Here is a 57,671-nt window from a genome sequence, read left to right as displayed (position 1 = left end):
GTTCGCGCCTTCCAGCGCCAGCTCCCGATCGCCGGTCACCGTGGCCTGGAAGCCGGGCTCCGCTGCTCCGCCGGGTGCGGGTGCCACGGTCGCCGCCGGCGCGGTGCCGTCGGATGATCCGGCAGCGGCGCCATCGGCCGGTGCCGCACCGCAGGCGACGAGCAGGCTGCAGAATCCCGCCACGGCCAGCGCGCGTCCGAAGCGGCGGCTCGCATCCGTACGCGTCCGATGCATGTGTTTCATTCCGGTCTCCATCAGGGGCTGTCCGCAGGCGTCACGCTGATCGTCTCGCGGGCAAGTACCGTTCCTTTCTGCTTCTGCACATAGCGCACTTCATACGTCCCCGCAGTCGCCGGCATCCGCAGTTGCAAGGGGCTTCCATCGCGGGTGTAGGTGTAGCTCTCGTATGAGTTGCCAGCTGCAGCCGGCTTGGCCACGGAAATGTAGTCCCCGGAATAGTCGGGACCCGTCCAGGCCACCGTGACCCTCGAACCGGCCGTGGCGGTCGCGGGGACCTCCTGGAGGCTCGCCGTGACGGGGGTGATGGTGATCGTCTCGCGCGCCATCACCTTGCGCTTCTGCTTCTGGATATAACGCACCTCATACGTCCCGGCCACGGCCGGCATCAGCAGCTGCAGCGGACTTCCCTCGCGGGTGTAGGTATAGCTTTCGTAGGCCTCGCCGCCCACGTCGGGCTTGGCCACAGAGATGAAGTCGCCGGAATAGTCGGGGCCGGTCCAGGCCATCGTCAACGTGGACCCGGCCGCTGCGGTCGCGGGGATCTCCACGCTCGCGTCGACCGCGGTGATGGTGATCGCCTCCCGCGCCAGCACCTTCCGTCCCTGGGCCTGGATATAGCGCACCTCATAGGTCCCGGCATCCGCCGGCATCAGCAGCCCCAGCGGGTTTCCATCGCGGGTATAGGTGTAGTTCTCGTAGGACTCGCCGCGCACCTCGGGCTTGGCCACCGAAATGAAATCGCCTGAATAGTCCGGGCCGGTCCACGCCATCGTCAGCGTGGAGCCCGCTTCCGCAGTCGCGGGGATCTCCACGCTCGCCGTGGTATCGGTGACGGTAATCGTTTCACGCACCAGCACCTTGCGCCCGCTGTCCAGGATGTAGCGCACCTCATACGTGCCCGGGTCCTTCGGCAACAGCAGCTGCAGGGGGTTTCCCTTCTTCGTGTAGGTGTAGTTCTCGTATGCATGACCGGCTGCGTCGGGCCTGGCCACCGAGATGAAGTCGCCAGGCTGGTCCGGGCCGGTCCAGGCCACGCGCACCGTGGCCCCGGCCGCCCCGGTCGCTGGCGCGTCGATGCTGGCGTCCAGCTTGACGATGATCGGCAGTTCCAGGCTGGAGCCGGTGATCTGGCCTTCCGCGCTCGCACCGTCGGATGCGCGCTGCACGCTGACGTCATGCACGCCGCGGGGCAGCTTCACCTTGATGGCGCCGGCATCGGCTTCCTCGTGGAGGATCTCGCCGGTCGCACCATGGCGGACGGTCCACGCCAGGCCCTGCCGGATGGTCGGTCCCTTCTCCTGGTCGGTCGCCGACAGGCTGATTTCCACGGTTGCGACGGGCTTCGGTTCGGCTGCCGGCACCGGCTTTGCCGCGGCCGCGGCCTGCACGGCACTGATCTGATCAAGCGCCGCGCGCAGCTCGTCGGCATCGTCGGCGACGAAGAAGCGGCCGCCGGTGGCTTCGGCAATGCAGCTCAGCTCACCTTTCGCGCCGGCCTCTTCCGCGCCCAGGCCGAAACCAACGGTGTGCACGGTCAGGCCGATGCCCATCTTCTTGAGGTTGGCCGCGGCCTGGCAGGGGTCCTTGTGGCAGGTCTCCTGGCCGTCGGAAACCAGGATCACCGTGGCTTGGTTCTCGGTGGACTTCAGGACGTCTGCCGCATGTTCGACGGCCGCGGTCATCGGGGTCATGCCGACCGGATTGACGCCCGCAATGGCCTTGCCGATCGCATCACGGTCGGTGCCCACGGGAACCAGCGTCTGGATGTCGCTGCAGTCGCCCTTCCGGTTATGTCCGTAGGCCACCAGCCCCAGGCGCCGCTCGGGTGGCAGGTCGTCCAACAGCCCCTGCACGACTTCGCGGGCGATGGTGATCTTGGGCACGCCATCGATCTGTCCCCACATCGAACCGGAGGCATCGAACACCAGGACGGTGTCGTTTGCCACGGCTTGCCGGGTCTGGGCACCGGCCACCGGAGTGGCGAGGCCGACGACGAGTGCGAGCGTCAGGTGTCGAAGCATGATGGTTTCCCTGTCTTTTCGTTTGATGGACGACACCGCCATGGACGGCACATGCCTGCGCGTGACCCGGCAGGCATGACGGCGCATCCAGCAGTACACGATCCCGGGCACGGAAAGCGGACATCCGGCGGACATCGCAACAGCGGCATCCGGCGGGCTTGCGCTCAAGCGCGGCGAGGCGCGGCGAGGCGCGCCGGAGGCGACGCCCGGGTCGTGTTCGACAACACCGCGCACGGACACGCGGCCGCGAACGCCGCGGCATTCCAGGACGTGCTGCGGTTCTAGAACCCGTAGCGCAGGAAGCCGCCGTCCACCGCGATGCACTCGCCGGTGACGTATGACGACGCCGGCAGGCACAGGAAGGCCACCGCGGCGGCCACTTCTTCGGGTTCACCGATGCGACCCATCGGCGTGCGCATCAGCACGTCGTCCAGGTAGTCGGGATCGGCAAGGCTGGGCGAGGTGCGGCGGGTGCGGATGTACCAGGGCGCCACGCAGTTCACGCGCACGCCGTCCTCGGCCCATTCGCAGGCCAGGTTGCGGGTCATCTGGTGCATCGCGGCCTTGCTCATTCCGTAGGGCGCGCCGGTGCGCACGTGGGTCACGCCGGACACGCTGCCGACGTTGACGATGCAGCTGGCCGCATGCTGCGCCAGCAGCGGGTGCGCGTAGCGCGACAGCTCGAAGGCGCTGAACAGGTTGACCTCGAAGATCTCGCGCCACTCGTCCTCGGTGTAGTCGATCGCGGCCTTGCCCAGGTTGCCGCCGGCGTTGTTGACCAGGATGTTGAGGCCTTCGCCCTGGTCCTCGACCCAGTCCAGCAGCTCGCGGCGCTGCTCGTCGTCGGCGACGTCGGAGATCAGCGCGCGCACGTCGCCGTCCGGGTGCAGCTCGAGCAGCTCCTCGCGCGCCGATTCCAGCGCGTCGCCGTCGCGCGCGGCGATCAGCACGCGCGCGCCGAAGCCCAGCAGTTCGGAGGCGATCGCCCGGCCGATGCCGGCGCTGCCGCCGGTGACCAGGGCCAGCTGTCCATCCAGGCGCCAGCGCGACCGGGCCATGTCGCTCACGGCATGCAGAAGCAGTGGGCCACGGCCTTCACCGGCTGGCCGCCGCGCGCCATGACCTGTTCGATGAAGCGCAGCTCGGCGACGAGTTCGGGCGCCACCCTGGCCAGCAGGCCCTGCGCCAGGCCGCTGCGGACCAGCACGCCGGCACCGACGCGGGTCTCGGCCATGCCGGCGACGAAGTTCTCGAATGGCGTCATCGGCTTCTCGATGTAGTTCACGCCCCAGCCGTCCTCGCCCAGCTCCGCGCGGGACGCGGCATTGGCCAGCGCATCGCGCAGGCCACCGAATTCGTCGACCAGCCCGCGCTCCTTGGCCTGCGCGCCGCTCCACACCCGGCCGCGTGCCACGGCGTCGATCTGTTCCACGCTGCGCTCGCGCGCGGTCGCCACCTTGCCGATGAAGTCGCGGTAGCCCTTGTCGATCACGCTCTGGATCACCGTGCCTACTTCGGGCTGCAGCGGACGCGTCGGATCGAAGGCGCCGGCGAAGCGCGTGGTGCCGACGCCGTCGGTGCGCACGCCGATCTTCTCGAGCGTGCGCGGGATGGTCGGGAACATGCCGAAGATGCCGATCGAGCCGGTGATGGTGGACGGATCGGCGTAGATCGCGTCGGCGTCCATGCTGATCCAGTAGCCGCCGGACGCGGCCATGTCACCCATCGATACCACGACGGGCTTTCCGGCCTGCTTCAGCGCCACCACTTCGCGGCGGATCTGCTCGGAGGCGAAGACCTCGCCGCCCGGCGAGTCCACGCGCAGCACCACGGCCTTGACCTTGTCGTCGTCACGCGCGGCGCGCAGCAGGGCCGAGGTGGACTCGCCGCCGACGCTGCCCGGGTTCTGCTTGCCGCCCATGATCGCGCCTTCGGCGACCACCACTGCGACCTGCGGCCGGGCGTCGGCCACGGCCATCGGGCTGGTGACGTGCTTGAGGTAGGCGTCGTAGGCGATCTCGCGCACGCCGCTGTCGTTGTCATCGTCGGACTCGCCGCGCTCGGCCAGCAGCTGCTGCACTTCCTCGAGCGTCTTGAGGCCGTCGACCAGCTTCTGGTCCACCGCCAGCTTCGCCAGATCGCCACCGGCGGCCTGCACGCCCTGCGGCAGGTTGTCCACGCCGGCCGCGAGGGCCGCGGGGTCGATCCCGCGCGCGGTCGCGATGTCGCCGATGAAGCGCTGCCAGATGTCGTTCATCCAGTACAGGTCGGCTTCCTTGGCCTCGGGCGAGGCCTGGTCGAGCACGTAGGGCTCGGCCGCGGACTTGAACTCGCCGACCTTGAACAGGTGGATGTCGACGCCGAGCTTTTCCTGCAGGCCTTCGCGGTAGTACTGGCGATAGCGGCCCAGTCCCTCGAGCACCAGGCCGCCGTAGGGATCCATGTAGACCTCGTCGGCCTGCGCCGCCAGCAGGTACTGCGCCTGGCCGAAGTAGTCGCCGTAGGCGACGACCTCCTTGCCGGCCTCGCGCAGCGTGCCGATCGCATCGGCGAGCTCGCGCATCGACGCATAGCCGGAGAACGCCATGCGGTCGGTGCGCAGCAGCACGCGCTCGATGCGCGTGTCGCCGGCGGCCTTCTCGATCACCTGCAGCAGATCGCGCAGGCGCACCTCCGGCGTGTCCTGTCCGGTCATCTTGCCGACCGCACGGCCGACCGGATCGACGCTGAACTGTTCGACCAGGGCACCCTCGGGCGCGATCACGAGCGTGGTGCGGTCAAGCAGCGGCTTGGCGCGCCCGGTGCTGAATATCGCCACCAGAACGAGCAGCACCAGCAGCAGGAACAGCAGGTTGAACACCAGGCGACGAGTGAAATTGAGCGCATCCCAGGCACCCACGATCACGCGGACGATGGGGCCGCGTCGACGCGGCGCGGTGGAGGGCAGTGCTGACATGGCGGACAACCGAGGAGGCAATGCCTCCAGTATCGCCGCTGGCGCCGGGCGGCGTCACCCGCCATCGGTCACTGTGCTTCGGGGTCCGCCGCCAGGCGGGGCTGGTCAGCCGGCGTGCCGCCGGGGCAGCAGGCCACTGCTGTGCATGAAGCGCCAGGCCATCAGTACCGCGGCGACCGACAGTCCGGCGATCAGGCCGATCCACATCCCGCGCGGGCCCATGCCCAGCCCGAGCCCGAGCCCGGCGCCGACCACCATGCCCACGCCCCAGTAGGCGAACGCCGCCAACAGCATCGGCACGCGCGTGTCCTTCAGTCCGCGCAGCGCGCCGGCCGACAGCACCTGGACGCCATCGGGAAACTGGAACGCCGCCGCGAACAGCAGCAGCGAGGCGGCCAGCCCCGCCACCGCTTCATCGGCGGTGTAGACCGCGGCGATCGCGTCGTGGCCCAGCACCAGCACCAGCGCCGACAGCGCCTGGGTGCCCAGGACCAGGGCCAGGCCCGCGAGCATCGTCCGGCGCACGCCCTCGCGACCTCCGCCGCTGCCCAGGACGTGGCCGACGCGCACCGTGGTGGCCTCGGCCACGCCAAAGGGGATCATGAAACACAGGCTGGCGACGTTCATCGCGATCTGGTGCGCGGCGGCCTCGAACTGGCCCAGCCGGCCGATCAGCAGCGCGGTGACGATGAACAGCCCGCCTTCCATCGCCACCGTCACTCCGATCGGAAGGCCGGTGCGCAGCAGTTCAGTGATCGGCTCCCGTCGTGGCGGGTCGAAGGATGCGAACAGCCCCAGTGCGGCGAAGCGCTTCGCACGCGCGAGGTAGGCGGCGAACGCGATCGCCTGCGCCCACATCATCACCGACGACGCCAGGCCAAGGCCCGCGGCGCCCATCTCCGGCAGCCCGAAGGCGCCGAAGGCGAACACATAGCCCAGCGGCACAAGCAACAGCAGCCCGCCGAAGCCGAGCAGCATGGTCGGCAGCGTCCAGTGCAGGCCGTCGCTCAAATAGCGCATCGCGTAGTACAGGGTCAGCGCCGGCACCCCCCAGCGGATGCCGTGCAGGAAGTCGCGGGCACCCGCACGGATGTCTTCGGCGATGCCCATCGGCGCCAGCAGCAGCGGCGCGAGGCTGAGGAACGCGAACAGCAGCACGCCAAGCGCGAGCGCCAGCCACAGCGACTGCCGGAACAGCGCTGCGATGGCGTCGCGGCGACCGGAGCCGTCGAGCTGCGAAACCGCCGGCGGCAATGCCATCAACGTGCCCATCGGCACCATCATCGGCAGCCAGAACACGGCCGTGCCCACGGACACCGCGGCCAAGGTGGCGGTGCCGTGGCGACCGGCGATCACGCTGTCGACAAAACCGATCAGCCCGGTCGAAAGATGCCCGGCCACCAGCGGCAGGGCGAGCACGGCGGTCGCGCGCAGGTCGCTGGCGAAGCCCGGGACGGGGGCGTCGCGCAGCCTGCCCGGTGCGGGGTTCATTGGACCGGTGCCACCTTGCGCCGCAGCCAGCGTCCGCGCTGGGCCGGCGGCGTTGCAAGCAGCTCGATGCGCAGCTCGGCGCGGGCCTGCGGCGGGGTGCGCACGGCAAGCACGACGAGATCGGCGCGCGCCTGCGGGTCAAGGCCGCGCAGGGCCTCGAGCAGCGCGGTGCGTGCATCCAGCGGCACCTGGGCAAGCAGCGGATGCAACTGGGGGTAGTCGGCACCGAGGTCCGGGCCGAGCAGCCAACCACGGCGGACGCTGGCGTCGAGCGCGTCGAAGCGGGCGCGCAGCGCGGCCTGCTCGTCCGGTTCTCGCAGTGCGTGGCGCGCCGCGACCCCACGCAGTGACTCGCGCTCCGCTGCGGAGAGATCGCGCCAGGCCAGCCAGCGTTCGCGGCGCTCGCCGCGCTCTTCGTGCGGCAGTGCGTCCCAAAGCTCGCGACGCTGGGCAAGCTGCGCAAGCGCCGCGGGGTCGAGCGCGCCCAGGCGCTCTTCCACCGGTCGCCCGGATCGTTCCGCGGAACCCTGGCTCGCCGCCGCGGTGCCGTAGGGCTCGGAGTCCGCATCGGCTTCGCCCTCGGCCAGCATCCAGGCATGGAAGGCCGGATCGGCAGCGGCCGGGCCGGCTTCGGCATCGGCATCGGCATCGAGCAGCAGGGCCAGGTCCGGGTGCAGCGCCAGCGCGTCCTGTTCCGGGTAGCGGCCGGCCGGTGCTTCGGCCTCGGGGAGTGCTTCGACCAGGATGCCATCCGGTGCCTGGGCCAGGCCCGCGGGAAGGCTGTCGAAGCGGACGAAGGTCGCGGCCAGGCCCAGCACGGTGAGGATCGCCACCGCCCACAGCGCGGTACGCAGGCCGCGGCTGGCGGAGCTGCGCATTCCGGCGTCACCACCATGATCCGGTGCCCCGCGCGGCGCCGCGGCGGGACTCGTCGACGGCGCCGACTGCACCTGCGGCTGCGCACGCAGCATGCCCTGCATGGCCCGGCCCAGCGCCTGCCAGGCCTCGACGTCGGCGCTGCCATCGGCGTTTCGGGGAAGCGCGCGCTGCAGTCCCAGGCGATAGGTCGGTCGCGCGATGCCGAGGACGATGGCGGCGTCGGACTCGGCCAGCCCTGCAACCAGGCGCAGCAGCAGGGCCGCGCGCGGACCGTGGCCGATCCGGGCCAGCCATTCGAAATCGGACTCCCAGCGCGGATCCGGCGGCGGCCTGCGCATCGCCGGTGCCGCCAGCAAGAGTGACCAGAAGCGACGCGGCCATTCCCCGAACGGCGTCCGTCCCGCCTCGCGGGCGAACCGCTCCAGTGCCCAGGCCAGGGCCTCGTCGCCGGCCTCCCCGGAGCCCGCAAGCAGTGATGCGAAGGCGTGGCCGCGTCGCTCGACGCCGCGCAGGAACGCCCGCAACGCAGTGGGCGCGGCGAGGTCGGCGGGGTCGGAAGGGCGTGGTGGGGTCATGGGGACAGGCGCGTGGAGGGCGCCATTCTAGCCGCGGCGGCGGCGGCGACTGGCCCTTGACGGAGCGCACAGTTTGCGCTTCGACCCGGACACCGGGCCGTTTCGGGCTGCAAAAGGTTGTTCACAGCGGTCACGCAAATGTCATTGACGGGTCCTTCACGGCAACGTGGAGCATTGCGACAGTCATGTTTCACGGCCAAGTGGCTGTATCCATTGACTTTTCAGCGAATGGCGCTTTTTTAGCCAACGCTCCCTGAACGTTGTTCCCACGCCGTTTGGGGGGTCCGGCACAGGGACCATGCACAGACTTATCCACAGCTTGTGTGGATAAACAAAATTCCTTTACCCGCCCGGGACTTGCAGCCGAATCGTAGTTTGCAAGGCAACATTGGCTCGCAAGCGGCGTGGGTAGCGGAGAGGCGACTCGCTAGACTGCCGCAATGCCCGCAAACGTCCTGCGCGTCGCCCTGCCGCTGCCGATGCCGCGGCTGTTCGACTACCTTGCTCCCGGTGCCACCAGCGCCTCCACGGGGGATGTCGGCAGGCGCGTCCGGGTTCCCTTCGGCCCGCGCGAACTCGTGGGCGTGGTGGCGGCCACCGGCGCGGCCGCCGCAGGCGCACCGGCGCTGCGTGAGGCGTTGGCCTGGCTTGATCCCGAGCCCCTGCTCCATGGCGAACTGCTGGCCACCACCCGATGGCTGGCGCGCTACCTGCACGCGCCCCTGGGCGAGGTCCTGGCCACCGCCCTGCCCGCGGCGCTGCGCCGCGGCGGCCCGGTGCCCGAGACCGTCGTCTGGGGCCGGGCGCTGACGGCGGCCGGCGTCGCGGCGATCGGAGACCTGAGGAGCGGCGGGCGCCCGCGGCGCCTGGCCGAGGCGCTGCGCGACGGCGTGGTCGCCGAAGACCTGCTGGATGACGCCATCGAAGGCTGGCGCACCGCGGCGCGCAGCCTGGAGGCCCGCGGCCTGCTTGAACGGACGGCCATCACCGGCCCCCCGGCGGCGGCGGCTACCGGCGGACCCGTGCACACGCCCAACGCGGAGCAGGCCGCGGCCCTGGAATCGCTGCGCGCCGCCCAGGGCTTCGCATCGGTATTGCTCGAAGGCGTGACCGGCAGCGGCAAGACCGAGGTCTACCTGCAGGCCATCGCCGAACGCTGCCTGGCCCACGGCCGCCAGGCGCTGGTGCTGGTGCCGGAGATCGGCCTGACCCCGCAGATGCTGGCGCGCTTCCGCGCGCGCCTGGGGGTGCCGGTGCATGCGCTACATTCCGGACTCGCGGACGGCGAACGCGCGCGCGCCTGGGCCGCGGCATGGCGCGGCGAGGCGCAGGTGATCGTGGGCACGCGCTCGGCCGTCTTCGCGCCGCTGCCAAACGCCGGGCTGATCGTGGTCGACGAAGAGCACGACGGCAGCTACAAGCAGCAGGACGGCATCCGCTACCACGCCCGCGACGTCGCCCTGGTGCGCGGCAAGGCCCTGGACGTGCCGGTGCTTCTGGGCAGCGCGACGCCGTCGCTTGAAACCCTGCACAACGCGCGCGCCGGCCGCCATGCCCACCTCCGGCTGCGCCAGCGCGCGGGCGAAGCCCGGCCGCCGCGGGTGCGCGTGCATGACGTCCGCAAGCGGCCCCTGCACGCCGGACTGTCCGACGAACTCCTGGCCGCGACCCGCCGCGCCCTCGACGCCGGCGGCCAGGTGCTGGTGTTCAAGAACCGGCGCGGCTATGCGCCGGTGCTGCTCTGCCACGACTGCGGCTGGAGCGCGGCCTGCCCGCGCTGCAGCACGCCCGAACGCGCGATCCCGATGACCGTGCACTCGGGCGGCCGCCGCCTGCAGTGCCACCATTGCGGCTCGCGGCGGCCGGTGCCGATGGCCTGTCCCGACTGCGCAGGCTTGGCGCTGCAGCCGCAGGGCGTGGGCACCGAACGCATCGAAGAACTGCTGGCCGCGCGCTTCGGCGACGTGCCGGTGCTGCGTATCGACAGCGCCAGCACCCGCCGCCGCGACGGCCTGGCGCGCGAGCTGGCGAAGCTCGAGGACGGCCCCGGGATCCTCGTCGGCACGCAGATGCTGGCCAAGGGCCACGACCTGCCGAAGCTGGTGCTGGTGTGCGTGGTCGGGATCGACGAAGGCCTGTTCTCGGCCGACTTCCGCGCCAGCGAGAAGCTGGCCCAGCTGCTGATCCAGGTCTCGGGCCGCGCCGGCCGCGCCGAACGCCCCGGCGAGGTGCTGCTGCAGACGCACCATCCCGAGCACCCGTTGCTGGACGTGCTGGTCAACGGCGGATACCGCGCCTTTGCCGACGCCGAACTGGCGCAGCGCGCCGCCGCGGGCTTCCCGCCGTTCGCGCACATGGCGCTGCTGCGCGCCGAAGCCCAGCAGGCAGGGCTGCCGGACACGTTCCTGCAGGCGGCGGCTGAAGCCTTCCAGCAGGCGCGCACCGCGCTGCCACCTGCGCAGGCGCGGACGCTGCTGGTCGCCGGCCCGATCCCGGCGCCGATGCCGCGCCGCGCCGGCATGCACCGCGCCCAGCTGCTGCTGTCATCGCCCGGGCGGCCGGCGCTGCACGCGGTGCTCGATGCCGTGATCGCGGGCCTGCACGCGCGGCCGGAAGCACGCCGCGTCCGCTGGTCGCTCGACGTGGACCCCACCGACCTCTACTGAACGATCCGCGCCATTTGCGCCATCCGCAACATCCGCTCCCTACGCGCGACCCTGTGGGAGCAGCTACAGCTGCTCCTACACGGTGTCGGCTTTCGGCGGGGACCTGGTCTTGGTGGCTTTTGCACCCTTCCTGGCGGCCTTGGCGGTGCTGGCGGCCGCGGCGGCCTTCGCGGCGCTTACTTCCACCGGGGCTTTGGACGACTGCTTGCGGACGGCGCCGCGGGCACTGGGATTGCGCACCTCGATCACCGGTCCCTGGCGACGCAGCTCGAACAGGCCGATCGCTTCGATCAGGTCGCTCAGCTTCCGATAGCCGTGGTTGCGCGAATCGAACGAGCCCTGGTTGCCAACGTGGCTGCCGACCGCGCCCAGCTTCGACCAGCCATCTTCGCCCTGGGTGGCGTCGACCGCGCCGCGCAGCAGGCGCACCAGGTCAGCGTCGTGCTGCAGCTGCGCCGGCGAAGGCGCCTGGCGGGCGTCGCCGTTGTCTTCGTCGGGCTCGCCGAGCTTCTCCAGGTACAGGAAGGTCGAGCAGGCACGCACGAAGGGCTCCGGCGTCTTCTCCTGGCCGAAGCCGTACACCGCCACGCCGTCGTTGCGCAGGCGCATCACCAGCGGAGTGAAGTCCGCATCCGACGACACGATGGCGAAGCCGTCGAGGTTGCGCGCGTACAGCAGGTCCATGGCATCGATCACCATCGCCATGTCGGACGCGTTCTTGCCGCTGGTATAGGCGAACTGCTGGATCGGGCGGATGGCCCAGGTGTGCAGGCACTTCTCCCAGCCCACCAGGTGCTGGCTTTTCCAGTTGCCGTAGGCGCGGCGCACGTTGGCCACGCCGTGGCGTGCGATCTCGGCGAGGATCACTTCGATCTTCGAGGCCGGCGCGTTGTCGGCGTCGATCAACAGTGCGATGCGCTTTTCCCGGTCGGACATGCGGGGACCCTCGACAGGCGCCGGTGCGGCGCGATGCGCGCACAATAGCAACCGGCGCACCGCCCTTCCCGCGTCCGCGGCCTTTCGACTACCTTGGCGTGCTCGCCACGCCACCGCCGGCCGCTTTGGCCTCGCTGCAATCGACCAGGCAGGAGCCTCCACGCATGATCGAAGTCGCCCCCGCCAACCTGCTCGTCGCGCTGGCGGTGACCACCGCGGCGGGCCTTGCCACCGGCGTCGGCGGCCTGCTGGTGTTCGCCCAGGCACGGCCCAATGCGCGCCTGCTCGCCTTCGGCCTGGCCTTCGCCGGCGGCGCGATGGTCTACGTGTCGCTGTCGGAGATCCTCAACAAGTCGATCGACGCCTTCAGCCAGGGCTATGGCGAGCGCCTGGGTTTCAGTTTCGGCACGATGGCCTTCCTGTGCGGCGTCGGCCTGATCATGCTGGTCGACCGCCTGGTGCCGAACCCGCACGAGCGGCTGGAAGCCGACGACCCCTTCTTCCGCGAGCACAACGCCGCCTACATCAAGCGCGTCGGCCTGCTGACCGCGCTGGCGATCACCGTGCACAACTTCCCCGAGGGCCTGGCGACCTTCTTCGCCACCCTGGAGAATCCCGGCGTGGGCATGCCGCTGGCCTTCGCCATCGCCATCCACAACGTGCCCGAGGGCATCGCGATCGCGGTGCCGGTGTACTTCGCCACCAATAGCAAGGCCTATGCCTTCGGCGCCTGCCTGCTCTCGGGCCTGGCCGAGCCGCTGGGCGCGATCATCGGCTATGCGCTGCTGCGGCCCTGGCTATCCGACGCGGTGTTCGGCAGCGTGTTCGGCGTCATCGCCGGGGTAATGGTGTTCCTGGCGCTGGACGAACTGCTGCCGGCGGCGAAGCGCTACTCGAAGGGCCACGAGACCGTGTATGGGCTGGTCAGCGGCATGGCCGTGCTGGCGATCAGCCTGGTGCTGTTCAAGTGGTGAGCACGGCGCCGGCGACTGCCTGACCCGGCGTCCGGCACGCGGCGCAATCACGAAAAAGCCCGGCCTGGGCCGGGCTTTCGACGAGCGATCCGCGCTGCGATCAGGCCGCGAACAGCGCCTTCATCTTCTTCAGCGCGTTGGCCTCGACCTGGCGGATGCGTTCGGCGGAGACGCCGTATTCGTCGGCCAGTTCCTGCAGGGTGACCTTGTTGTCCGCGTCCAGCCAGCGACGCTTGACGATGTCGCGCGAGCGCGCGTCCAGCCGCGACATGCCCTCGCGCAGCAGCTCGAGCTGGCTGGATTCGCTGTCCTCGCGCTCGTAGGCCTGCGAAGGATCCTCGTCGCGCGACATCAGGTAGGCGGCCGGCGCCGGCGGCGCGCGCTCGTCGTCCTCGTCGGCGGACATGTCGAAGCCGATGTCACGCCCGGACAGGCGCGACTCCATCTCCAGCACCTCGCGCTCGGACACGTTGAGGTCCTTGGCCACCGCGCTGACCTCGGCGGCGTTGAGCCAGCCCAGGCGCTTCTTGCTGCGGCGCAGGTTGAAGAACAGCTTGCGCTGCGCCTTGGTCGTGGCGACCTTGACGATGCGCCAGTTCTTGATGATGTACTCGTGCATCTCGGCGCGGATCCAGTGCACCGCGAACGAAACCAGGCGCACGCCGACGTCGGGGTCGAAGCGCTTCACCGCCTTCATCAGGCCGATGTTGCCCTCCTGGATCAGGTCGCCCAGCGGCAGGCCGTAGCCGTTGTAGCCGCGGGCCACGTGGACCACGAAGCGCAGGTGCGACATCACCAGGTCACGGGCGGCACCGAGGTCCTCTTCGTCGTGGAAGCGGCGGGCAAGCGCCTGCTCGTCCTCCACCGAGAGGATCGGGATCTGGTGCACGGCGCCGATATACGCGTCCAGCGAGCCGAGCGCGCTGGGGATCGGCAGGTTGTTGGGAACGAGCGGATAGCTGGGGGCGGTTGCGGTCATGGCGACGATTTTAACAGTGGCCCGTTAAGACTGCTGAGCGATGAGAAAGTTCATTCATCCTGCAGATAGAACAATGGCCGCGGAAAATCACGGCTCGCCGCATAAAAAAGGCGAATTGAGACCGCCGGGCGGCCGCGGGAGCGCGCCCCGGCCCCGTGCGGCCAAGGGCGCGCGCACCATCAAAGGCCTCCGGCGGCATCCACCTCCCTGTACATGATGGTGCTCAGGTCGACGCGGGGCGGCAAGTTGCAGCTGAAGTTCAAGGTCCCGCTGGCCGCGCCCTTGTCGACGCCGTTCCACGTCAGCCAGGCGCTCCCGGCGGCCGGCACCACGATGCTGCCGGCGGTGTACGTCAGGGCGTCGGGGGTCCCGGCCACCAGCTGGCATTCGACCGTGACCGGCACCGCGCCTCCGATCATGGCAAAGCGCGCGCTCACCGACGCACCGCCGGGAGGCGCCGCGGAATCGGCGGGCAGCGAGCACGACACGAAGACCGACGCGCCGCCCTCGTTGTTGATGCCGATCGGGCGCTTGCGAAGGGTGGTGTCGAAGACCGGCAGCGGCGCCTCGCACACCGCGGTGGCGCTGACGCGCTGCACGCGCTCGGTGGCGGCGCTGGCTGCAGGCGCGTGCAGCACCACGAAAAGCGCCAGGACGCAGCTGGCGGCGGCGGACATGCGGCAATGGAAGGACATGGTCATGAATCGGTTCTCCATGGGTGGGACGGCTCAGAGCCGGCCCGAGGTGTCGGTCTGGGTGTAGCTGACGGTTTCCATGGCCACGCCGACGGGCAGGTGGCAGTTGAAGGAATAGGTCCCCGAGCCGCTCCACTTGTTGATCTGCTGCCAGGCGACGGTGGCGCGGCCACCGGCGGGGATCGCCTGCTCCGCGGTCACGTAGAACACCTGCGCGTCGCGCGTCCCGGACACCATGGTGCAGCTGACGCTGGCGGCGTTGCCGCTGCTCTTGAACGTGACCTGCACGGCGCCGGTATTGGACTGGCCGTAGTCGTCGGTGGCCAGCGTGCAGGAGACGAAGACCGGCTGGGCGCCCTGGTTCTGGACCGCGACCGGCCGCCGGCGCAGGTTGACGTTGAAGTGCGGCAGCGGCGCATCGCAGATGCCGGTGGCCGACACATTGATGGTGCGCGTGGTCGCGGCGGACGCGTCGAAGGGCTGCAGGAGGAGGGATGCGAACACGCACAGGCCGGCCGAAGCCAGGGCGCGTGGAATGCGGCGATCGAACATGGATGTGCTCCGGGATGCGGGAAGAAGAATGGACATGTCAGATGCCGCCGGCGCTGTCGTATTCGCGGGCGTAGACATTGGTCAGCTGGATCCCCGGTGCCAGCGAACACATGAAGGCGAACAGGCCGTCCGCGCTCTGCTTGTCGAGGCTGCTCCAGGTGAACCAGTTCCTGCTGCCCGGCGCGATCGAGCGCGACCGCACGTCGTACACCGGCAGCTCGGCGGTACCGGTGACCAGGGTGCAGTTCACGGTGGCACTTGCCGCCGCCGTGGACGCGAAATGGATCTCGACCCAGGCCTCCCCGACGTCGCCCACCGGATCGCTCGGCATCGCGCAGTTGACGAAGACTGTCTGGTTCCCGACGTTGTCGACCCTCAGCGGCGCCTTGCGCAGGTGGGCGTCGTAAACGGGCAGGGGCGCCTCGCAGATCCCGCTCGGACGGGTGTAGCGGGGGCGCTGGGCGGCGGCCTCGGCATCCGGCACGTGCAGTCCGGCCGCCAGGCCGAGGACACAGCTGGCCGCCAGCAGGGGCGGCATCGTGGAAGTGCGCATGGAACAGGTCTCCTCTCGGGTTGCGGACGCGCCAACCGGCGGCCCTGACCACTCCTATCGAGGAAAGCGCGCTGCTCCCGCCAGCGCCGGCGGCGGTTTCAGGCGCCGCGTCGCGCCAGCGCCCACCGGTACAGGGCGATGTCGCCGGCATGGTGGCGTTCGATGCGGGCCTGCAGCCGCGGATCGATGTCGTAGCCCGACGCCCCGCGCTCCGGATTCACCAGCGCGGCGGCCGCCACCGCCTCCCAGCCCAGGCGCCGCGCGAGGCGCTCGAGGTCGGCATGGTGGTGTTCGGTGATGCCGATGAAGTCGAAGCGCGCGGGGTCGAAGCCCCACAGGTACTGCCGGTAGACGTCGCGCATCTCCGGCCCCAGCGCGAAACGCTCGAACGTCCATCGTTCGCCCAGCATCCGGTTGCGCAGCGGCTGGGCAGGGTCGCCGCCGTCGTAGTCGCGGCGCCAGAACGCGTAGTGCGAGGCCAGGCGCTGCACGGGATCGCGCATCCACGTGATCCAGCGCGCCGGCCGCCGGCCCAGCGCGATGCGGTATTTCAAGGCCAGGAAATGCCCATGGATGCAGGTCGCATCGACCGGGACGCGTCCACGCAGCGCCAAGCCGCCACGCACCGCGTGCATGCGCCTGGACAGCGTGCCGTACTGCATGGGCAGGTCGGCATAGTCGTCGCGATAGCCCTCGCCACTGGCCGCGCGCAGGGTTTCGGAAAAGCTGGTTCCGGCGGTTTTAGGCAGGTGCAGCGAAACCAGCAGCGGCGCGTGGCTCATCGCGCCTCCAGCTGCGCGCGCGGCGGCAGCGACCAGTCCAGCGCCGCGCCGCCGTTGCGGGCGAGGTACCCGTTGGCCGCGGAGAAGTGCCCGCAACCGAGGAAACCGCGGTGCGCGGACAGCGGCGACGGATGCGTGCTGCGCAGGACGCGGTGCCGACGGGCGTCGATCACCTTGCCCTTGGCCTGCGCATACGCGCCCCAGAGCATGAACACCAGGCCTTCGCGCTCGCGGTTGAGCACATCGACCACATGGTCGGTGAAGCCTTCCCAGCCCTTGCGCTGGTGCGAGCCCGCGCATCCTTCTTCGACCGTCAGCACGGCATTGAGCAGCAGCACGCCGCGGCGTGCCCAGGGAAGCAGGCAGCCGTGGTCGGGGCGGCCGATGCCGAGGTCGCGCTGGATCTCCTTGTAGATGTTGTCCAGCGATGGCGGCACGCGCACGCCCGGGCGAACCGAGAAAGACAGGCCATGTGCCTGGCCGGCACCGTGATAGGGATCCTGGCCGAGCACGACCACCCGCACGTCCTCGAAAGGCGTGGCGTCGAAGGCGGCGAAGATGTCCGGACCCGGAGGAAAGATCCGCACGCCGGCGGCCTGGCGCTCGCGCAGGAAGGCCGACAGCGCCAGCATGTCATCGCGCTCGAACCAGTCGCCTACCCGCGCCTTCCAGGATGATTCCAGGCGAACGCGGCTTCCCGCTTCGCTCATCCTCCGGCCACCGCGGTTTCGGGCAGGCGCGACAGCCGCAACTGGAACAGCGCCTTGGTCACCAGCAGCCGCTCCTCGATCGGCTTGAGCACGAGGTCATTGGCGCCATCGCGGAGCAGCGTGGCCTGGTTCTCGGCATTGGCATCGCCGGTCATCACCAGCACCGGCAGCCGGCGCTTGGACCAGCCGAATTCGCCGCGGATCGCCTGCACCAGGTGGCCGCCGTCGAGTTCGCCCTTGAGGTAGACGTCGGTCAGCACGAGGTCGATGCCCGGCGCCTCGCCGGCCGCGATGCGTTCTTGCAGGAACTCCAGCGCGGCTTCGACGCTGGTCAGGTGCACCACGTCCATCTGCTGCGCCTTGAGCATGCGCGTGGTCGCAAGCGCCACGGTGCGGCTGTCTTCGACGTACAGCACGCGCGCGCCTGGGATCGGCGCCGGCTGCACGTAGCCACGGATGAATTCAGCCAGTGCGCGATGGCCGTGCGACTTGTCGAAATAGTCGGTGATGTCGTCGCTGAAGCGCCGGCCCTCGAGGTGTTCCTGCGCATTGCCCGAAACCACGATCACCGGCACGTAGCGCTGGCCGGCTGCGGCACGCACGGCCATGGCCAGCTCCTGGCCGTGCCCGTCGGGAAGGACCAGCGAGGTGGTGGCGAGGTCGATGGGCGCGGCCGCCAGCGCGGCATGGGCTTCGGCCAGGCCGGCGCAGGACACGACCTCGGCCTGCGGCAACTGGTCACGCAGCACGTCGCCGATCAGCTTGCGCACCAGCCGCGAACCGTCGACCACCATGATCCGTGGATTGCTGCCATCGAGATGGCGGATATCGGTCACCGTCACGGTCAGGTCTCCGTGGGCCGGGTCTGGCGCAGGAAGTGCCCGGTGACCGCCCCGGCGCCAATCCAGCCGAGCACGGTCGCACCGGCGATGACCGCAAGTGCCTGGCGCGGCGCGAAGCCGGTCAGCGCGAAGCTGCTGCCATAGCTTGCGGCAAGCTCCGCCAGCGGCACACGCAGGGCGGCGCCGGCCGCCGTGAGCAGGCCCAGCGCCAGCGCGCCCGCGGCGAGGCCATACCAGGCACCGAGGTAGAGGAAGGGCCGGCGGATGAAGCCGTCACTGGCGCCCAGCAGCTGCAGCACGCCGAGTTCCTCGCGCCGCGACTGGATATCCAGGCGCACGGTGTTGCCGACCACAAGCAGCGCGCCCAGGCCGAGCAGAGTCGCCAGCACCCAGGCCACGCGGCCGCCGAAGCGCAGCCAGCCGTCCAGGCGCTGCCGCCATGCGGCGTCGTGCTGGACCAGCTCGGCCTCCGGCAGGGTGCGCAGCGAGTCGGCCAGCAGCACCTCGTCGCCGGCGGGCGTCAGCAGCAGCACGTGCGGCAGCGGGTTCTCGCCAAGCAGGTCGATGGCCTCGTCCAGGCCGCTGCGTTCGCGCAGTTCCTCCAGGCCCTGCTCCGGCGTGCGGTGTTCGACCACGCCGACGTCGGCGCGGCCGCCGAGCTCCGCCACCAGTTCGGCCACGCGCCCGGGCGCCGTGTCCTGCTTGAGGAAAATGCTCAGCTGGCGCGAGGCCTGGACATCGCCGGCAAAGCGCTCGACGTTGGCCAGCACCAGCCACAGTCCCAGCGGCAGCGCCAGCGCCACCGCCATCACGCCGATGGTGAGCGCGGTGGAGCCCGGCCGGCGCAACAGGCGACCGAGGCTGGCGACGATGCTGTAGGCATGGTGGTCGAGCCAGGCACCGGGGCGCGAGCGGGTCGATGCCTTGGCGCGTGCGATGGGTTCATTCATCGGCCAGGTCCTCGGGCGCGATGTCGTCGGCCAGGCGACCATGGTCAAGCACCAGCACGCGCTTCTTCATGCGCTTGACCAGACCAAGGTCGTGGCTGGCGATCAGCACGCTGGTGCCCTGCCCGGGCAGCGAGGCGAACAGCGCCATGATCTCCGCGGCCAGCGTGGGGTCGAGATTGCCGGTGGGTTCGTCGGCCACCAGCAGGCGCGGCTCGGCCACCACCGCGCGGGCAATGCCGACTCGCTGCTGTTCGCCCGCCGACAGTTCGCCGGGCAGGGCATTGCCGCGCGCACCCAGGCCCAGGCGCTCGAGCACCGGGCGCACCCGGCGCCCGGCATCGCCGCGGCGCATGCCGCGCAGCACCAGTGGCAGGGCGACGTTGTCGTGCACGCTGCGGTCGGCGAGCAGGCGGTGATCCTGGAACACCACGCCGACCTCGCGCCGGTGCAGGGCCACGCGGCCGCCGCGGACCTTGAGCAGGTTGCGCTCGCCGAACAGCACCGCGCCGCGGCTGGGCCGCTCGGAAAGATGGATGAGTCTGAGCAGGGTGCTCTTGCCGGCACCGGAATGTCCGGTGACGAAGAGCATTTCACCAGCGTCAACGCCGAAGCTGACGCCATCCAGCGCGACGTGGCCGCCTGGATACTGCTTGCAGACGTTGTCGAAGCGCAAGACCTGCGGCATCGCGATACTCGCGTCGGGGGAGACGCGAGTATCGCTTGATGGCCGCTTTGCGGCCAGACGTGCGGATCCGGTCGGGTGACCGGACCGGTTCAGTGCTGCGAGCGCGGCGCGCGCTTGACCAGCTTGCGCAGGCCCTGGCCGATGCGGCCCAGAAGCGACGGCTCCTGCACCGGGCCGGACGCTGCTGACGGAGCCGCCTGGCCGGCTGCCTGTGGCGGCTTGGGCTGCGGCTGCGGCCTGGGCCGCGGAGCGCGCGCAGACCCGGCACCGGCTTCCCCGCCGCTTTTCGGCTGCCCGTCTTCCGCCTGCGGGCCACCCTCGACCTGCTGGCCTTCGGCGTTGACGCGGCGACCACCGCGACGACGACGGCGCTTGCGCGGTGCGCGCTCGCCCTCGGCACCCGGGGCGGCATCGCCTGTTCCGGGGGCCGGCGCAGCGGGAGCGCCCGAGGCCGCGACCGGAGCTGCGGCTGGCGGCGCGGCGTCCGGAGCCGCGACTGGCGACGCAACGCTCCCGACCACTGCGCCATCCGCAGCCGTCGTGGCAACGTCCGAACGCGGCTTGCGCGGGCCGCGCTCTGGCCGGCCATCAGCGCCACTGCGCGGACCGCTGGAACGACCACCACCCTCGCGGCGACCACCGCCGCGGCGGGCATCGTCGGCGGCACGCTGCTCGCGCGCCTCGCGGAAGATCTCGCTCACGCTCTCGCCCTCTTCCGGCTGGAGCTCGACGCCTTCGCGCGGCTTGCGCGGCAGCGCGGTCAGGAGCTCGGCGCTCACCGGCTCCGACGGGATCTTCTGCTCGATGAAGGCCTCGATGTCGGGCAGGCCGATCGCGTAGCGCTCGCAGGCGAAGCTGATCGCATCGCCCTCCTCGCCCAGGCGCGCGGTGCGGCCGATGCGGTGGACATAGTCTTCCGCGTCGAAGGGCAGGTCGTAGTTGTAGACGTACTTCACGCCGTCGATGTGCAGGCCGCGGGCGGCGACGTCGGTGGCGACCAGGATCTCGAGCTGGCCGGCCTGGAACTTTTTCAGCAGGCTCTCGCGCTTCTTCTGCGGCACGTCGCCCGACAGCACGCCGACGCGGTAGCCGGCGCGTTCGAGCGAGCGCGCGACGCGCTCGACGAACACCTTCGTGTTCACGAACACCATCGTGCGCGCGCCCTCGCCGCGGGACAGCAGTCCCAGCAGCAGCGGCAGCTTTTCCTCGTCGGACGGGTAGTAAAGCTTCTGGCGCACGCGGGCCGCGGTGATGGTCTCGGTCTCGACCACCAGCTTCGTCGGCTCGTTCATGTGCTCGTAGGCGAGCTCCAGCACGCGATGGCTCAGCGTGGCCGAATACAGCAGGGTCTGGCGCTCGGTGCGCACCGGCATGCGGCGCAGCAGGAAGCGGATGTCCTTGATGAAGCCGAGGTCGAACATGCGGTCGGCCTCGTCCAGCACGCAGACTTCGCAGGCGTGCAAGCTGACCACCTTGTGCTGCTTGACGTAGTCGATCAGGCGGCCGGGCGTTGCGATGATGACGTCGACACCCTCTTGCAGCAGCTGGCGCTGCTTGTCGTAGTCGACGCCGCCGTAGACCAGGGCGAAGCGCAGGCCCAGGTCGGGGCCGAACTTCACCGCGTCCTTGTGGATCTGGATGGCGAGCTCGCGGGTAGGCGCAAGGATCAGCGCGCGCGGGTCTTCGGGCTTGCGGTCGGCCAGCGCCGGGCGGGTCAGCAGGCGATTCATCACCGTGACCAGGAAGGCCAGCGTCTTGCCGGTGCCGGTCTGGGCCTGGCCGGCGACGTCACCGCCGGGGAGTGCCACCGGCAGGCTCAGCGCCTGGATCGGCGTGCAGCGCGTGAATCCGGCGATCGCCAGGCCGGCCTGCAGCCGCGGGTGGAGGTCAAAGGAAGAGAAGGTAAGGTCGGTAAGTGGTTTGTCGGTCATTCGTCGGAAGTCTGCGCGGCGTGGCGCGCTTGCGTGGAAGGCGGCAGCCAAGCAGACTGCCGTGGAGATGTCGCGGCGGCTTGCCCGCTCCAGGCCCGCCCCCTCCGACGGGGCAGCCACTTGAATCGGCCGCGAATCGCCCAAGCTTAGCAGCTACCGCGGCCGCCAACCGGCCCGCCCACCGGGGCCGGCCCGATCGCCCCATGCAGGAGACCCCCGTGACCCAAGCCGTCATCCACGCCAGCGATACCGATTTCGACACCACCGTCCTCGCCTCCGAGGAGCCGGTCCTGGTCGACTTCTGGGCGCCCTGGTGCGGTCCGTGCAAGATGATCGCCCCCGCCCTGGACGAGCTCGCCGGCGAATACGCCGGGCGCGCCAAGGTGGTGAAGATCGACATCGACCAGAACCGCGCCACCGCCCTGAAATACCACGTGCGCTCGATCCCGATGCTGCTGCTGTTCAAGGGCGGCCAGGTCCAGGCCACCCAGATCGGCGCCGTCGGCAAGCCGGTCCTCGCCCAGATGATCGACAAGGCCCTCTGAGGCCCGTCCGCCGCCTGACGCGCTGCCACCATGAGCGCGTCGCCACCGTAGGAGCAGCTATAGCTGCGACCGGAAACCCAGGATCGGGGCAGACGCTTTGATCCACCGGGTCGCAGCTATAGCTGCTCCTACAGCGGCTCCCCGTTCCGGTTTCCCGTTCAACCGCTCCGGGCACCGCAGGCCGGCGCTTGCCGCCAGCTCCGCAGGATGCTAGTTTCACCGGTACCCCGGCGCGCTCCATCGCGCCGCACCTTCTGCAACACCCCACCAGCCCATTCGCAGGCCGCCCGTCCAGGGCGCTCGCAGCAAGCGAGGTTCAGCACTTGTCAGACAATCCTTCCGATCCCGGCGAAACCGCCGTGAAGCGCGTGCGCAAGCCGCGCGTAACCAAGGCAGCCGCCGCCCAGGCCGACGCCTCCACCGGGACCCAGGCCGAGAAGCCGGTCCAGGCCGAGCTCAAGGTCGACGCCCCCGCGAAGAAGCCCGCGCCCGCGGCGGATGCACCCGCGGCAGCCGCGGCGCCCGCCACGCAGCCCCCGGCCCCCGCCCAGGCCCAGGCCCAGGCCCAGGCCCAGGCTCCGGCTCCGGCTCCGGCTCAGACCCAGACCCAGACCCAGACCCAGACTCCGGCTCCAGTTCCAGCTCCCGCTTCCCCCCAGTCGACGCCGCAGGCCGAAGCCGGCAGCGGTGATCGCTCCGGCTCGCAGGACGGTGGCAGCCCGCGCCACGCGCAGGGCAACCAGCACCAGGGTGGCCAGCAGCACGGCCAGACCCACGGCGGCGACCAGCAGCAGGGGCAGGGCAACCGCCGCGACCGTTCGCGCAACCGCCGCGACCGCGACCGCCCCCGCAACGATCGCCCGCGCGACGACGGCCTGCCGACCGACAACAACGACCAGGCCAACCGCCTGCCGCCGCCGAACATTCCCGAGGGCTTCCCGCAGTACTCGCTGTCGGACCTCAAGCGGATGCCGGCGCAGAAGCTGCTCGACATCGCCGACCAGCTGAACATCCACGAAGGCGTGGCCCGCGCCCGCAAGCAGGACGTGATCTTCGCCCTGCTGAAGGTCCTGACCCGCCACGGCGAGGGTGTGGTCGCCGACGGCGTGCTCGAGCTGCTACCGGACGGTTTCGGCTTCCTGCGCGCGGCCGAGGCGAGCTATCTCGCCGGCCCCGACGACACCTACATTTCGCCCAGCCAGGTGCGCCGCTTCAACCTGCGCACCGGCGACCACCTGTCCGGCCGCATCCGCTGGCCCAAGGACGGCGAACGCTACTTCGCGCTCAACGTGGTCGACACCATCAACGGCGAGCCGATCGAGGCGTCGAAGAACAAGGTGCTGTTCGAGAACCTGACGCCGCTGTTCCCGCGCAAGAAGTTCAAGCTCGAGCGCGGCGACGGCAGCAGCGAGGACATCGCCGGTCGCGTCCTCGACCTGATGGCCCCGCAGGGCAAGGGCCAGCGCGCGCTGATCGTGTCGCCGCCCAAGGCCGGCAAGACGATCATGATGCAGCAGATCGCCAGCGCGATTACCTACAACCATCCCGACGTGCACCTGATCGTGCTGCTCATCGACGAGCGGCCCGAGGAAGTCACCGAGATGCAGCGCACCGTGCGCGGCGAAGTGATCAGCTCGACCTTCGACGAGCCGGCCGCGCGCCACGTGCAGGTCGCCGAGATGGTGATCGAGCGCGCCAAGCGCCTGGTCGAGCACAAGAAGGACGTGGTGATCCTGCTCGACTCGATCACCCGCCTGGCCCGCGCCTACAACAATGTGTTGCCGAGCTCCGGAAAGGTGCTCACCGGCGGCGTCGACGCCAATGCCCTGCATCGCCCGAAGCGCTTCTTCGGCGCCGCGCGCAACGTCGAGGAAGGCGGCTCGCTGACCATCATCGCCACGGCGCTTGTCGACACCGGCAGCGCGATGGACAAGGTGATCTACGAGGAGTTCAAGGGCACCGGCAACTCGGAAGTGCACCTGGACCGCCGCATCACCGAGAAGCGCGTCTACCCTGCGATCAACGTCAACCAGTCGGGTACCCGCCGCGAGGATTACCTCATCGAGCCGGAGCTGCTGCAGAAGATCTGGATCCTGCGCAAGCTGCTGCACCCGATGGACGAGATCGCGGCGATGGAGTTCCTGCTCGACAAGATGAAGACCTCCAAGTCCAACGACGAGTTCTTCGCTTCGATGAAGCGCTGAGCCTCCGAAGATCCACCGTTCAACCAATGGGCCCCGCGATCGCGGGGCCCATTGCGTTTGGAACGTTCGCGCCGCGGATCGCCTCCGGATCAGCCCTCGGCCAGCGGCGTCAGCAGCTTCATCCCCGCGCCTTCCTGGTAAAGACGCCCTGCGATCATCGCGTCCGGACCTTCGTCGGCGCGGAGCTCGCGACCGCTCCAGGGCGCCCTTTGCAGCGGCCCGGGAATATAGGCCTGCCACTCGCCATAGGCCGGCGCCGACTCGTCGCCGATCATATAGTCCACGGGAACGCGCAACGACCAGCCCTCGGCATCCGCGTCTTCGCCGGTCGTGGGGATGCGAAAGGTCCAATTGCGCGCGGCGGCAAGCGCCGGGCGCGACAGCAACGCGCGCATCCGCTTCATCTCGGCTTCGCTGCCGGCGGTCCTCAGATTGACTTGTTCTGCGAATACGTCCTCCACCGCTCCGGCGCGGTTGATCCGTAGCACCAGATATACGGTGCCCCTGACGAACTCCCGCAGCGCCCTTTCCGGATACGTCGGCGGCCCCATCTTCAGTGAGGTGACGCGGTCGGTACCCGCACCCGCACCAGCCGTCGCGTCGTCACCAAAGTGGCCACTGCGGATGCTGAGCTGGTAGCTGCCTTCGTCCAGGGCTTTGACAACCACGCGCAGGCTCATGGCCGCCCTTGCCCTGGCCGCCTCGCCGTCGACGAGGACCGGCTCGAAGCGCCAGGTTGGTGCGGCTTGACCGACCAGTTCGAGCACTTCCGCTGGAAGCTTGTCGCGCCGGTCGACCTCCCAGGTCGACACTCGCCCATCAGGCTCGACCACAACCGATCCGGTCACCAGCATGCTCGCCTCTGCCCGCTTGAGCATCGTCGACGCCCCGGCCGGGAACGTGAACACGGCAGCTGCCAGCAGTACCGATACCAAACCAATCCATATCCTGCCCATGAGTCTCCCTTCCCGATGTTCCCCGGCCGATCATAGCGTCCGCCCCCGGGCCAGCGCAGGCCGTGGGGTCGGCCCGGGCTGACGCGCGATCCATCGATGCGCAATACTCGGCGGCTTCGGGGCTGAATCGGTGAGTTCAATGGGCAAGAGCAGGATCCGCGCGTGTGCCGCCATCGTCATCCTGTTCGCCTGGGGCAGCGCCGACGCCAGTCGCTTCGGGCGCGACGGCTTCTCGGGCAATCCGGGCACCAACGGCGGATCCAGCTGCACCGCTTGCCATGCGCCCGGCGCAGCGACGCCCACGGTCACCATCAGCGGCCCGCAGGTCCTGGATGCCGGCACGATCGCCGATTACACCGTGACCATCAGCGGTGGTCCCGGCGGCACCGGCGGCCTTGGCGTGTCCGCATCGGGCGACGCCGGGAGCTTCAGCGCGACCGGCAAGGACGTGCATGTGATCGGCGGCGAGATTTCGCACACGCAGCCCAAGGCCTTTGCCAACGGCAGCACCAGCTTCAGCTTCCGCTGGCAGGCGCCGGCCTGGAACGGGCCGGTGACCCTGTACGCCGCCGGCAACTCCAGCAATGGCCAACTCGACCTGCTCGGCGACGGCATCGGCACCCGCCAGCTGACCGTCAACGTGCAGAACGGGGATTCCGAACCGCCACCGCCGCTGCCGCCGCCAGAGGCCGACGCCGTGCTGGAGCCCTTCGTGAGCGGGCTCGGCCAGCCGGTAGTGATCACCCACGCCGGCGACGCCCGGCTGTTCGTGGCCGAACAGCCGGGCCGCATCCGCGTGATCGACAGCGGCGTGGTGCTGCCCGTGCCCTTCCTCGACATCACCGCGCGCGTGGACGACTCGGGCAACGAGCAGGGCCTGCTCGGCCTGGCCTTCCATCCGGACTACGCGAGCAATGGCCACTTTTACGTCAACTACACCTGGGACCCGCCGGGCAGCGGCCTGGACCGCACCCGCATCTCGCGCTTCACCGTCGGCGGCAATCCCGACGTGGCCGACCCCGCTTCCGAGCTGGTGCTGATGGAGTTCGAGCAGCCGTACAGCAACCACAACGGCGGTGACATCCAGTTCGGCCCGGACGGCTACCTCTACATCGCCTCGGGCGACGGCGGCAGCGGTGGCGACCCCCACAACAACTCCCAGAACCCGAACCGCCTGCTGGGCAAGCTGCTGCGCATCGACGTGGACGGGGCCGGCGGCGGCACCGCGCCTGACTGCAGCCTGGCCACTGGCGACCACTACGGCATCCCGCCCGACAACGCCTATACCGACGGTGACGGCGGAGCCGGCTGTGACGAGGTCTACGCGCTGGGCCTGCGCAACCCATGGCGCATCGCCTTCGACTCGCTCACCGGCGACCTCTGGATCGCGGACGTCGGCCAGAACGCGTACGAGGAGATCAACTTCATCGCCGCGGGCACCGGCGGCGGGCTGAACCTTGGCTGGCGCTGCTACGAGGGCGACCAGCCCTACAACACCTCCGGCTGCAGCGGCGCGTACTTGGAGCCGCTGGTGACGACCAGCCATTCGGGTGGCAACTGCTCGATCACCGGCGGCCGCGTCTACCGGGGATCGTCCCACCCCTCGCTGGCGGGGCGCTACTTCTTCACCGACTACTGCAACACCGCGGTGCGCACGATCACCTTCGACAACGGCCAGCCGCGGGTCGAAGACCCGATCCCCGCCGGCATGATCAGCCAGCCGGTCGCGTTCGGCGAAGACGTCGACGGCGAGCTGTACCTGGCCAGCCTGACCGGCACGCTGTACCGCATCGTCGGCACCGGCGACACGGTCGCATCCAGGGTCTCGACACTGTCGGGGCAGTGCCTGCACCCTGCTTTCCCCGTGTCCGGGGCGGGCCTGTCGGCATGGCCCTGCACCGGCGCGGACGGGCAGAGCTGGGTGCTGCGAGGCGACGGTTCGCTGTACAACCCGGCGTCGGACCGCTGCGCGACGGTGGCCGGGACGCGGCATGGCGCCGCGGTGCAGCTCCAGGCCTGCAGCGGCCAGGCCAACCAGCGCTTCACGTCCACGCCGGCCAGCGAGCTGCGCGTGAACGGCTTGTGCCTGGACCACTCGCGCACGATGCGCCGCAAGGTGCAGGCCTCGACCTGCAGCGGCATCGACAGCCAGGCCTGGGTGCTTTCGCCCGCGGACTGAACGCGGGCGATTGTGGCAAGCTCCGCGGCCTGGACATCGGGGAAAGGGAGAGACCGCATGGAAGGCAAATGGACGCGCCGCCTGGCCGGCGGATTGATGGTTCTGCTGCTCGCGCTGGCCGGACCGGCGCCGGCACAGACCCGCAGCGGACTGATGAAGCAGCTGGAAGGCTCGATGTTGCTCAAGGGGCGCATCGACGTGGCGGCAGACGGCTCGGTGACCGGATTTTCGATCCAGGACAGCGAACAGGTCGATCCGCTCGCGCTGCAGCACGTCATGCGGCACGCGCCGCACTGGACCGTCCATCCCGCGACCGTGGACGGCATTCCGGTGGCCTCATCGACGCCCTTCTCGGTGCGCCTGGTGGCCCGCCGCATCGATGACGACCAGTACGGCATTTCGATCACCGGGGCTTCGATCGAGGACGAGCTGCCCGAAGAGGCGCGGCTGCAAAAGGCCATCATGCAACCGCCGCGCTACCCGACCGACATGTTGCGCGCCGGCGCCAGCGGCATCGTGTACCTGATACTGCGCGTGGATGCCTCCGGCCAGGTGGTGGACACGCACGTCGAACAGGTGAATCTCACCGTGCTGGCCCGGCCCAGGGAAGCGGCGCACGTCCGCTCGCGCCTGGCGGAGGCGGCCGCCGACAAGGCCCGCACCTGGACCTTCCATCCCCCAAGCACCGGGCCGCATGCCGGCAAACCGGACTACGTGATGCGCATTCCCGTGGAGTTCGTCCTCGGCGAGCCGACCGGCTACGGCCAGTGGACCGTGCACGTTCCAGGCGAGCAGACCCGGCCTTCCTGGACACTCGAGGACGACGGCAACGCCCGCATGGCGGGCATCCCCGGCCGGCCCATGCTGGCGGGGACCGGACTGCGACTGCGTTCGGCGCTCGAACCGGGAAGCTGAGGCGGGGGCTCAGCTGCGGTCGCGCAGGAACCGGGCCATCGACACTCCGGCCTGTGCCGGGGCGAACTCGGCGGCGACATCGATGAAGCCACGCATCACCGCGACTTCGCGCGGGGTCCGGTTGAGGGCGTCGCGCAGGTCGGGATCGCAGCCGGCTCGCAGCAGGTGGCGAGCCAGGCGCAGCAGGCCGTGTAGCGCGGCCAGGTGCAGCGGACCGAAGCCGCGCGGGTCCTGCGCATCCAGGCGGGTGTCCTCGTCGAGCAGGCGATCGACGGCCGACAGCACCACGTCCTCGTCGCAGGCAGTGCCGGGCTCGGCGCGCGCGCCGAGCAGCAGCAGCAGCGGAGTGACCCCGCCGGCGGCGACGGCGTCGGGCTCTGCGCCGGCCAGCAGCAGGGTGTCGAACAGGGCGAGCAGGCGCGGGCGGTCGCGCGCGGTGAAGCCGTAGAGCGCGGCGCAGTGCAGCGGCGTCAGGCCCTGGGCGTCGGCGGCCTGGATGTTGGCGCCGGCGGTGAGCAGGCGCGCGCAGACATCGGGCATGCCGAGCGCCGCGGCCAGCATCAGCACGGTCACGTCGCCGGGCAGGCGATGTTCCAACGCGGCCTTGGCCACAAGCAGGCGGTCGACGATCGCGACGTGGCGCATGCTGACCGCGGCCGAGAGCGGCGTGGCGCCGGTGTGCGCGGCGCGCTGCGGATCGGCCCCGCGCTCGAGCAGCAGCTCCAGGGTTCCGGCGTGTCCGCCACCGGCCGCGCGCAGCAGTGCGGTGCAACCCTTGTCGTCGGCGGCATCGATCGGGAAGCCGAGGTCGAGCAGGCGGCGCACGGCGTCGCTGTCGCCAACCATGGCCGCGGCCGGCAGGTCGCTGGCCTGCAGCGGGCGCCGCGGCAGCGCCCACCCGCGCCAGTCGAGCCACTCGGCAAGATCGCGGCGCCCCGCTGAAAGCGCCACGCCGAGCGGGGTCTGGCCATCTGCGGCGCGCACGTCCGGCGAGGCGCCGCCCTGGACCAGCAGCTTGAGCGCGGGCTCGCGGGCGAGGGCCGCGGCCAGGTGCAGGGCGGTCATGCCGTGGCCGTCGCGGTGGTCGAGGTCGACGCCGTCGGCGACCAGGCGTTCAAGCAGGCGCATCCAGCCCAGGCGCACGGCCAGCGCCGCCGCGGGTTCGCCGGATGGCGAAGGCGCGAACACGTCGGCACCACGTTCAATGAGTTCCATCGCGAACTGTTCCAGGCCGCGACCGGCCTGGTCCTCGCGCACGCAGGCCTCGAGGAAACGCGCAAGGCCGCCGGCGCCGGCCGGGGACGCGCCGCCACGCAGCAGGGCCTGGGTGGCTGCAAGGGCCTTGGTCCCCCGGCCGAGCAGCTGCATCAGGGCGGTGTCGCCAGCTTCTTCGCGGGCGTCGGGATCGGCGCCGTTGAGCAGCAGCCAGTCGATCCGCGCCGGCGCCGGCACCACGTCGCCGTCCACCAGCAGGCCGCCGAGTTCGGCCGGCGATACCAGCTGGGCCAGCGGCTCTAGGCCCTCGAAGCGGCCTTCGCCCAGCTGTTCGCGGAGCACCTCCAGTGGCGCCCGGTCGGCCGGCAGCTCGCTGTCGTCGCCGAGCACGCTGGCTGGCAGCGGGTGTTCGGGATCGAGCGCGGCCACCATGGCCCAGCGCCCGCCGGCCGCGGCGTGGTCGACGGGGCGCTTGCCCGTACCGTCGACGAGCCCGGCGTCGACCCCGAGCTCCAGCAGGCGCGAGGCCAGCGCCGCGGTGCCGGTCCCGCCCAGGCAGGCCAGATGCAGGGCGTTCCGACCTTCGCCATCGACCGCATGCAGGTCGGCGCGGTCGGCAAGCAGGTCCAGCGCGGCGGCGTGGCCGCCCACGGCGGCCTCGTGCAGCGGGCTCCTGCCGTGCCGGTCGCGGGCATCGGCGTCGGCACGGGCTTCGATCAGCGCGGCCATGGTTTCGACGTGGCCGGCAAGCGCCGCTTCGTGCAGGGCGCTGCGACCGTGCGCATCGCGGGCATCCAGCTTCGCCTTGTGCTTGAGCAGCAGCGCGACGCCCGCGACGTCGTCGTCCTCGCCGCCGGCCGCGGCCAGCAGGGGCGGCGACCCGCCTTCGGGCTCCGTGCGCGCGCCCCGCTCCAGCAGGAAGCGCGCGATTCGCCAGTTGCCGCAGCCGCAGGCGATTCCGAGCGGGGTCACTCCTTCGATGTTGCGTGCGTCGACCTCGGCGGCAGCGTCATGCAGCAGGGCGGCGACGCCTGGATCGGAGCTGCGCGCGGCGTGGTGCAGCGGAGTATTGCCATCGCGGTCGGCGGCGCGCGGGTCGGCGCCGTTGGCCAGCAGGGTCATGACCGCCTCGGGGCGGCCGTGCCAGCTGTCACGCGTGGCCGCCAGCAGTGGCGTCAGACCGGCGTGGGCGTGATTGAGGTCGACACCGGCCGTGATCAGGGCCCGCAGCAGGCGCAGGTCGGGCAGCACCGCTGCAAGCACCGGCAGCGCCCGCTGGTCGCGGCCTTCGGGGTCGGGAAGCGCACGTGGATCGGCGCCGTCGCCGAGCAGGGCCAGCGCGCGCTCGACGCGGCCGCTGCGGGCGGCAGCGTAAAGGGCGACGGCGGGATCGGCATCGGCGTCGTCGACCTCCGCGGCGCTCGTCGGCTCCGGCATCTCGAGCACTTCAAGCTCCGCCACCGGCAGCGGCGTGCGCAACAGGGCCAGGTGCAGCAGCGGCCAGGCCAGCGCGGCCAGCGCAGCCAGCGGCCAGCGCAGGCCACCGGCCACCAGCCCCGGCCAGGCAAGTGCCAGCCCCAGCGCCAGGACCGCCGCGATCGCCAGCGCGGCGCCGAGGCCGCGCCAGCTGGAACCATCGTGTCCATCCAGGGCATGCCAGTGGCCCGCAAGCCCGCGCCCCCCTTCGCCCTCGACCAGATGCCACAGCGGCCACAGCCGCCACAGCGCGATCACGCCCAGGCCCGCCGTCGCACTGAGGGCAACCGCGGCGCCCAGCGATGCGCCGCCGCTTGCGAGCAGGGCCGACAGCGGCCAGCCCACCAGCAGCGCCGTGCTCGCCATGGCCAGCGCCCACAGCAGGGCCAGCGCCAGCAGGTCGCGGCGAAGCCCGGCGCCGGCCGGCAGGCTGCCGCCACGGAGGCCGCGCAGGCCAAGCGCCAGTACCGGCTGCGCCAGCCAGGCGGCGGCGGCTGCAACGGGAGCTTCGGGCACGCCGGCCAGCAGTGCGAACACCGCGCCGGCGGCAAGCAGCAGCCCGTGCTTCAGGGGCGCACCCTCAGGCATCGGTGCCCCAGTCGTCGGTCAGGGGATCGACGTCCGCGCGCGGCGGCATCTGCAGGTGGAAGCCGCGGGCCACCAGGTTGGCGCGCACCACGTCGGCGTCTTCGCGGGCCAGCCGGCGGCCGGGATCGAGCGCGACCTCGAGCACGAAGCGCAGTTCGCCGAGCTCGGCGCGGACCGGATCGGCGATGCGGCCGAAATCATCGCGGCCGGCGAGGTAAATGTAGGTATCGGCCTTTTTCAGGCTCTTGTAGACGAAGGCTTGCATCTGCTGGTCCGGCGGCGGGCGCACGCGCGCACCGGGAAGCATAAAGCAAGGCGCGTCAGTGGTAGCCGGCGTCGGCCTGCACCTTGCCGCGGAACACCGAATACGACCACGCCGTGTAGCCGAGGATGATCGGCAGCAGCACGGCCAGCCCGACCAGGGTGAAGGCCTGGGTCGACGGCGGCGAGGCCGCGTCCCAGATGCTCAGCGAGGGCGGGATGATGTTGGGCCAGATGCCGATCACCAGGCCGATGAAGCCGAGCACGAAGAAGCTCAGCGTCAGCAGGAACGGCGCCACGTCCCGGCCCTCGCGCATCACCGCGCGCCACAGCAGGAAGGCGTTCGCCAGCGCCAGCAGCGGCACCGGCGCCAGCCACCAGAAGTTGCCGCCCTCGAACCAGCGCGCCATGACCTGCGAATCCAGGAACGGCAGCCAGGTGCTGACCAGGCCCATGAACACCACCACCACCAGCACCAGCGGGCGAGTGAGGTTGCGCGCCACCCGCTGCAGCGGGCCCTCGGTCTTGAGGATCAGCCAACAGGCGCCGAGCAGGGCGTAGCCGAACAGCACCGCGGCCCCGGTCAGCATCGAGAACGGGCTGAACCAGTCGAAGGCGCCGCCCAGGTACTTGCCCTCTTCCAGCGGCATGCCCTCGACCAGCGCGCCGAGGATCAGCCCTTGCGCGAACGCCGCCACCATCGAACCCAGCGCGAACGCGCCGCCCCAGAAGCGCCTGGCGCGCCGCGCCTTGAAGCGGAACTCGAAGGCCACGCCGCGGAAGATCAGCGCGATCAGCATCACCAGCACCGGCAGGTAGAGCGCCGACAACAGGATCGCGTACGCCTTCGGGAACGCGGCCAAGAGCGCCGTGCCGCCAAGGACCAGCCAGGTCTCGTTGCCGTCCCAGATCGGCGCGGCGGTGTTCATCATGTTGTCGAGCTGGTCGCCGTCCTCGGCGAAGGGCGCGAGGATACCCAGGCCCAGCACGAAACCGTCCAGCAGCACGTACATCAGCACGCCGAAGCCGATCACGAAGTACCAGGCCACCGGCAGCCAGGTCGCGGTCTCCATCACGTGCCCTCCGTGCGTGCGTCGTCGCGGTCGCCGACCGACAGCGGGCGTGCCGGGGTCTTTTCGCCGCCCTCGGTGTCGGGCGCGTCCTCGAACGGCTGCGGACCCTTGCGCACCAGGCCCAGCAGGTAGCGGATGCCGGCGCCGAAGATCACCGCGTAGGCCACGGCATAGGTGATGAGCGATGACAGCACCGCGGCGGCGGTGATGTTGGGGCTCAGCGCCTCGCTGGTGCGCAGCAGGCCGTAGACCACCCAGGGCTGGCGCCCGATCTCGACCACGTACCAGCCCGCCAGCAGCGCGATGAACCCGGCCGGGCTCAGCAGCCGCCAGCCGTTGAGCAGCCATTTCGACTCGAACAGCCAGCCCCGCCACCAGGCCCAGGCCGAAGCCAGCGCCAACAGCAGCATCGCGACCCCCAGCCCGACCATGATCCGGAAGCCCCAGAACACCGGCGCCACCGGCGGGCGCTCGCTGGCCGGGACCGCGGTCAGGGGCTCGATCTCGCCGTCCCAGCTGTGGGTCAGCAGCAGGCTGCCCAGGCGCGGGACCGCGACTTCGTAGCGGTTGCGCTCGGCGGCGGCGTCCGGCCATGCGAACAGGACCAGCGGCACGCCGGCGCCGGGTTCGCCATGCTCCCAGTGGCCTTCCATCGCCGCCAGCTTCACCGGCTGGTGCTTGCCGACGTTGAGCCCGTGCAGGTCGCCCACCAGCACCTGCAGCGGCAGCGCGATCGCGGCGAAGGCGACCGCGAGCTTCAACGTCCGCCGCCCCGCGTCGACGTGGACGCCGCGGCGCAGGTGCCAGGCGCTGACCCCGCCGATCACCATGCAGGTGGTGATGAACGCGGCCAGCACCATGTGCGCCAGCCGGTAGGGGAAGGAGGGATTGAAGATGATCGCCCACCAGTCCAGCGGCTGGAACATGCCGTCGACGATCTCGTGCCCCTGCGGCGTCTGCATCCAGCTGTTGGCGGCCAGGATCCAGAACGTCGAGAACAGCGTGCCCAGCGCGACCATGCAGGTCGCGAAGAAGTGCAGCTTCGGCGACACCCGCTTCCAGCCGAACAGCATCACGCCCAGGAAGCTGGCCTCGAGGAAGAACGCGGTCAGCACCTCGTAGGCCAGCAGCGGGCCGAGGATGGCACCGGCGCGTTCGGACAGCACCGCCCAGTTGGTGCCGAACTGGAAGCTCATCACGATCCCCGACACCACGCCCATGCCGAAGGAGATCGCGAAGATCCTGAGCCAGAAGAAGTAGAGGTCGCGCCACATCGCGTCGCGGGTGCGCAGCCAGCGCCATTCCAGGAAGGCCAGCCAGTGCGCCAGGCCGATGGTGAAGGCCGGGAACAGGATGTGGAAGGAGATCACGAAGCCGAACTGGATCCGCGACAGCAGCAGGGCGTCCACGCCGTTCTCCGCAGCGTGACCGGGCGCCGCGAGCCTGCATTCTGCGCGCGAACGTCGCGTGTCGTGTCCAAACGACGTGAAATCGCCTGCCGCTGCGGCGTGCAGGCACCGGGCCATGACGACCGGCCCAGAGTCGCGGCGCGCGCGCGCTGATACGCTGGCGCGTCGACTGTTCCCGGGGATCCCCGCACCATGCGCCACCGCTCCGTTCTCGCACTCCTGCCGCTTTCCCTGCTGCTGGCCATCGCGCCGGCGTCCACGGTTTCAGCCCAGCCCGGGCAGGCGCTCGACCTGCACCAGGTCATGGCCGACCCGGACTGGATCGGTCCACCGGTGGAGCGGGCGTGGTGGTCCTGGGACGGCGGCACCGCGTACTACGTGGCCAAGCGCAAGGGCAGCAACGTGCGCGACACCTTCGCGCAGCCGGTCACCGGCGGCGCGGTGGTGCCGATGGACGGCGCGGCGCGCGCCGGCATCGACGCCGCCGATCCGCTGTACGACGCCAGCCGCGCGCGCATGGCCTTCCTGCGCAACGGCGATGTCTTCGTGCGCGACCTGCGCGGTGGCGCGCTGACCCAGCTGACCCGCACCGAAGGCGGCGAATCCCAGCTGCAGTGGGGCCGCGACGGCTCGTTGTCCTGGCGCAGCGGCAACGACTGGTTCCGCTGGACCGCCGCCACCGGCGTCGGCCAGGCTGCCAGCCTCCGCGCCGAGGACGCGCCCGGCACGCCACCAAAGGCCGACGCCCTGCGCGAACGCCAGCTCCGCTACATCGAAACATTGCGCACCGAGCGCGAGCGCCGCGAGGAGATGCGCACCCAGGCCGAGGCCTGGCGCAGCGCCGACCCGTCCCGCGCCCCGGCCGCGGCCTACCTGGGCAAGGACGTCGAGATCCAGGGCAGCGCGCTGTCGCCCGACGGCCGCTGGCTGTTCGCGGTCACCCAGGCCAAGGGCGCCGACCAGGGCCAGGACGGCAAGATGCCGAAGTACGTCACCGAGTCCGGCTACGAAGAGTTCGAGGACGTGCGCACCCGCGTGGGCCGCAACGACCCGGCGCCGCAGTCGTTCTGGCTGGTGTCGGTGGCCGACGGCAAGGCGCGGGAGCTGGAGACCGACGTGCTGCCGGGCATCACCACCGATCCGCTGGCCGCGCTGCGCAAGGCCGCCGGCAAGGACGCGCTGGAGGGCAACCGCGCCGTGCGCATCGAAGGCTGGGGCGGCGACGTGTCCGGCGGCGCACGCTGGAGCGACGACGGCCGCGGCCTGGCGCTGATGCTGCATTCGGTCGACAACAAGGACCGCTGGCTGGCCACGGTCGACCTGTCGGCCGCGACCCTGCAGCCGGTGCACCGGCTGACCGACGACGCCTGGATCAACTGGGGCTTCAACGAGTTCGGCTGGATGCCGGACGCGCGCACGCTGTGGTTCCTCTCCGAGGAATCCGGCTGGTCGCACCTGTACCTGTCGTCCGGCGGCCGCGCGCGCGCGCTGACCTCCGGCCGCTGGGAGGCCTCGATGCCGGTGCTGGCCGCCGATGGCCAGGGCTTCCTGTTCCTGTGCAACCGCGCGCGCCCCGGTGACTACGAGGTCTGCCACGTCGGCACCGGCGGCGGCGAGGTGCGCGAGCTGACCGCGCTCGACGGCGTCGAGGACTTCGTGGCCTCGCCCGACGGTGCCCGCGTGCTGGTGCGGCACTCCACCAGCTACATGCCGCCGCAGCTGTCGGTGGTCGACGCCGCCGGCGGTGCCGCGCGCCAGCTCACCGACACCCGCACCGCGGCGTTCAAGGCGCGCGAATGGATCCAGCCCGAGACCGTGCAGGTGCCCTCCAAGCACGGCGCCGGCACCATCTGGGGCAAGTACTACGGCCCGGAGACGATGGAGCCCGGCCGCGAGTACCCGGTGGTGCTGTTCGTGCACGGCGCCGGCTACCTGCAGAACGTCAGCGACCGCTACCCGAACTATTTCCGCGAGCAGATGTTCCACAACCTGCTGGTCGAGCAGGGCTACATCGTGCTGGACCTGGATTTCCGCGCATCCGAAGGCTACGGCCGCGACTGGCGCACGGCGATTTACCGGCAGATGGGGCATCCGGAGCTCGAGGACTACCTTGACGGCATCGACTGGATCGTCGAAAGCCGCCAGGGCGACCGCGATCGCGTCGGCATCTACGGCGGCAGCTACGGCGGCTTCCTGACCTTCATGGGCCTGTTCCGCGAGCCGGGCGTGTTCAAGGCCGGCGCCGCGCTGCGCCCGGTGACCGACTGGTCGCAGTACAACCACGGCTACACCGCCAACATCCTCAACACGCCGGAGCTCGATCCCGAGGCCTACGCGAAGTCATCGCCGATGGAGTACGCCGAGGGCCTGCAGGACCACCTGCTGATCGCCCACGGCATGATCGACGACAACGTGTTCTACCGGGACTCGGTGATGCTGGCGCAGCGCCTGATCGAGCTGCGCAAGGACAAGTGGGAGCTGGCGAGCTATCCGATGGAACGCCACGGCTTCGTGCATCCGGACTCCTGGTACGACGAATACCGGCGGATTTACGAGCTGTTCGAGCGCGCGCTGAAGTAGCAATGGCTGGCTGCTCGAGCGACCTGCCGCTGTCGGCAGTGGCATCTGTAACCAGCCCGCCGCCAGCGCCTGCTTGGGCCAAGCGACGGATTACGTCTGACCATCTATCCTGCGTCCTCCACCGCCGACAAGCGGAGACGGACCTCCCTGGAATAGTCGCTGTCCTTGGGCAGCGCTTCGAGTGCGTCTCGATACTTGGCCAGCGCCGTACCCCGATCACCCCGCAATTCGCTGATGCGTCCCTCCAACAGGCGCAGGTAGGGACGACGCTGCGAGTTCGCATCCAAGGCGATCTTGCCGTCATCGGCGTGGATACCCTGTAGCAGGGCGTGCGCCCTCTCCTCATCATGGAGATCGAGATAGGCCATTGCCAAGATGATCGAGAACTCGGCGAAGGCAGGTGAGGGGTCCTGGAATACCCGATGAGCATCAGCAAGCCGCGCCGACAGCGCCTGTGCGGCATCGGCCGAGCGCCCCGCCCAGCGCAGCGCCTCGCCGCGATACTGCAGCGTGCTCAAAGTGAATGGCGAATCTTCACCGAGGGTCTCGGCGAACAGACGGCTTGCCTTGCCATACTCGTCCGCGGCTTCGGCAAACTGCTCCTCGGCCACCAGCGAAATCGCGCGCAAGGTATGGACGTTGCCAAGCTGTGGGTGGCTCGTGCCCAGCACCTGCACCAGGTCCGCCTCGAGCATGTCGATCTGCTTGAGCGCTTCAACCCGCCGGCCGACCTGCATCAAGGCCTGCACCAGGTTCTGACGCGCCTGGATGGTCTGTGAGTGCAGCCTGCCGTTGATCTGTTCAAGCCCAGCCAGCGCCTCAGACAGCTCGCGCTCGGCTTCGACGGCCTCACCCGTGGCCAGCAGCGCGAAGCCGAGCTCGGCGCGCGATTTCAACAGTAGATCACGACCGAGCTCTGACTCTTGTTCGCCAAGTTCGACTAGCTTTCGATACTCGGCTGCCGCCGTCTTGTAATCTGCTTGGCGTTCGTGGAGATAGGCCCGCGTGTGTCCCAAGCGATAGCGCTGCGACACCGTGGCGTCGGCCATGCCGGCCAACTGCGAGGCAGCCGTGTCGAGCTGCACACGCGCCTCGTCGAATCGGCCCAGCTCCAGCAGCATGTGGCTGCGCCCCAGGCGGGCCTCGCTTCCACGTGCGTCATGGATGCCGAACGCCTGCTCAAGATGTGTCGCGGCCAACGCGTACTGCGCCTCCGCTTTCTCGACCTGAGCTACGGCCTGGTAGGCACCCGCAAGCACCAGGTGCATTGTGCCTGCCGAACCCGCATCGTCTTTGAACCGTTCACCGATACCCGACGCGGCGCTGTCCAGTGCTTCGAGAACCGTCGGCTGGTGCCCGCTATTGCGATCCGGCGCTGCCGCGCCGATCACGTCCTCGCTGAGAAAGTCATTGAGCATGGCCTGAGTGCGGAGGCTGGCCTGCGCACGCGCCGCCTCTTCCTGCGCACGCTGTTCAGCCCGGTGCGCACGCTGGGCCAGCAGCAGCGAGCCAGTCGTACCGGCCAGCAACGCTACCATCGCCGCGATCATCCATGGCCTCCGCGCACGCATGCGCGCCAGACGCTTCTCGCCTTCTTCCACGCGAGCGCGCACCGCCAGTTCCAGTTCGCGCTTTTCCCGGCGCGCGGCCAGATTGCGGACTCGGTCGGCCAGAGCCGCGGCCGAATCCAGCCGACGCTCCGGATTCCCGTGCGCGGCCGCGGCAATGTCCTCGCGCAGCAGCGGGTCGTCGATGTCGCGTTCCCAACCGGGTGCCATGGGACGCCGGAAGTCGCCGACCAGCAACTGATACAGGGTCACGCCCAGCGCGTACACGTCGCTGCGGATGGTCGCTGACTGCCCGGTGGCGACCTCCGGCGCAAGGTACAGAGGCGTGCCGCTCTCGCTGGAAATGGCCTGGGTGCGGGTCAACCCGAGGTGGGTGATGCCCAACTCGTCGAGCCGGGAGGAATCGAACAGCCGGCTGCTGCCGAAGTCCGCCACGCGCAGTTTCGTACCCTCGGGCCCATCTTGCACCAGCAGGTTCGCCGGTTTGATGTCCTTGTGCAGCACACCTATGCCATGCGCCGCTGCCACGGCATCGGTTGCAGACACGAACAGCCCCAGCCTGCGCTCGCGCGCCGCCGGCGCGGCTTCCTGCAATCCCTGCCACTGGTCGAGACTGGTGCCGCCGTACTCGGACTCGACGAAATACGGCGCCTCTTCGAAATCCCAGTCCAGTACACGGATAAAGTCATCGCGCTTACCCAGCGCCTCGCGCAGCAGGCGCGCGATCGTCACCTCGCGCTTCAGCCCCGCCAGGCCCTTGCCGGCAAGGCTGAACTTGAATACCCGTTCCTCCCGAGTCTTGGCGTGCCGCGCCAGCCAGACTTCGTTGCCCTCCGTTCGCGCCAGGGGCGCCTCCAGCCGCCAGTTGGGCCTGCGCGGCACCGCATCCCCCTCCTGGAGCCGACTGGCCTCCGGCAGGAACTCAACCACCCGGCGCGACACCGGCACGCTCAGCCTGTATCCAACCCGCGGCAAGGTCGTGACGAACTCCTGCGCGTCGTCGCGCAAGGCCTTGCGCAGCTTGCCGACCGCATTGGTCAGCACCGCCTCGACCACGATCCTCCCGGCCCAGACCGCGCCCAGCAGTTCTTCCTTGGTCACCGCTTCGCCGGCGTGCCGCAACAGATATTGCAGCACCTCCAGCGGCTTGCGCTCCAGCTCGACGGCGTTGTCCGCGACCCTGAGCTGCCAGCGCGACTCGTCGAACTCGGCGTTGCCGAAACTCCAGCAATACGCCTTGACCGGCTGGCCGGCATCCCCCTGCTCCTGCATTCCATCGCCCCCCGGCTCCGTTGCTGTGGTGCAGCTTCGCGGGCAATCAGGGGCGAATGCAAGACCTGTCTTTGAAAACAAGGGCTTGCGATTCGTTTGAATTTCGTTTGCAGGCCGTGGGGACAGGTTTGCGCCTCCCGGGCCACGGTTCTGGCCACGCGGCCATTCCGATGCCGCAGGGGGAGGGCCACCGCATGCGAGGCAAGATCATCCACTACAACGGCAGCGACGGACGCGGCTTGATCGCCGCCGACAACCGCCAGCTCCCCTTCGAGATCGGGCATTGGCGCAGCGACATCGCGCCGACCGTGAACCAGGTGGTCGACATCGCCCTGGCCGGCGACGATCTTGAATCCGTCGCGCGGGTGCCCGAAGACGTCCTGATCAAGGAGCGCGCCGGGCAACTTGCCAGCAAGCTGGGTTCGTCCGGCGCCGCCGCCCTGCAGTCGATCAGGGACGCAGCCCCGACCACCGGCGGCAACGCAGCCTCCGGCTGGCGCCAGAGGCTCGGCATTCCGCTGCTGGCCGCCTACGGCGTGTTCGCTGTGTCCGCGCTGGGGCTGCCTTTCATTTCCGTCAGCTCTCCGTTCGGGATGGGCGGGCGGAGCTACAGCCTCGTCGGCCTGGGCGAGCTGTCCGAGGCGCTGGGTGCTTCGGTCGGCGGTGCGTTCTGGCCCTGGCTGGCGATCCTGTCGATCGCACTGCCGGTCTTCTGGCGCAGCCGCTTCGCCTGGTTGGCCCTGCTGCTGCCCTTGCTCGCCACGCTGAAGCCTGCGTTCGACATCATCGGCGCCGCGGGCAAGGCGTCGCGTGCCATGGGCGACGCCTTCGGAGGCGACATCAGCAGCCAGATGGCCAGCCAGATGGCCGACATGATCGACACCGGCTTCGGTGCCTGGGCCTGCCTGTTGGCCGCGCTGTTCGTCGCCTGCGTCGGCCTGAAGCGCGTGCTGCTGCCGCCGGCCGCCTGACTCCACCTCACCGACGAAATCCACACATCCACGCAAAAGGGAGATCCCTCCATGCGCAAAACCACGCTCGTGTTCATCGCCACCTCGGCACTGGCCCTGTCCGCCTGCAGCAAGGACGCCGGGAATGCCGACACCACCGCCGCCAATGCCGACGCTGCAGCGCCCAGCGGCTTGCTCGGCGCAGCCGCCGACAAGGCCAAGGTCGAAAGCGCGGCCGCCGCACTGCCGCAACCCGACGCCAACAAGCCGGTTTCCGAGTACCCGCAACTCGAAGGCGGCAACCAGATCATGTTCCATTACGTTGCCGCCTCGAAGCTGCCGCCGGACTACGCCAAGCTCGCCGAGCCGTTCTCGAAGGAGTACCGCAGCACGAGCGACACCTTCCGCAGGAACGATCTGCTGCAGGCAATCCGGCCGCAGCTGGATCAGCAGATCGCGCAGGCCGCCGCCAACCCCTACGGCTGGATGAAAGTGAGCGACGCGAACCTGGGCAGCTACGACTTCGATCGCAAGGGCTTTGCTGTCGGCGAGTTCGCGGACAGCACGACCCGCTACTTCAACGACAACTACGGCTACAAGATCGGCTGGAGCAATTACAACCAGCTTGCATTCGCCCCGGTCGCGGACGAAGCGGCCGCGCGCCGGATCGAGTCCATGCGCACCGGCTACAACGACAGGCCGCAGCTGAAGGTCCATTTCTTTGCCCAGTCCGCGGACCTGAACGACCAGAAGGTCAACGCGGTGGTCACCCATGTGCAGATCACCGACAAGTCCGGCCGCGTGCTTGCCAGCTATGGACCCGACGGCAGCGTGCCGGCAGACGTGCCGGCAGACGACGATTGCCAGGGTGATGCAGCCACCTGCGCAGCGGCACATTTCGGCTTCTGACCACCGCACACTTCAAGGAAAACCCGTATGAACCGTCTCATGACTTGTCGACTTCTGATGGCGCTCGCAATGACGGCGTCCCTTCCCGCCGTCGCCCAGAGCAACGCAGAACTGAATGATGAAAACGCACGCCTCAAGGCACAAGTGGCCGAGCTCCAGGCACAACAGCAGAGTGAAGCAAGCACGCAGGAGAACAGGCCCGCGAGGCGGTCCGGACTCGCGGGCCTTGGTGATCGGTTGAAGAAGGCAACAGGCATCTCGCTGACTCGTCCCAACGCAAACGACGCAAACGACGCAAACGACGCAGGCGGCGGAACGGCGATCTACACGCCTATCGGCGCGGCCAACACGTTCGAAGGGGTCTTCTCCCATGGGAACCGCGACCTCGCCATCCAGGGCAGGCTGTCATGGCCCCGCGTGGCGCTGACCTTCGTCGAGTACGGAGAGACGCTTCCGTGCTGGACGATCGATGCCCGCATCTGGACGAGCGCGACACAGTCCACAACCGAACGTTTCCAGACCTGCCTGAACGCACGGCTCACCAAGCTGGACGATCTGGGAAGGACCAGCAGCTTCGACAAGCGCGATGCCTTGACCCGCGCGAAGTTGAGGCGCTTCGAAAGTGCGCAGCCGCTGTTCGGGTACGTTGAAACGACCGGAACAAAAAGGACAGCGGGGCCCAACCCACCGAGGAAGCTGTTCATGGTGGACGTCGACAGGGACATGGGCGAGAAGGTCTTCGACGCCGCGATCAACGCGATGTGGGTTTCCGGCTTCATTACCCTGGAAGACACCGGAATGACCTCTTCGTTTCTTGACTGGCGCATGTGGATCGCCGGCTTCGACTCCGACGGACATCGAGGCCGCTAATCCTTGAACTTGTCGCTTTGAGCCGTACGTGCCCGCGACAACCGGAACGAGACCGCTGGACAAAGATCTGGTCCAGATCATCAACAGTGTCAACACCGTCCCCGTCACCCGTGGGACATCCAAGGAAAACAGCATGGACGACTCAACTGCCGCCTTTTTTACTCTCACACTTGGCGCCGGCTTTGGCGCGGTCATATTCGGGCTGCTGGCCAGTTGGAGGCACAAGCCCGTCGGGCGCTGGGTGATCCTCGGTGCGGTTTGCGGCGTGATCCCCTTGATTGGCTGGCTCGTTGGATTCGGCTTCCTGCTGGATCTGCTGTTCGGCACCAAGGGTGATTCCGGCAGCGAGACCTCGACTGCAGCCAAGGCCTTCGGCCAGGGAGCCCAGTACGTCTATGTCGCCGACAACACCGGCATCGCCGTCGATCCCGGCCAGGAGACGGTTCGATTGAAGAACGGAAGCACCATCCAGACGTACCCGCTCTCTGCTGTCCGCGGATGGAAAACCAATCTCGCATCCGGTGGCGAGATCATTGGAGGCACCGGATATACGGCCATCGCGGCCGGAGGCGCCAACCTGCGCAACGAACGCGAGAACCGGAAGAACAGCGGCCTGTTCGTGAGCGTGCGCGACATCGACAATCCCGAATGGCGCATCGACATGCCGAACGAAAACAACCAGAAGCGGTGGATGGAGATCATGCGCCAGTCGATCAACCGCGACTGAGGCGGGCCGATCCGACGATGATTCCCCAGCTAATTCGTCCTTGCCTGCGGGGCGATGTTGGTCGCCTTACAATTGCCGCATGAACGATTTCGACGCCGTCCGCGGCTATCTCACCGACCTGCAGGACCGCATCTGTGCGGCCATCGAGGCCGCCGACGGCGGCGCCCGCTTCCACGAGGACGCCTGGACGCGCGCCGACGACAGTGCTGCCGGCGGCCTGTCCGGTGGCGGACGCACCCGCATCCTGCGCGAGGGCGCGGTGTTCGAGCAGGCCGGCATCGGCTTTTCTGACGTCTCCGGCAGCGCCCTGCCACCGTCGGCGACCGCCTCGCGGCCGCAGCTCACCGGCGCCTCCTGGCGCGCGGTCGGCGTCTCGCTGGTGTTCCACCCGCGCAATCCCTACCTGCCCACCACCCACGCCAACGTCCGCCACTTCCGCGCCGAGCGCGACGGCGAGACCGTGGCCTCGTGGTTCGGCGGCGGCTTCGACCTCACGCCCTTCTACCCCTTCGACGAGGACGTGCTGCACTGGCACCGCACCGCGCGCGCCCTGTGCGAACCCTTCGGCGGCCAGGCGCGCTACGACGCGCACAAGGCCTGGTGCGACGAGTACTTCTTCCTGAAGCACCGCGACGAGACCCGCGGCGTCGGCGGCCTGTTCTACGACGACCTGGCCGGGGACTTCGAGCGCGACTTCGCCTATACCCGCGCCGTCGGCGACGGCTTCCTCGACGCCTGGCTGCCGATCGTCGAACGCCGTCGCGCCATGCAGTACGACGAGCGCGAGCGCGAGTTCCAGCTCTACCGCCGCGGCCGCTACGTCGAGTTCAACCTGGTCTGGGACCGCGGCACCCACTTCGGCCTGCAGTCCGGCGGCCGCAGCGAATCGATCCTGATGAGCATGCCGCCGCTGGCGCGCTGGGAATACGGCTACCAGCCGGAGCCCGGGAGCGCCGAAGCGCGGCTGGCCGACTACCTGCGGCCGCGCGACTGGCTGGCGGAGCTCGACTGAGGCTCAGCCCTTGGCGTCCTTGCGCGGAACGATGGTCAGGGTGCCGTCCACCTCCAGGGTCATCAGCCCGACGTCGGCAAGGCCGTCCAGGCCGCTGTCGCGCACGGCTTCGTCCACGTCCAGCTGGTTCAGGTTCTGCTTGCGCAAGGCCTGCTTGAACAGTTCGCCGTCACGCGCCAGCAGCACCGGGCTGCCTTCCACCAGCCGGTCCAGGCGCGGACTGCGCGCGGTCAGGAAGCCGACCAGCCAGTTGCAGGTGATCAGCGTCATGGCAAGGATCAGGCCGCCCAGGAGCGAGAAATCCTCGCCGATCAGCGAGTTCTGCACCGCCGTGCCGAGCAGCACGACCACCAGCATGTCGAACGGCGTGAACTGGCCGACGGTACGCTTGCCCGCCAGACGCAGCATCGCCAGCAGGATGAAGTAGACGATCACCGCGCGCAGGATGAACTCCCACCACGGCATTGCGAGTTCGAACAGGTCGGACATGGCGATGGCTCCGAAGGGAATTCCATCATTCAGCCTGCCGTGTCGTGAAGATGCCGCGGACACGTCCCGGGAGGGAGGCTGCGTCAGTGCGCCGACGCCACTCCGCCGCCGCACGCCGCGTCCGTGTCGCGAAGTGCCACCGCTGCACCCAGCAGCCCGGGATCGGGATGCGTCACGACCTGGACCGACACCGGCTCCAGCCAGGCGGCAAAGCGTCCCTTGGCGAGGAAGCGTTCGCGGAACGCGCTGCTCCGGAGGAAAGGCAGGAAGCGCGGCACGATCCCGCCGGCGATGACCACCGTGCGCGCGCCGTGCAGCAGGGCCACGTCGCCCGCGACGCTGCCGAGGATGGCGCAGAAGCGGGCCAGCGCGCGGCGGGCGGCCGCGTCATGGCCGTCCAGCGCCGCGGCCACGACCTGGGCCGGCTCACGCGGCGGGCCCGGCGGCCCACCCGCACGCTCGCGCAGCACCGCGTCGATCATGGACAGTCCCGCTCCCGACAGCAGCCGCTCCCAGGACGCGCGACCGTGGCGTGCCGTCGCCCGGTCGGCCAGCGCGCGCTCTTCCTCATCCAGCGGGGCGAATCCGACGTGCCCGCCCTCGGTTTCCACCACCTGCCAGCCGCCGCCAGCGCGCTCCACGAGCAGGCTCACGCCGAAGCCGGTGCCGGGTCCCAACACGCTGACCGGGCCGCGCAGGGGCGGGTCCACCGGCCCGTGCAGGAACGCGCGCTGCCCGGCTGCGAGCACGGGGACGGCGCGTGCGATGGCGCCGAAATCGTTGACCAGGCGCAACTCCCGGAGCCCGAGCGATTCGCGCAGCTCGTGCCTGTTGAACGACCAGGCGCGGTTGGTCAGGCGCATTTCGTCGCCGTCGACCGGGCAGGCGAGCGCGATCGCCGCGCGCCGCGGGCGCAGCCCGACCTGCGCCAGGTAGTGCTCCGCGGCGTGCTGCAGGCTGGCGAACCCGGCGTTGCGCAGCCGCTGCGGCTGCAGCAGCCGCGGCACGGCCGCCGCCGGGTCGCACAGGGCGAAGCGGGCGTTGGTGCCTCCGATGTCGGCAACCAGGGCCAGGTGCTCGTTCGCGCTCATGTCCGCCCTTCCGGCATGCGATGGGTCCCGACAGGCTAACCCAGGCGAACGCCGCCGCACGGCCCGCACGGACGCTTGGCGGCGCCGTGGTGCGATGCCTGCTGCCGGCCAAGATGGCCGGCGGCCGGCTTGGGAGCAGGCCGCGGACAGGCCGGGGGAGCGCACCCCCTGTGAGCGGGACGGGCGGCGCGGACCAGAACGGAGCAGTTGGGAAAAGAACCAATAAAAAGCCCCGCAGGCAGGGGGGGCCGGCGGGGCTGGAGAACGGGGCTCGGGGAGAAGCCTTCGTTCCGGTCGATCAACTCCAGGGGAGGGGAGGTGATCTGCGACAGACCTTGCATCTGTCACGGGCTATATGACCACTCCGCACATGGATGGTTCGTGAAGACAGGGGTTAAGTTCTTGTTGGATTCAGCGGGCGTTTACCGGCAGCCTGCGCACGCGTCGGCGGCGCTTCCGTGGCAGCCTCCGAAGCGGCCCCCGGCCGCCTCCTGAATGGGTCAATGCGCCTGTTCCCAGTTGTCGCCGACCCCGCTGTCGACCACCAGCGGCACCCGCAGGCTGGCGGCGCCGGTCATGCGCGCGACCACTTCGGAAAGCAGGGTTTCGACGAACCCGGCGTCGACTTCGAACACCAGTTCGTCGTGCACCTGCAGGATCATCCGCGCGCGGTCGCGGTGCGGCGCGAGCCAGGCGTCCACCGACACCATCGCGCGCTTGATGATGTCGGCGGCGGTGCCCTGCATCGGCGCATTGATCGCAGCGCGCTCGGCGCCGGCGCGCTGCGGCTGGGTGCCACGGCTGATGTATTCGAGGTACAGGCGGCGGCCGAAGACGGTTTCTACGTAGCCCTGCTCCCGCGCCTGCACGCGGGTGCGCTCCATGAAGTCGCGCACGCCCGGATAGCGCGAGAAATACAGCGCGATGTAGTCCTGCGCCTCGGCGCGGCCGATGCCCAGGTTGCGCGCCAGGCCGAACGCGCCCATGCCGTACATCAGGCCGAAGTTGATCGCCTTGGCGGCGCGGCGCTCGTCGCCGCTGACCTGGTCGATCGCGCGGCCGAAGACCTCCGCCGCGGTGGCGCGGTGGATGTCGGCGCCGGCCTCGAACGCCGCCACCAGGCCGGCGTCCTGCGAGATGTGGGCCATGATCCGGAGTTCGATCTGCGAGTAGTCGCAGGCCACGATCTTCCGCCCCGGCGGCGCCACGAAGGCGGTGCGGATGCGGCGGCCGTCCTCGGTGCGGATCGGGATGTTCTGCAGATTGGGGTCGCTCGACGCCAGGCGGCCGGTGGCGGCGCCGGCCTGCTGGTAGCTGGTGTGCAGGCGGCCGGTCTCCGGGTTGACCATCTCCGGCAGCTTGTCGGTGTAGGTGCCGCGCAGCTTGGCCAGGCTGCGGTAGTCCAGGATCACCCGCGGCAGCTCGTGCAGGTCGGCGATGGCCTCCAGCGCCTCCTCGTTGGCCGAGGGCTGGCCCTTGGGCGTCTTCACCAGCATCGGCAGTTTGAGCTCGTCGTACAGCAGGGCGCAGACCTGCTTGGGCGAATCGAGGTTGAACGTGCGGCCGGCAAGCCCGGTGGCGCGCTGCTGCAGCTCCAGCATGCGACGCCCCAGCCCCGCGCCCTGGGCGCGCAGTCCGTCGGCGTCGAGCAGCACGCCGTTGGCCTCCACGCGCGCGAGCACCTGCACCAGCGGCATCTCGATGTCGCGGTACACGGCCGCCAGCGAGGGCTCGGCGTCCAGCCGCGCCGACAGCACGCGGTGCAGGCGCAGGGTGACGTCGGCATCCTCGGCGGCATAGGCGGTGGCGTCGTCGAGGGCGACCTGGGAGAACGGGATCTGCTTGGCACCCTTCCCGGCCACGTCGGCGTATGCGGTGGTCTGGTAGCCCAGCTCGCGCCGGGCCATCGAATCCATGTCGTGGCGCGCACGCCCGGCGTCGAGCACGAAGCTCTCCAGCAGCGTGTCCTCTGCGTATCCGGCCACGTCGATGCCGTGGCGGCGCAGGACGTGCAGGTCGTACTTGCCGTTCTGCCCGACCTTGCGCACCGCGGCGTCTTCAAGCAACGGGCGCAGCATCTCCAGCGCCCGGGCGCGGTCGAGCTGCGCCGGCGCGCCGGGATAGTCGTGCGCCAGTGGCAGGTAGGCGGCCTGGCCCGGCTCGCAGCTGAAGCTCATGCCCACCAGGTTGGCGCGCAGCGCGTCGAGCGAATCGGTCTCGGTGTCGAGCGCGAACAGCCCGGCGTCGCGCAGGCGCGTGATCCAGGCCTCGAGTGATTCGACGTCCAGGACCAGGTCGTGGCTGCCGGGCGCGGCCAGCGCCGGATCCAGCGCGGCATCGCCCGCCGTCGGCGCCGGGGCGACGAAGCCGCTGCCCGCGCGCGGCATCGAGGCGCGCGCCGGAACCACGCCGCTGGCGCTGCCACCATCGAGCTCCTTCAGGGCCTGCACGAACCCGTAGCGCTGGTACAGCGTGCGCAGGACGTCGGCGTCGGGCGCACGCAGGGCGAGGTCGGCCGGACCCACGTCCAGCGCGACATCGGTGCGGATGGTCGCAAGCGTGCGGCTCAGCGGCAGCCGGTCGAGCGCGGCGCGCAGGTTGTCGCCGACCTTGCCCTTGATCTCCCCGGCCGAGGCGATCACGCCGTCGAGGCTGTCGTAGGCCGCCAGCCACTTCGCCGCGGTCTTCGGCCCGCATTTTTCGACCCCCGGGATGTTGTCGACGCTGTCACCCATCAGCGCCAGCAGGTCGATGATCTGGTCGGGCCGCACGCCGAACTTCGCGAACACCGCGTCGTCGGAATCGGTGCGGGTGCCGCTCATGGTGTTCACCAGCGCCACGCCCGGACGCACCAGCTGGGCGAAGTCCTTGTCGCCGGTGGAGATGGTGACGTCCATGCCCTGGCCTACCGCCGCCAGCGCCAGGGTGCCGATGACGTCGTCGGCCTCGACGCCGGGCACGCGCAGGATCGGGATGCCCAGCGCCTCGACCACGTCGCACATCGGCTGCACCTGCGTGCGCAGGTCGTCGGGCATCGGCGGGCGGTTGGCCTTGTACTGCGGGTAGATGTCGTCGCGGAATGTCTTGCCGGGCGCATCGACCACGAAGGCGAGGTGCTCGGGCTGCTCCTTCAGCGTCGCCCGCAGCATGTTGACCACGCCGAACAGCGCGCCGGTGGGCTCGCCATCGGCATTGGTCAGCGGCGGCAGCGCGTGGAACGCGCGATACAGGTAGGAGGAACCATCGATCAGCACGAGTCGCGTCATGCCGCGGATTCTACGTGTCCCCGGCTTCGCCCGTGCCGCTGGCGCATAATCGTGGCCAGCCCCGGGAGATCGCCATGAACCGTTCCGCCGCCGCATTCTCCACCGTGCTCGCCGCAAGCCTGCTGCTCGGCGCCTGCGCCACCAGCGGCGCGCCGGCCGACGTGATCCCGGCCGACGCGGTCGAGGCCACCCGCACCGAGGCCAACGGCGACGTGGTCACCGAGTACCGCGTCGACGGCCGCCTGCGCGCGCTCAAGGTCGTGCCGTCGCGCGGCGCGCCCTACTACCTGTTCGACCGCGACGGCGACGGCATCGTGGACAGCGAGCGCGACGGCGTGTCGCCGGTGTACTTCAAACTGTTCGAATGGAACTGATCACCCCGCCGCACCACGGCCAGGGTCAGGATCGGGCACCTGCCGACCCGTCGAAGCGCCTGCCGCCGATGGTCGCAACCTGGCTGACCGGCCTGCTCGCGGTGCTGCCGCTGGTGCTCACCCTGGTGCTGCTGGGCTGGGCGGTGGGCATCGTCAACCGCGCCCTCGGCCCCAGCAGCCTGTTCGGGCGCTCGTTCACGGTGTTCGGCGACTGGTTCGCCACCCATCCCGTGGTCGCCTGGCTGCTTGGCACCCTGCTGACCATCGCCGCGATCTACCTGCTGGGCCTGCTGGTGCAGTCGCGGCTCAAGGCGCCGTTCAAGGCGCTGCTCGACAACACCATGCGCCGCATTCCCCTGGTCGGCAGCGTGTACGCGCTGGCCGAACGCTTCGTCTCGGTGATCGGCGACCGCCAGCAGGCCGACATCGCGGCAATGAGCCCGGTGTGGTGCTTCTTCGGCGGCGACGGGGTGGCGGTGCTGGGCCTGCTGCCCAACCCGGAGCCGGTGCACATCGACGGCCGCACCTACCTGACCGTGCTGGTGCCCACCGCGCCGATCCCGGTCGGCGGCGGCCTGCTGTACGTACCATCGGACTGGGTGAAGCCCGCCGATTTCGGCATCGACGTCCTGACCAGCGTCTACCTGTCGATGGGCATCACCCTGCCGCGTGGCAAAATTCCGGGTTCCGTTGGGGAGTAGCCGGCTTCCGACCCTGGATCCCGCATGCACCCTCTTTCGATCCTCATGCTCGGCATCGCGATGTCGACCGACGCCTTTGCCGCGGCCATCGGCAAGGGCGCGGCGATGCGTACGCCGCGCCTGCGCGACGCGCTGCGCGCCGGGCTGATCTTCGGCGTCATCGAAGGCCTGACGCCGCTGGCGGGCTGGGTGCTGGGCACCACGGCGGCACCGTACGTGACCACGTGGGACCACTGGATCGCATTCACCGTGCTCACCCTGCTGGGCCTGCGCATGGCCTGGGTCGGGCTGCGCGACGACGGCGACGGGGACCCGGCCGACGCACGGCGACGCCACGGCTTCTGGGCGCTGGCCGCCACCGGCTTCGCCACCAGCATCGACGCCATGGCGGTCGGCGTCGGCCTGGCCTTCCTCGACATCAACATCCTCGCCGTGGCGCTGACCATCGGCTTGACCACGCTGGTGATGGTCACCCTGGGCATCCTGCTCGGGCGCGCGCTGGGCGCACTCGCCGGCAAGCGCGCCGAGGCCGCAGGCGGCGTGCTGCTGATGGCGATCGGCGCCTGGATCCTGTTCGAGCACCTCAGCGGCGCCGCCTGAACGGCCGGCCACGCCCCGCGGGTAGCGCTGGGCGGTGCTGGAGGCCGACGGCGAGCTCAACGAGTCGCCGGGCTTCCGGCTGCGCGACTAGCCGGGCCGCGGCGCGGCGGGGACTCCGTCAGACCGCCTGCAGCTTGGCATAGGCCAGCACCAGCCACTTGCTGCCGGCATCGTCGAAATTGACCTGCACGCGCGCATGCGCGCCGGCACCCTCGATGTCGGTGACCACGCCGTTGCCGAAGCTCGCGTGCACCACCTCCTGGCCCACCGCGATGCCCGGCGTGTCCTCCATCGCCGCGTGCCCGTAGTCGCGCCGCGGCGCCGGTGCGTAGCGCGGCCGCGACACCTCCACCTTCGGCCGCACGTCGTTGAGCAGCGCCGGCGGGATCTCGCGCAGGAAGCGCGAGGGCATGCCGTACATGTCCTGGCCGTGCAGGCGCCGGGTCTCGGCGTGGCTGAGCACCAGCTTCTGGCGCGCGCGGGTGATGCCGACGTAGGCCAGCCGGCGCTCCTCCTCCAATCGCCCGCTTTCCTCGATCGAGCGCGCGTTCGGGAACAGGCCCTCCTCCAGCCCCGCCAGGAACACCAGCGGGAATTCCAGGCCCTTGGCGCTGTGCAGGGTCATCAGCTGCACGCCGTCCTCGCCGGCCTGGGCCTGGCCCTCGCCGGCCTCCAGGGCGGCGTAGGCGAGGAACGCGACCAGCTCGGACAGCGCGGCCGATTCGTCATCCTCGCCGCGCACGAAGCGCGAGGCGACCGAGACCAGTTCGTCCAGGTTGTCGACGCGCGAGTCCAGGCTGCCCTTCGATTCGCGCGCATAGTGCTCGCGCAGCCCGGACCGCAGCAGCACGTGGTCGATCTTGTCCTTCAGCGGCAGGTCGCCAAGCTCGTCTTCGATCGCGTCGATCAGCGCATGGAAGGCGGCCAGCGCGTTGCGCGCACGCCCTGCCAGGCCCGCGCCCTGCGCGCAACGCAGCGACGCCTCCCACAGCGAGACGCCGTCGGCGCGGGCGCGCATGCGCACTTCGTCCAGCGTGCGCCCGCCGATGCCGCGGGTGGGCGTGTTGACCGCGCGCTCGAAGGCCGCGTCGTCGGCGCGGTTGGCGACCAGGCGCAGGTACGCCAGTGTGTCCTTGACCTCGGCACGCTCGAAGAAACGCACGCCGCCGTACACGCGGTACGGCAGCTGCGCGGCCAGCAGCTTTTCCTCGATGATCCGCGACTGCGCGTTGCTGCGGTAAAGCACCGCGCAATCGCCGTGGCTGCCGCCGTCGCGCACCCATTCGTTGACGCGGCCGACGATGTATTCGGCCTCGTCGATCTCGTTGTAGGCGGCGAACAGGTCGATCGGATCGCCCTGCCCGCTGTCGGTCCAGAGTTTCTTGCCCATCCGCCCCGGGTTGTGCGCGATCACCGCGTTGGCGGCGTCGAGGATCGCGGCGGTGGAGCGGTAGTTCTGCTCCAGGCGGATCGTCCGCGCGCCGGGGTAGTCCTGCAGGAAGCGCTGCACGTTCTCGACCTTGGCGCCGCGCCAGCCATAGATGGCCTGGTCGTCGTCGCCGACCACGAACACCTGCCCGCTGTCACCCGCAAGCAGGCGGATGAAGCCGTACTGGATGGCGTTGGTGTCCTGGAACTCGTCGACCAGCAGGTGGGCGAAACGCTGGCGGTAGTGCGCCAGCAGCACCGGCGTGTCGCGCAGCAGCTCGTGGGCGCGCAGCAGGATCTCGGCGAAGTCGACCAGTCCGGCGCGGTCGCAGCGCTCCTGGTACAGCGCATAGGCCTTGAGCATCACCGATGACCATTCGTCCTGGCCGTCCTGGATGTGCGGCGGGCGCCGGCCCTCGTCCTTCTGGGCGTTGATCCACCAGGCGATCTGCCGCGGCGGGAAGCGGGCTTCGTCGAGCTCCAGCTGCTGCACCACGCGCTTGACCAGGCGCAGTTGGTCGTCGGAGTCCAGGATCTGGAAGGCCTCCGGCAGCTTCGCGTCCTGCCAGTGCAGGCGCAGCAGGCGGTGGGCCAGGCCGTGGAAGGTGCCGATCCAGAGCCCGCGGGCACCGTTGCGCAGCAGCGCGTCGGCGCGGTGGCGCATCTCGGCCGCGGCCTTGTTGGTGAAGGTGACCGCGAAGATGCCGTGCACCGGCACGCCGAACACCTCGTTCATCCAGGCGATGCGGTGGGTGAGCACGCGGGTCTTGCCGGAGCCGGCGCCGGCCAGCACCAGGTAGTGGCCGGGGGGCGCGGACACGGCTTCGCGCTGGGCGTCGTTCAGCCCATCGAGCAGGTGGGAAACATCCATGCCCGCATGTTACGCCAGGCCCGGCGCCCGCCCCATGGCTTCGCCGCGGGCGAACTGCTGCAGGCGTTCGAGCACGGAATCGAAGTCCTGGGGCCGCGCAAGCAGGTAGCCCTGGAAGGCGTCGCAGCCGCGCTTGCGCAGCCATTCCTGCTGGTGCCTGGCTTCCACGCCTTCGGCGACGACGCCCAGGCCCAAGCCCTTGGCCATGCGCAGGATGGCCTCGCAGATCGCCTCGCTTTCCGGGTCGCGCCCCAGGTCGCGGACGAAGGACTGGTCCAGCTTCAGGCGCTGGACCGGCAGGTCCTTGAGGTAGGCCATGCTGGAGTACCCGGTGCCGAAGTCGTCGATGGCCAACGAGGCGCCCAGCTCGCCGAGCGCCTTCATGGCGGAGCGGGCCTCGGCCGGGTTGTCCAGCAACACGCTCTCGGTCAGTTCCAGCTCCAGCCTGCCGCGCGGCAGCCCGAACTCCGCGAGCAGCTGCCCGACCTCCTGCACCAGTCCCTCCTGGAACTGCAGCGCCGACACGTTCACGCCGATCCGCAGTGCGCCCCAGCCGCACGCGTCCAGCAGGCACCACCGGCTCATCGCCTCGCGCAGCACCCAGCGGCCCAGCGTGAGCACCAGCCCGGAGTCCTCGCAGGCGTCCATGAAGGCCCCCGGCGCGAGGAGGCCGCGCTCCGGATGCCGCCAGCGCACCAGGGCCTCCAGGCCGCAGGGGTGGTCTTCGCCGTCGAACTGCAGCTGGAAGGCCAGTTCGAACTCTTCGCGCTCAAGCGCGTCGTGCAGCTCCTTGACCAGCCGCAGCCGGTCGCCTGCGCGGGAGTCGAACTCGCTCCTGTAGCCCACGCTGCGATTGCGCCCCAGGCGCTTGGCCCGCGCGCCGGCCTGGCTGGCCGCACGCAGCAGGGCGGTGCCATCGACGCCGTCACCCGGGAAGCAGCTGTAGCCGAGGCTGGGCGTCACGTGCAGCGTGGCGCCGCGCACGTCCACGGTCCCCGCCACCGCCAGGCGCAGGGCCTCGACGCGCGCCGGCACCGTGGCGCCCGGCCCGACGGGAAGCAGGATGCCGAACTCGTCCCCGCCCAGGCGCGCCACGGTGGCCCGGGGTCCGGCCGCGGCTTCGAGCCGGCGCGCGACCGAGATCAGCAATTCGTCGCCCACGCCGTGGCCGAGGCTGTCGTTGACCAGCTGGAAGCGATCCAGGTCGAGGTGGCAGACAGCGACCCGGCCCTCGGTATCGGCCACCTCCCGGTCGATGCAGCCGATCAGCAGGTCGCGGTTGGCCAGGCCGGTCAGCAGGTCGTGGCTGGCACGGAACGCCACTTCCTCGGCGGCGCGCTTGCGCAGGGTGACGTCGTCGACGACCCCGACGAGGCTGGCCGCGGCGCCATCGACATCCAGCACCGCGGCCAGCCGGATCTCGAGGTCGCGGATGTCGAGGGGATCGCGGCGGTCGGTGACCTCGAGGGCGTCACCGCGGGGCTGCCTCATGGCCCCGCGCAGGCGGCGGACGTCCGCCGGATCGAGCAGCGCCTTGAGCGACGCGCGCACGGCGGACGGCGGATCACCGGGATCCACGCCGGTCAGGCGGGTGAATGCGGCGTTGGCGTACACCAGCTGGTTGCGCGGCGCCTCCAGGATGAACGTGCCCTGGTCCGAGGTTTCGATCGCGCGTCGCATGACGCGCATGTGCTCGCGCAGATGGCCCACCGCGTCGCGGCTGGCGGCCACGCTCCGTCGCATCCGCACCTCCCTCAGCGCGGCCCGGCGCAGGAACCACATGCCGACGAGCCAGGCCGTGGTCAACAGCAGCATGCCGGAGGCCAGGGTGGCCACGAACGCGCGCCAGCCACCGTACAGTGCGTCGGGCGTCATGCCGACGGTCGCGATCAGCGACCGGTCGCCGATGAGCCGGTAGCCGACCATGCGCTCCACGCCGTCCAGGGGGTTGCGCGATGTCACGAGCCCTCCGTCCCGCTCGGCCACCGCCCTGAACACCGGCGACGCGCCGGCATCCAGGCCCGCATGCAGGGTGCCGGTGTCGGAACGCGCGATGAGCACGCCGTCCTGGTCGAGCAGCGACGACACGCCGTCGGGACCGACCTCATGCTCCTGCAGCACTTCCGTGAAGGCGTCGGCGTCGAGGTCGGCGCGCAGCCACTGCGTCGGCTGGCCGTCGTCCGCGGCCAGGCGGAAGGGCATCGCCAGCGGCAGGACCCAGCGGCCCGCGGCATCCGGTCCGGCGGGCCCGAACTGCAGGCGGTAGGGTTCGGATCCGGTCGTGGACGCGAAGGCCGGGGCCCCGGCTTCCACGCGAAGGCCGAGCACGCGGCGGTGGCCCAGCGCGATCCTGTCGATCGCGCCCTCCATGAACACAGGCGTCGCCTCCGGTGCCGCGCCCTCCAGCGCCTCGAGGCCGACGGCCAGCCCATGCAGCGCGCGCTCGATGCTGCGGATCTGCTGCCCGGTCTGGCGGGCATGGCTGTCCACCAGGGCCTGCAGGTAGCGCGCGCCCGCGTCGCGGCGCACGCGGAGATCGTTCCAGGCGACGGCCACCGTGGCCAGCAGCACGCAAAGCACCAGGGTGCCGCCGAACCACCAGGCGCGGCGGAAGCGCACGACACCCGCCTCCGGGCCGTCATGGCCGCGGTCGCTCATGCCGGGCGTCCCTCGCCCACTGTCCAAGGGTTCCACTTCCATCGGTCGATGTTGCCCGTTCGCGTCGACATGCGGCAGCTGCAGCCTAACTCGCACCGGAGTCCGTGCACCAACGCGATCCAACCGTCCCGTGCCCCGGCGACGCTGCGTTGCGCGCGGCACCACCCTCGCGGGCGCCACGCGGGCCTAGACTTGGGGCCTCGCCTTCACGGAGCCCACGGATGATCGACCTCCACTACTGGCCCACCCCCAACGGCCACAAGGTCACGCTGCTGCTGGAGGAGGCGGGCCTCGACTACCGCATCCATCCGGTCGACATCGGCAAGGGCGCGCAGTTCGAGCCGGACTTCCTGGCGATCTCGCCCAACAACAAGATGCCGGCGATCGTCGACCACGCCCCCGCCGACGGCGGCGCGCCGCAGAGCGTGTTCGAATCCGGCGCGATCCTGCTCTACCTGGCCGAGAAGACCGGCCGCTTCCTGCCCGCCGAGCCGCGCGGCCGCATCGAAGCGCTGGAATGGCTGTTCTGGCAGATGGCCGGGCTGGGGCCGATGACCGGCCAGTACGGCCACTTCAACGTCTACGCGCCCGAGAAGATCCCCTACGCCATCGATCGCTACAGGAAGGAGGCCGAGCGCCTGCTGGGCGTGCTCGACCGCCGCCTGGCCGGCCGTGCCTTCATCACCGGCGACGACTACGGCATCGCCGACATGGCGGCCTATCCGTGGATCAACGCCTACGCCAGCGCGCCGCTGGACATGCAGCCCTTCCCCGAAGTGCTGCGCTGGCAGGCCGCGATCGCAGCCCGCCCCGCCACCGGGCGCGCCTATGCGCTCGCGAAGCAGGTGAACCCCGACGCCGGCAAGCCGATGAGCGACGAGCAGAAGGCCATCCTGTTCGGCCGGAACACAGGCCCGGCCTGAACCGCCGGGCCATCGCCCGCCCCCGGCGCCGCTCCCACGGCGCCGGGGGCTGCGGCATCATGCGGCATTCGCCCGCTCCCCGGACCGCCACATGCGCCTGCTCCTGGCCACCGCCCTCATGACCCTTGCCCTCTCCAACGCCCACGCCGCCACGCCCGATGCCGCGCGCGCCGAGCCGCTCACCCTCGAGGCGATCACCGGCGACGCGGCGCTGTCGGGACCGACGCTGCTGCGGCCCAAGGTGGCGCCCGACGGCTCGAAGGTCACCTTCCTGCGCGGCCGCGAGGACGACCGCAACCGCCTTGACCTCTGGGCCTACGACGTCACCAGTGGCGACACCGCGCTGCTGGTCGATTCAGCCGTGGTGCTCCCCGGCGAGGAGGTGCTGAGCGACGAGGAGAAGGCGCGCCGCGAGCGCCAGCGCATCGCCGCGCTGTCGGGCATCGTCGACTACCACTGGGCCCCGGACTCGCAGCGCCTGCTGTTCCCGCTCGGCGGCGAGCTCTACCTGTACGACCTGTCGGAGCGCGGCGGCGACGCGGTGCGCAAGCTGACCTCCGGCGGCGGCTTCGCCACCGATCCCAAGGTCTCGCCGAAGGGCGGCTACGTCAGCTTCATCCGCGGCCGCAACCTGTGGGTCGTCGATCTGGCCAGCGGCGACGAAGTGCAGCTCACCCGCGACGGCGGCGGCGCCATCGGCAACGGCGTGGCCGAGTTCGTCGCCGACGAGGAGATGGCCCGCCACACCGGCTACTGGTGGGCGCCGGACGACTCCGCCATCGCCTATGCCCGCATCGACGAGTCGCCGGTGCCGATGCAGAAGCGCTACGAGGTCTATCCCGACCGCACCGAAGTGGTCGAGCAGCGCTATCCCTCGGCCGGTGACGACAACGTCCGCGTCGAACTGTTCGTCGCCCGTCCCGGTCGTCCGGACGAGGCGCCGACGCGCGTCGACCTGGGACCGGAGCAGGACATCTACCTGGCCCGCGTCGACTGGCGCGATCCGCAGCGGCTCACCTTCCAGCGCCAGTCGCGCGGACAGCAGCGGCTGGAGCTTGTCGAGGTCACTCTGGCCAACGGGCGCCAGCGCAGCCTCGCCACCGAGACCTCCGCCACCTGGGTGCCGCTGCACGACAACCTGCGC

Annotated in this window: 45 protein-coding genes (2 of these 45 cut by a window edge); 17 read left to right on the top strand and 28 right to left on the bottom strand. The window is 70.1% G+C overall.

From position 1 onward, the window contains the following. The 6 genes from ACW7G5_RS10905 to ACW7G5_RS10880 all read right to left on the bottom strand — a co-directional run. Positions 1 to 243, bottom strand: the 5' end (the start) of a protein-coding gene (locus tag ACW7G5_RS10905; RefSeq protein WP_457004432.1) for a hypothetical protein. 330 nt of this gene lie to the left of the window's left edge; 243 of the gene's 573 nt are visible here — the first part of the coding sequence; it begins with the start codon at positions 241 to 243; its stop codon lies off the left edge, out of view. An 11-nt stretch (positions 244 to 254) separates the two neighbouring features. Then, a complete protein-coding gene (locus tag ACW7G5_RS10900) occupies positions 255 to 2,261 on the bottom strand; it encodes a vWA domain-containing protein (RefSeq protein ID WP_457004430.1) in 2,007 nt (668 codons plus the stop codon). A 281-nt stretch (positions 2,262 to 2,542) separates the two neighbouring features. After that, a complete protein-coding gene (locus tag ACW7G5_RS10895) occupies positions 2,543 to 3,319 on the bottom strand; it encodes an SDR family oxidoreductase (protein WP_457004428.1) in 777 nt (258 codons plus the stop codon). Positions 3,320 to 3,324: 5 nt separating this feature from the next. Beyond that, on the bottom strand, positions 3,325 to 5,217 hold the full coding sequence (sppA, locus tag ACW7G5_RS10890; protein WP_457004426.1) for a signal peptide peptidase SppA: 1,893 nt from the start codon (positions 5,215 to 5,217) through the stop codon (positions 3,325 to 3,327). Between the two features lie 105 nt (positions 5,218 to 5,322). Next, on the bottom strand, positions 5,323 to 6,708 hold the full coding sequence (locus ACW7G5_RS10885; RefSeq protein WP_457004424.1) for an MATE family efflux transporter: 1,386 nt from the start codon (positions 6,706 to 6,708) through the stop codon (positions 5,323 to 5,325). After that, a complete protein-coding gene (locus ACW7G5_RS10880; RefSeq protein WP_457004422.1) occupies positions 6,705 to 8,162 on the bottom strand; it encodes a DUF3106 domain-containing protein in 1,458 nt (485 codons plus the stop codon). Before ACW7G5_RS10880 ends, ACW7G5_RS10885 begins: the two co-directional genes overlap by 4 nt. A gap of 440 nt (positions 8,163 to 8,602) precedes the next feature. Here ACW7G5_RS10880 and ACW7G5_RS10875 point away from each other — a divergent pair, with 440 nt between their 5' ends. After that, positions 8,603 to 10,828 carry a primosomal protein N' gene (locus ACW7G5_RS10875; RefSeq protein WP_457004420.1) on the top strand — a complete coding sequence of 742 codons (2,226 nt, stop codon included), beginning with the start codon at positions 8,603 to 8,605 and terminating at the stop codon, positions 10,826 to 10,828. Between the two features lie 75 nt (positions 10,829 to 10,903). On the opposite strand, the gene ACW7G5_RS10870 is transcribed toward ACW7G5_RS10875, so the two are convergent. After that, a complete protein-coding gene (locus ACW7G5_RS10870) occupies positions 10,904 to 11,764 on the bottom strand; it encodes an NYN domain-containing protein (protein ID WP_457004418.1) in 861 nt (286 codons plus the stop codon). Between the two features lie 164 nt (positions 11,765 to 11,928). Here ACW7G5_RS10870 and zupT point away from each other — a divergent pair, with 164 nt between their 5' ends. Then, on the top strand, positions 11,929 to 12,738 hold the full coding sequence (gene zupT / locus ACW7G5_RS10865) for a zinc transporter ZupT (RefSeq protein WP_457004416.1): 810 nt from the start codon (positions 11,929 to 11,931) through the stop codon (positions 12,736 to 12,738). Positions 12,739 to 12,838: 100 nt separating this feature from the next. Here zupT and rpoH read toward each other — a convergent pair whose 3' ends face one another. The 10 genes from rpoH to rhlB form a co-directional block, all read right to left on the bottom strand. Continuing rightward, positions 12,839 to 13,717, bottom strand: coding sequence for an RNA polymerase sigma factor RpoH (rpoH, locus tag ACW7G5_RS10860; protein WP_457004414.1), 879 nt, complete (start codon positions 13,715 to 13,717; stop codon positions 12,839 to 12,841). Positions 13,718 to 13,896: 179 nt separating this feature from the next. Then, positions 13,897 to 14,418, bottom strand: a complete 522-nt coding sequence (locus ACW7G5_RS10855) for a hypothetical protein (protein ID WP_457004413.1) — start codon at positions 14,416 to 14,418, stop codon at positions 13,897 to 13,899. A gap of 27 nt (positions 14,419 to 14,445) precedes the next feature. Then, complete coding sequence (locus ACW7G5_RS10850; protein ID WP_457004411.1) at positions 14,446 to 14,964, bottom strand: hypothetical protein; 519 nt, start codon at positions 14,962 to 14,964, stop codon at positions 14,446 to 14,448. 37 nt (positions 14,965 to 15,001) lie between these two features. Continuing rightward, positions 15,002 to 15,517, bottom strand: coding sequence for a hypothetical protein (locus tag ACW7G5_RS10845; protein WP_457004409.1), 516 nt, complete (start codon positions 15,515 to 15,517; stop codon positions 15,002 to 15,004). Positions 15,518 to 15,615: 98 nt separating this feature from the next. After that, complete coding sequence (locus ACW7G5_RS10840) at positions 15,616 to 16,299, bottom strand: hypothetical protein (RefSeq protein ID WP_457004407.1); 684 nt, start codon at positions 16,297 to 16,299, stop codon at positions 15,616 to 15,618. Then, positions 16,296 to 17,009 carry a uracil-DNA glycosylase gene (gene ung, locus ACW7G5_RS10835; RefSeq protein WP_457004405.1) on the bottom strand — a complete coding sequence of 238 codons (714 nt, stop codon included), beginning with the start codon at positions 17,007 to 17,009 and terminating at the stop codon, positions 16,296 to 16,298. The genes ACW7G5_RS10840 and ung overlap by 4 nt, the downstream gene beginning before the upstream one ends. Beyond that, positions 17,006 to 17,803 (bottom strand): response regulator, encoded by a 798-nt coding sequence (locus ACW7G5_RS10830; protein ID WP_457004746.1) that lies wholly within the window; start codon positions 17,801 to 17,803, stop codon positions 17,006 to 17,008. Before ACW7G5_RS10830 ends, ung begins: the two co-directional genes overlap by 4 nt. A 50-nt stretch (positions 17,804 to 17,853) precedes the next feature. Continuing rightward, positions 17,854 to 18,801: a permease-like cell division protein FtsX gene (gene ftsX / locus ACW7G5_RS10825; protein ID WP_457004403.1), complete on the bottom strand. Its 948-nt coding sequence runs from the start codon at positions 18,799 to 18,801 to the stop codon at positions 17,854 to 17,856. Then, positions 18,794 to 19,486, bottom strand: coding sequence for a cell division ATP-binding protein FtsE (locus tag ACW7G5_RS10820; protein ID WP_457004401.1), 693 nt, complete (start codon positions 19,484 to 19,486; stop codon positions 18,794 to 18,796). Before ACW7G5_RS10820 ends, ftsX begins: the two co-directional genes overlap by 8 nt. A gap of 89 nt (positions 19,487 to 19,575) precedes the next feature. Continuing rightward, positions 19,576 to 21,417 (bottom strand): ATP-dependent RNA helicase RhlB, encoded by a 1,842-nt coding sequence (gene rhlB, locus ACW7G5_RS10815; RefSeq protein WP_457004399.1) that lies wholly within the window; start codon positions 21,415 to 21,417, stop codon positions 19,576 to 19,578. A gap of 218 nt (positions 21,418 to 21,635) precedes the next feature. Here rhlB and trxA point away from each other — a divergent pair, with 218 nt between their 5' ends. Both trxA and rho read left to right on the top strand, forming a co-directional pair. Then, positions 21,636 to 21,962, top strand: coding sequence for a thioredoxin (gene trxA, locus ACW7G5_RS10810; protein WP_457004397.1), 327 nt, complete (start codon positions 21,636 to 21,638; stop codon positions 21,960 to 21,962). Positions 21,963 to 22,285: 323 nt separating this feature from the next. Continuing rightward, positions 22,286 to 24,166 (top strand): transcription termination factor Rho, encoded by a 1,881-nt coding sequence (gene rho, locus ACW7G5_RS10805; RefSeq protein WP_457004395.1) that lies wholly within the window; start codon positions 22,286 to 22,288, stop codon positions 24,164 to 24,166. Positions 24,167 to 24,255: 89 nt separating this feature from the next. Here rho and ACW7G5_RS10800 read toward each other — a convergent pair whose 3' ends face one another. After that, positions 24,256 to 25,122: an energy transducer TonB gene (locus ACW7G5_RS10800; RefSeq protein ID WP_457004393.1), complete on the bottom strand. Its 867-nt coding sequence runs from the start codon at positions 25,120 to 25,122 to the stop codon at positions 24,256 to 24,258. 139 nt (positions 25,123 to 25,261) lie between these two features. On the opposite strand from ACW7G5_RS10800, the gene ACW7G5_RS10795 reads away from it, so the two are divergent. Together ACW7G5_RS10795 and ACW7G5_RS10790 are read left to right on the top strand one after the other, a co-directional pair. Beyond that, positions 25,262 to 27,301 carry a choice-of-anchor V domain-containing protein gene (locus ACW7G5_RS10795; protein ID WP_457004391.1) on the top strand — a complete coding sequence of 680 codons (2,040 nt, stop codon included), beginning with the start codon at positions 25,262 to 25,264 and terminating at the stop codon, positions 27,299 to 27,301. A 57-nt stretch (positions 27,302 to 27,358) separates the two neighbouring features. Continuing rightward, positions 27,359 to 28,216 (top strand): energy transducer TonB, encoded by an 858-nt coding sequence (locus ACW7G5_RS10790; RefSeq protein WP_457004389.1) that lies wholly within the window; start codon positions 27,359 to 27,361, stop codon positions 28,214 to 28,216. A 9-nt stretch (positions 28,217 to 28,225) separates the two neighbouring features. Here ACW7G5_RS10790 and ACW7G5_RS10785 read toward each other — a convergent pair whose 3' ends face one another. The 4 genes from ACW7G5_RS10785 to ACW7G5_RS10770 are packed head-to-tail and all read right to left on the bottom strand — an operon-like array spanning position 28,226 to position 34,238. Next, entirely contained in the window at positions 28,226 to 31,495 is a 3,270-nt protein-coding gene (locus tag ACW7G5_RS10785) for an ankyrin repeat domain-containing protein (protein WP_457004387.1), read from the bottom strand. Beyond that, positions 31,488 to 31,760 (bottom strand): YcgL domain-containing protein, encoded by a 273-nt coding sequence (locus ACW7G5_RS10780; RefSeq protein WP_457004385.1) that lies wholly within the window; start codon positions 31,758 to 31,760, stop codon positions 31,488 to 31,490. Before ACW7G5_RS10780 ends, ACW7G5_RS10785 begins: the two co-directional genes overlap by 8 nt. A gap of 55 nt (positions 31,761 to 31,815) precedes the next feature. Next, positions 31,816 to 32,829, bottom strand: coding sequence for a cytochrome d ubiquinol oxidase subunit II (gene cydB / locus ACW7G5_RS10775; RefSeq protein WP_457004383.1), 1,014 nt, complete (start codon positions 32,827 to 32,829; stop codon positions 31,816 to 31,818). Next, positions 32,829 to 34,238, bottom strand: a complete 1,410-nt coding sequence (locus ACW7G5_RS10770) for a cytochrome ubiquinol oxidase subunit I (protein WP_457004381.1) — start codon at positions 34,236 to 34,238, stop codon at positions 32,829 to 32,831. Before ACW7G5_RS10770 ends, cydB begins: the two co-directional genes overlap by 1 nt. 192 nt (positions 34,239 to 34,430) lie before the next feature. Here ACW7G5_RS10770 and ACW7G5_RS10765 point away from each other — a divergent pair, with 192 nt between their 5' ends. Then, complete coding sequence (locus tag ACW7G5_RS10765) at positions 34,431 to 36,818, top strand: prolyl oligopeptidase family serine peptidase (RefSeq protein ID WP_457004379.1); 2,388 nt, start codon at positions 34,431 to 34,433, stop codon at positions 36,816 to 36,818. A gap of 104 nt (positions 36,819 to 36,922) precedes the next feature. Here the strand turns inward: ACW7G5_RS10765 and ACW7G5_RS10760 are convergent, their stop codons facing one another. Further along, on the bottom strand, positions 36,923 to 39,658 hold the full coding sequence (locus ACW7G5_RS10760) for a protein kinase domain-containing protein (protein WP_457004377.1): 2,736 nt from the start codon (positions 39,656 to 39,658) through the stop codon (positions 36,923 to 36,925). A 194-nt stretch (positions 39,659 to 39,852) separates the two neighbouring features. Between ACW7G5_RS10760 and ACW7G5_RS10755 the strand changes: the two genes are divergently transcribed. The 5 genes from ACW7G5_RS10755 to hemF all read left to right on the top strand — a co-directional run bounded on the left by ACW7G5_RS10755 (position 39,853) and on the right by hemF (position 44,126). Further along, complete coding sequence (locus tag ACW7G5_RS10755; RefSeq protein WP_457004375.1) at positions 39,853 to 40,629, top strand: hypothetical protein; 777 nt, start codon at positions 39,853 to 39,855, stop codon at positions 40,627 to 40,629. Positions 40,630 to 40,680: 51 nt separating this feature from the next. Next, positions 40,681 to 41,517 (top strand): hypothetical protein, encoded by an 837-nt coding sequence (locus ACW7G5_RS10750; RefSeq protein WP_457004373.1) that lies wholly within the window; start codon positions 40,681 to 40,683, stop codon positions 41,515 to 41,517. 27 nt (positions 41,518 to 41,544) lie between these two features. Then, positions 41,545 to 42,387: a hypothetical protein gene (locus ACW7G5_RS10745; RefSeq protein WP_457004372.1), complete on the top strand. Its 843-nt coding sequence runs from the start codon at positions 41,545 to 41,547 to the stop codon at positions 42,385 to 42,387. Between the two features lie 28 nt (positions 42,388 to 42,415). Then, the gene (locus ACW7G5_RS10740; protein ID WP_457004370.1) at positions 42,416 to 43,114 is read left to right on the top strand and encodes a DUF4755 domain-containing protein; all 699 of its coding nucleotides are present in this window, start codon (positions 42,416 to 42,418) and stop codon (positions 43,112 to 43,114) included. Positions 43,115 to 43,193: 79 nt separating this feature from the next. After that, positions 43,194 to 44,126 carry an oxygen-dependent coproporphyrinogen oxidase gene (hemF, locus tag ACW7G5_RS10735; RefSeq protein WP_457004368.1) on the top strand — a complete coding sequence of 311 codons (933 nt, stop codon included), beginning with the start codon at positions 43,194 to 43,196 and terminating at the stop codon, positions 44,124 to 44,126. A 3-nt stretch (positions 44,127 to 44,129) separates the two neighbouring features. On the opposite strand, the gene ACW7G5_RS10730 is transcribed toward hemF, so the two are convergent. From ACW7G5_RS10730 to polA, 3 genes are all read right to left on the bottom strand, one after another. Further along, entirely contained in the window at positions 44,130 to 44,615 is a 486-nt protein-coding gene (locus tag ACW7G5_RS10730; protein ID WP_457004366.1) for a DUF421 domain-containing protein, read from the bottom strand. An 83-nt stretch (positions 44,616 to 44,698) separates the two neighbouring features. Continuing rightward, positions 44,699 to 45,706: a glucokinase gene (glk, locus tag ACW7G5_RS10725; protein WP_457004364.1), complete on the bottom strand. Its 1,008-nt coding sequence runs from the start codon at positions 45,704 to 45,706 to the stop codon at positions 44,699 to 44,701. A 500-nt stretch (positions 45,707 to 46,206) separates the two neighbouring features. Next, a complete protein-coding gene (gene polA / locus ACW7G5_RS10720; RefSeq protein ID WP_457004362.1) occupies positions 46,207 to 48,972 on the bottom strand; it encodes a DNA polymerase I in 2,766 nt (921 codons plus the stop codon). Between the two features lie 74 nt (positions 48,973 to 49,046). Between polA and ACW7G5_RS10715 the strand changes: the two genes are divergently transcribed. Genes ACW7G5_RS10715 through ACW7G5_RS10705 form a run of 3 tightly spaced genes read left to right on the top strand, consistent with a single transcriptional unit; the run spans position 49,047 to position 50,647 of the window. Then, positions 49,047 to 49,346: a DUF2782 domain-containing protein gene (locus tag ACW7G5_RS10715; RefSeq protein WP_457004360.1), complete on the top strand. Its 300-nt coding sequence runs from the start codon at positions 49,047 to 49,049 to the stop codon at positions 49,344 to 49,346. After that, complete coding sequence (locus ACW7G5_RS10710) at positions 49,337 to 50,047, top strand: DUF502 domain-containing protein (RefSeq protein WP_457004359.1); 711 nt, start codon at positions 49,337 to 49,339, stop codon at positions 50,045 to 50,047. Before ACW7G5_RS10715 ends, ACW7G5_RS10710 begins: the two co-directional genes overlap by 10 nt. Positions 50,048 to 50,071: 24 nt before the next feature. Then, positions 50,072 to 50,647 (top strand): manganese efflux pump MntP, encoded by a 576-nt coding sequence (locus ACW7G5_RS10705; protein ID WP_457004357.1) that lies wholly within the window; start codon positions 50,072 to 50,074, stop codon positions 50,645 to 50,647. A 118-nt stretch (positions 50,648 to 50,765) separates the two neighbouring features. On the opposite strand, the gene uvrD is transcribed toward ACW7G5_RS10705, so the two are convergent. Then, a complete protein-coding gene (gene uvrD / locus ACW7G5_RS10700; RefSeq protein ID WP_457004355.1) occupies positions 50,766 to 52,946 on the bottom strand; it encodes a DNA helicase II in 2,181 nt (726 codons plus the stop codon). A gap of 9 nt (positions 52,947 to 52,955) precedes the next feature. Continuing rightward, positions 52,956 to 55,604 (bottom strand): bifunctional diguanylate cyclase/phosphodiesterase, encoded by a 2,649-nt coding sequence (locus ACW7G5_RS10695; protein ID WP_457004353.1) that lies wholly within the window; start codon positions 55,602 to 55,604, stop codon positions 52,956 to 52,958. A 221-nt stretch (positions 55,605 to 55,825) separates the two neighbouring features. Here ACW7G5_RS10695 and ACW7G5_RS10690 point away from each other — a divergent pair, with 221 nt between their 5' ends. Then, positions 55,826 to 56,527 carry a glutathione S-transferase N-terminal domain-containing protein gene (locus tag ACW7G5_RS10690; RefSeq protein ID WP_457004351.1) on the top strand — a complete coding sequence of 234 codons (702 nt, stop codon included), beginning with the start codon at positions 55,826 to 55,828 and terminating at the stop codon, positions 56,525 to 56,527. Between the two features lie 91 nt (positions 56,528 to 56,618). Next, positions 56,619 to 57,671, top strand: the 5' portion of a protein-coding gene (locus ACW7G5_RS10685; protein ID WP_457004350.1) for a S9 family peptidase. The gene runs 1,203 nt beyond the window's last position; only the first 1,053 of its 2,256 coding nucleotides appear in the window; it begins with the start codon at positions 56,619 to 56,621; its stop codon lies off the right edge, out of view.

The sequence above is a fragment of the Luteimonas sp. A501 genome (assembly GCF_054052085.1).
The sequence above is the reverse complement of the archived record's forward strand: the minus strand, read 5'-3'. Positions and strand labels throughout refer to the sequence as shown.

Bases quoted from the DNA above. Each gene is read 5' to 3' on its own strand.
- ACW7G5_RS10900 (WP_457004430.1), bottom strand. From the start codon at position 2,261: ATGCTTCGACACCTGACGCTCGCACTCGTCGTCGGCCTCGCCACTCCG.
- ACW7G5_RS10895 (WP_457004428.1), bottom strand. From the start codon at position 3,319: ATGGCCCGGTCGCGCTGGCGCCTGGATGGACAGCTGGCCCTGGTCACC.
- sppA (WP_457004426.1), bottom strand. From the start codon at position 5,217: ATGTCAGCACTGCCCTCCACCGCGCCGCGTCGACGCGGCCCCATCGTC.
- ACW7G5_RS10885 (WP_457004424.1), bottom strand. From the start codon at position 6,708: ATGAACCCCGCACCGGGCAGGCTGCGCGACGCCCCCGTCCCGGGCTTC.
- ACW7G5_RS10880 (WP_457004422.1), bottom strand. From the start codon at position 8,162: ATGACCCCACCACGCCCTTCCGACCCCGCCGACCTCGCCGCGCCCACT.
- ACW7G5_RS10875 (WP_457004420.1), top strand. From the start codon at position 8,603: ATGCCCGCAAACGTCCTGCGCGTCGCCCTGCCGCTGCCGATGCCGCGG.
- ACW7G5_RS10870 (WP_457004418.1), bottom strand. From the start codon at position 11,764: ATGTCCGACCGGGAAAAGCGCATCGCACTGTTGATCGACGCCGACAAC.
- zupT (WP_457004416.1), top strand. From the start codon at position 11,929: ATGATCGAAGTCGCCCCCGCCAACCTGCTCGTCGCGCTGGCGGTGACC.
- rpoH (WP_457004414.1), bottom strand. From the start codon at position 13,717: ATGACCGCAACCGCCCCCAGCTATCCGCTCGTTCCCAACAACCTGCCG.
- ACW7G5_RS10855 (WP_457004413.1), bottom strand. From the start codon at position 14,418: ATGACCATGTCCTTCCATTGCCGCATGTCCGCCGCCGCCAGCTGCGTC.
- ACW7G5_RS10850 (WP_457004411.1), bottom strand. From the start codon at position 14,964: ATGTTCGATCGCCGCATTCCACGCGCCCTGGCTTCGGCCGGCCTGTGC.
- ACW7G5_RS10845 (WP_457004409.1), bottom strand. From the start codon at position 15,517: ATGCGCACTTCCACGATGCCGCCCCTGCTGGCGGCCAGCTGTGTCCTC.
- ACW7G5_RS10840 (WP_457004407.1), bottom strand. From the start codon at position 16,299: ATGAGCCACGCGCCGCTGCTGGTTTCGCTGCACCTGCCTAAAACCGCC.
- ung (WP_457004405.1), bottom strand. From the start codon at position 17,009: ATGAGCGAAGCGGGAAGCCGCGTTCGCCTGGAATCATCCTGGAAGGCG.
- ACW7G5_RS10830 (WP_457004746.1), bottom strand. From the start codon at position 17,803: ATGGTGGTCGACGGTTCGCGGCTGGTGCGCAAGCTGATCGGCGACGTG.
- ftsX (WP_457004403.1), bottom strand. From the start codon at position 18,801: ATGAATGAACCCATCGCACGCGCCAAGGCATCGACCCGCTCGCGCCCC.
- ACW7G5_RS10820 (WP_457004401.1), bottom strand. From the start codon at position 19,486: ATGCCGCAGGTCTTGCGCTTCGACAACGTCTGCAAGCAGTATCCAGGC.
- rhlB (WP_457004399.1), bottom strand. From the start codon at position 21,417: ATGACCGACAAACCACTTACCGACCTTACCTTCTCTTCCTTTGACCTC.
- ACW7G5_RS10800 (WP_457004393.1), bottom strand. From the start codon at position 25,122: ATGGGCAGGATATGGATTGGTTTGGTATCGGTACTGCTGGCAGCTGCC.
- ACW7G5_RS10795 (WP_457004391.1), top strand. From the start codon at position 25,262: ATGGGCAAGAGCAGGATCCGCGCGTGTGCCGCCATCGTCATCCTGTTC.
- ACW7G5_RS10790 (WP_457004389.1), top strand. From the start codon at position 27,359: ATGGAAGGCAAATGGACGCGCCGCCTGGCCGGCGGATTGATGGTTCTG.
- ACW7G5_RS10785 (WP_457004387.1), bottom strand. From the start codon at position 31,495: ATGCCTGAGGGTGCGCCCCTGAAGCACGGGCTGCTGCTTGCCGCCGGC.
- ACW7G5_RS10780 (WP_457004385.1), bottom strand. From the start codon at position 31,760: ATGCAAGCCTTCGTCTACAAGAGCCTGAAAAAGGCCGATACCTACATT.
- cydB (WP_457004383.1), bottom strand. From the start codon at position 32,829: ATGGAGACCGCGACCTGGCTGCCGGTGGCCTGGTACTTCGTGATCGGC.
- ACW7G5_RS10765 (WP_457004379.1), top strand. From the start codon at position 34,431: ATGCGCCACCGCTCCGTTCTCGCACTCCTGCCGCTTTCCCTGCTGCTG.
- ACW7G5_RS10760 (WP_457004377.1), bottom strand. From the start codon at position 39,658: ATGCAGGAGCAGGGGGATGCCGGCCAGCCGGTCAAGGCGTATTGCTGG.
- ACW7G5_RS10755 (WP_457004375.1), top strand. From the start codon at position 39,853: ATGCGAGGCAAGATCATCCACTACAACGGCAGCGACGGACGCGGCTTG.
- ACW7G5_RS10750 (WP_457004373.1), top strand. From the start codon at position 40,681: ATGCGCAAAACCACGCTCGTGTTCATCGCCACCTCGGCACTGGCCCTG.
- ACW7G5_RS10745 (WP_457004372.1), top strand. From the start codon at position 41,545: ATGAACCGTCTCATGACTTGTCGACTTCTGATGGCGCTCGCAATGACG.
- hemF (WP_457004368.1), top strand. From the start codon at position 43,194: ATGAACGATTTCGACGCCGTCCGCGGCTATCTCACCGACCTGCAGGAC.
- ACW7G5_RS10730 (WP_457004366.1), bottom strand. From the start codon at position 44,615: ATGTCCGACCTGTTCGAACTCGCAATGCCGTGGTGGGAGTTCATCCTG.
- glk (WP_457004364.1), bottom strand. From the start codon at position 45,706: ATGAGCGCGAACGAGCACCTGGCCCTGGTTGCCGACATCGGAGGCACC.
- polA (WP_457004362.1), bottom strand. From the start codon at position 48,972: ATGACGCGACTCGTGCTGATCGATGGTTCCTCCTACCTGTATCGCGCG.
- ACW7G5_RS10715 (WP_457004360.1), top strand. From the start codon at position 49,047: ATGAACCGTTCCGCCGCCGCATTCTCCACCGTGCTCGCCGCAAGCCTG.
- ACW7G5_RS10710 (WP_457004359.1), top strand. From the start codon at position 49,337: ATGGAACTGATCACCCCGCCGCACCACGGCCAGGGTCAGGATCGGGCA.
- ACW7G5_RS10705 (WP_457004357.1), top strand. From the start codon at position 50,072: ATGCACCCTCTTTCGATCCTCATGCTCGGCATCGCGATGTCGACCGAC.
- uvrD (WP_457004355.1), bottom strand. From the start codon at position 52,946: ATGGATGTTTCCCACCTGCTCGATGGGCTGAACGACGCCCAGCGCGAA.
- ACW7G5_RS10695 (WP_457004353.1), bottom strand. From the start codon at position 55,604: ATGAGCGACCGCGGCCATGACGGCCCGGAGGCGGGTGTCGTGCGCTTC.
- ACW7G5_RS10690 (WP_457004351.1), top strand. From the start codon at position 55,826: ATGATCGACCTCCACTACTGGCCCACCCCCAACGGCCACAAGGTCACG.